Origin of the sequence: Pantoea sp. JZ2 (assembly GCF_035191405.1) — a bacterium.
GTDB classification, from domain to species: domain Bacteria; phylum Pseudomonadota; class Gammaproteobacteria; order Enterobacterales; family Enterobacteriaceae; genus Pantoea; species Pantoea stewartii.
This window is the reverse complement of record NZ_CP045247.1, coordinates 4,355,939-4,412,926: the sequence shown is the minus strand read 5'-3', so window position 1 is coordinate 4,412,926 and position 56,988 is coordinate 4,355,939. Positions and strand designations below refer to the sequence as shown.

Sequence of the window (56,988 nt, the reverse complement as noted above, 5' to 3'; positions counted from 1 at the left end):
CGCTACTCACGGATGTGCCGGTGTACTTCCAGCGCGGTGGCGGCTGCACAATCACTTTCCCGGTAAAAGCCGGAGACGAATGCCTGGTGGTGTTTTCCGATCGCTGTATCGATTTCTGGTGGCAGAATGGCGGCGTTCAGGAGCCTGTCGATCCGCGCCAGCATGATTTATCCGATGCCTTTGCTTTTGTTGGCCCACAATCACAGGCGCAGAAGATATCCGGCATCAGCACCACAACCCTACAGATGCGCACTGATGATGGTTCTGCTTATATCGAGCTGGACCCGAACAACAAAGCCGTAAACGTTGTGGCACCGGGAGGATTCAACGTTACGACTCCCCTGGCCACATTCAGCCAGGCAGTAACGATTTCAGGTTTGTTAACGTGGGCAGGCGGCATGGTGGGCAGCATAGCAGCAGGCACAGCCGCAAAAATCACGGGTGCTATTCAGTTCATTGGCTCGCTTACTTCTAACGGCAAAGACATCAGCAATGGACATACGCATAAGGGCGTTCAGCAAGGCAATGACAGTACAGGTGGGGTTAACTGATGCGATACCGGCGCGAAGATGATGATGGCGATTACACGTTTGGCCGTGGCGATGACACCTGGCTGATTAACTCACCCGACGCTGTGGCGCAGGCTGTGAAAACGCGCTTTCTGCTCTGGTACGGTCAGTGGTTTCTTGATACCACGGCGGGAACGCCATGGATACAGTCGGTACTGGGTAAGCAGAAGCCGGAAACGTACAGCCTCGCCATACGCCAGCGCATCCTTGAGACACAGGGCGTGAAATCCCTCATCTCTTTCGATACCAGCCTGAACACCACCAGTCGACGGGTAATCTTCACCGCGACGATTGACACCATCTACGGGACGACCACCGTTACAAGCGAGGCTTAATGGCTCTCAACCTAGACACGCTGGGGCTATCGGCAACGGTAACCGCCCAGGGCATCAGTGCGCCTGCTTATCAGACCATCCTAACCACCATTACCGGCTACTTTCAGCAGATTTACGGTACCGATGCCTATCTGGATCCGGACAGTAAAGACGGTCAGATGGTGGCGCTGGTGGCGCTGGCCATTCATGACGCCAACAACACCGCCATTGCGGTTTACAACTCGTTTTCGCCGTCAACAGGCATGACCGATGCACTTTCACGTAACGTTAAAATTAACGGTATCAGCCGCCGTGCGGCCACGAACTCAACCACTGACCTGACGCTGGCCGGTACGGCGGGTACCACGATTACCAACGGTTCAGTTAAGGACGCCAACGGTATTATCTGGAACCTGCCTGCGAGCGTGACCATCGGCCCGGGCGGTACCGTGATTGCCACATCAACATGTGCCGTGGCGGGTGCCGTCGCGGCGGTAGCGGGCTCTGTGAATAAAATCAACACGCCCACGCGCGGCTGGACGAGTGTCACTAACGCATCAGCGGCGACGGTAGGCAGTGCAGCAGAAAAGGACTCAGAGCTTCGCACCCGTCAGCGGCAGAGTGTTGCGCTTCCGTCCCTGACGCCTTTTGTAGCGCTGGACGGGGCAATCGCGAAAGTCACCGGCGTGACACGTCACAAACTCTATGAAAACGACACCGGAAGCCAGGACGCAAACGGGCTGCCTGCGCACTCCGTTGCGGCAATTGTGGACGGTGGAGACGTTAACTCCATTGCTCAGGTTATTCAGGGCAAAAAGGGGCAGGGCGTTGCCACGTTCGGTTCCACGGCCGTTTCTGTGCAGGACAAATGGGGAAATCCACACACCATCAGTTTTTCAAGGTCATCACCGGTGCCCGTGTTTGTGGCTATCACGCTTAAGGTCTTTCAGGGCTACACGACACAGGTCGGTAATGACATCAAAAAGGCGATTGCGGATTACGTTAACTCGCTGGATATCGGTGATGACCTGCTGCTGAGCCGCGTGTATTCCCCGGCAAATCTGGGCGTGGTGAGCGGAGGGGAAAGCCGGTATTACGACATCAACAGCCTGCAGATCGGGCGTTCGGCGGCGACGGTCGCACCGGCCAATATCGTGACGGCGTTTAACGAGGCGGTGACCTGTTCAGTGGATAACATCACTGTCACGGTGGCGTCATGAGTAAATACACCGACCTGATAACCAATTATCACAGTACAAAGCCACTTTTTACACAGCACGTGGATTTGTCCACCCGCCCCCTGGCGGATGTAGCCAGCGCCATGGATGGACTGTTGACGGCTTTTGACATCGATAAAGCCGTGGGCGTACAGCTGGACATCCTCGGGGAATGGATAGGCCGGAGCCGCACGGTGGCCGTGCCTATATCGGGCGTTTATTTTTCCTTCGATACGGATGGCCTGGGCTGGGATCAGGGTGTCTGGCAGGGACCGTATGACCCCGACAGCGGCTATACCCGCCTCAGTGATGAAACCTACCGGATTATACTCAAAGCCAAGATAGCTATTAACAACTGGGACGGCACCAACGGTTCGTTAAAAGCAATTCTGGATAACGCGCTGGCCGGTTCCGGCCTGACGATGCAGATCGTTGACGGGCAGGACATGACTGTCGGCCTGTGGGTGTTTCCTGAAAAAGATATCAGCCTGGTGTCGAGAGAGCTCATTGCGGCCATACGTCAGGGCTATCTGACAGTAAAAGCGGCGGGCGTTTATGCGGGCAGCATTCAAATCCCCTCGGTCATTACCCCGTCTGAGGGAAGTACATTTTTTGGGTTCGATATGGACAACCAGTTTATATCGGGCTTTGACAGTGGTTCATGGGAGAAACAACTCTGATGGCAGCAAATAATTTTAAACCGTTTGCGGTGGGCAACGGTGCGAACGTGACCAGCCAGACTGATTACGAGGCGCTGGTGGCGCTGGCCAGCGGTTTCCAGTCCGGTAAGGCCAGTTCCGCGCAGATCAACAAGGTATTAAGGCAGGCAAGCTTTATCGCGGCAGCGCTGGCGCAGTATGTTGCGAATAAATCAGGACAGGATGTGCTGGATGACGGTGATGTGAATGGTTTTATCGCAAAACTGGTCACAGGTCTGGGCAAGGATTTTATGGGTAACGGCGCTTTTGGCCTGGGGATCCGTAACGAAAAACTGCCCGGCACGATGGCGGCGGTTGACGTGTCGCGGTTCGATTACTTTGCGCCGAAGGACAATATCGGCCCGCTCCCTGGTCAGTGGGTGGGTGGAATTACGCATGCAATGGGTGACCAGATAGGCTGGCAGGTTGCCGGTCTGGGACAGGGCTCTGCTGGCGGTTCGCCCCGGGCATTTATTCGCATGCTGCTGTCAAACGGCAACTTTTCGAACTGGGGAGAGCTGTATCACACCCTGAATAAACCTTCAGCCAGTGATGTGGGCGCACTACCGGTAAACGGTACCGCTGCCAGTGCGACAAAACTGTCCACCGCCAGAAATATTGCGGGCGTTCCGTTCGACGGAAGTGCTGATATTAAATTAACTCCAGATAATGTTGGGGCTGTATCGGCAGGCGGGGGCGATTATAACCAGACTTTTCGGCTGGGTGCAGTAGGTACTCTTGGCAATGAGTCTAACCCTGTACAGCTGATTTCCGCCGCCGCTGGTCAGGCGACTGACAGCTTCGTCGCCTGGTCAAGTTACACCTGGTATAACGACTACGTTCGCACCGGTATTGTGCGGGCCGGGGACAATACCCTTAAAAGCTTTGCTGTGGAAATCAACGGCATCCGCTATCTGGAAATAGGACGAGACGGCACATTCCTGAACGGAAATATGGCTTCCGACCTTCGTCTGGGCCAGCAGGAGTCTATGAACGTGACTATTCCCGGCACAGGACAGTCAACAGACAGTGTTGTACCCAGCGGCTGTTACGTTACCGGGCTGACGTCAACATCAACGGGCAACTACATCGGCATAACTAAAATTTACTATCGCAGGTTACAACGCAAAGTCGGCGGTAACTGGGTCGATGCAACCTGGCTTTAAGGAGTGAAAATGAAAATTTATAAGAATTTCAAAAAGTACCCGCTGGAAGTACCGACGTTCATTGATTATGCGTTCAGGACGGATGACGGGCAGGACTGGTACGGAACAGTACTTAAAGAACTGGATAACGGGCTGCTAAAGATTGCTTTCGAATCAGACAACATCATCAGAACGTGCGGTTACGATGCCACCGGCTTGTATCCTGAAAACCGCTCTGTAACGTCTATCGAAGAAAAGGATATTCCGAAGGGATTTGCCGCAAACGGCGAATGGATGTTTGATGGTGAAAAAATTGTGCCGCGCGTCATTTCGCATGAGGAATCAGTCGCAAAAGCCACAGGGCTGAAAGCCTATTATCTTGGCGTAGCAACAGACGCGATCAACCCGCTGCAGGATGCAGTCGATTTGGGGGTGGCCACCGACGAGGAAAAACGCCTGTTGCCGCTCTGGAAAAAGTATCGCATTGATGTGAACAGGGTTGATCTGAGCAAAGCGCCAGACATCACATGGCCATCAAGCCCTGTGTAAACTGATTGCAAAAAAAAGCCCGACGACTGGGCAAAGATTTAGCCGCTCTCGCCTGAAGCAATAAAAAACCCGGCTCGGTGGCCGGGTCTTCTTTTTACCTACACAGCGCTGGCTAAGCTTGCTATCGCTTCCTGCCGCGCTGGCTGCAATGGTCGCACCTTAGAGCAGTCTCAAAAGCCTGTCGTCAGTATATCTACTGCCGCAGGATACGAAAAAATCATAACACACCTGGTGATAAATACAATATTGACTGTGACAAATTATCCGATGTGTTGATTCAAAAAACTCATACCCAACCCGCTTAGAACGCATTTATAAATCTCGTTCATTTGCTCTTTACCTAGTTGATCAGTATGGTAAATTCTTTTCCCGCATCTATCCTTTCCAATACAAACGGCATCCAGTCTGTGGAAGGCGACCGTATAAACCATGTCACCCTTCACCCATGTATTGCGGTCCCTGAAATGCTTAGTTTTAGGCATTGATTTAGCTGGCAGAAGATAATGATAATTTCTTACGGGGTCTGGCTCAACAGTGCTGCATGCAACCACGCTTACTAAGTTTGATCTTCCTGCCAAGGTACCCGATAAAACTATTACTGGACGAGACGATTTCACCATTTCTGGTTCGCGAAAGCCTTGGGAGAAGTCACACAATAGAATTTGCCCCGTCCGGGGGAAATAAGTAATAGGCATCAGGTAAGCCAGTTTAGTGGAAAATCAGAATACTACCCGATACCTTTAAATTTTTGAAGAACCTTAAGAATTACTTATAAAACCACTCGTCTGCAGATTCCCATGCCTCCTGCAAAACATTCTCTACGTGCGCTTTATCCCCTTCCTTATCCTGCGAACGCCGAACTGACAGACCTTCATTGCTGGCGGCCTTAACGATCACTTCTAAATCCTCATACCTCTTAGCCAGCCGTTTAATCAGTTCATCCCGTAACGCATCAACTGCACCCTTGGGCATAGCTTTAACTTTTTCTTTAGCAATGGTCACTTCAACAATCATGATCACCTCGCCTGTCTGCTGACTGAAAATGTACTGGATGGATTTACAGTGTATTTATATACTGTGTTTTTATCCAGTTCAACAAAAGAGATAGTTTATGGGTTTCCCTTCCCCGGCGCAGGACTACGCAGAAAGTCGCATCGACCTGAACAAACTGCTTGTCAGCCATCCGCACGCAACATTCTTTATCAAAGCCGATGCGCAGTACCCCGAACAGGGGATACTAAAAGGCGCAATGCTGGTGGTAGATTCCTCGCTAAAGCCCGTGCATGGCTCACTGGTAGTGGCATCGCCGGAAGACGAAATGAAACTGTGCCGGGTTCAGTTACGCCCGCTCCCTGCACTGATTGCAGTGAACAGTAACGAAGTGCTCTGGACGTTTTCGGAGCCAAATATTGATGAACGGGCGGAAATATTTGGCGTGGTGAGTTACGTGATTAACAGCACCACATCCATAAATTAACCGACATCCTGAGTTAGTTTATTGAATTTATCGTGAAGGGATTTGGGGTAAAGCTCTGTGTAAACTTGCCATAAGACATTCAGAGAGCGATGCCCGGTGACCTGCGCCACTTCCTCAATACTGAAACCTGCCTCAAAAAGGCGGCTGGCACCTTCTCTGCGTAAGTCATGATACCTCAAATCCTCAATTCCAAGGGCATTTCTGACGCGTTGAAAGCCGGCCGTTACGGAACGAGAATTATACGGGAAGATTAACTCACTTCCTCTGGGCTGACGTTGCACTATATTCCAGGCATCGCCCAGTAGCGGAACCAGCATGTGGTTTCCTGACTTTTTGCGGGGGTCTTTTCTGTCTCTGACCAGTACTGCCTTTTGTTTTTCGTCTATGTCATCCCAGCGGATTTTGCAGACTTCACCAATTCTCATGCAACTGAGAATTGAAAAATTCAGAATATCAACGAAGGGTATTTTTGCTGCAGCGTGATCGCTCCGGGCTTCAAGGGCAATAATCATTCTGTCTAGCTCATCACTTACAGGACGACGACTGCGCCGTTTGGATTTTCCAATTAGTCCCATCTTTAAAAGCATGGGCCTTGCATCAGTTGCAGGGTTTGTTGAGTAATCGATACCGTATACAGGTTTTGCTGATGCCAGAACGGAAGAAAGATAACTTACATCGTGGTTAACAGTTGAAGGGCCCGCACCCGCGCCACTTCTCTGGCGGCAGTGCTCAATAACGTGGCTGGTTGAGAGTTCTGTAAGAGTTTTAGCGGCTATGTCGCAGTCAATAAGCATATCCAGCACATAGCGCTTTGTGCGACCGGCTTTGCCGCCCAGGTTTGGATCGTTGATATAACGCCTTATAAGGTCACCAACAGTCATTTTGTCAGAACCATTGGCAGTCGGCACCCCATTTGCTTCAAGTTCAGCAACCCTTCCAGCACCCCACGTTTTGGCATGTGCCTGTTTGCTGAATGTCCGGTTCTCCCTGTAGAGATATTTGCCACCCTCTTTCACACCGACAGTGCAGCGGTAGCGCAGTGTTCCATCGGCGCGTTGACGTTTTTCTATGCTATAGTAGGCCATGATTTTCCTTTACCTTCGCGCAGCACCCCATAAATAAGGGGTGCTGTCGGGGGTGCTGATAAAGAAAAAATAAGACATAAAGACTAAAAATGCACGAAAATAAAGAACACCACAACCCGCACCAAACCAGCCTTGATAAAGGAGCAGCCCCAAATTACAGGGCTTCACGGTTTAGCATTGCCCCCATGCTCGACTGGACGGATCGTCACTGTCGCTATTTCCATCGTCTGCTGACCGGCGATACGCTTCTGTATACCGAAATGGTCACCACGGGTGCCATTATTCACGGTAAAGGCGATTATCTGGCCTTTAGTGAAGAGGAGCACCCGGTCGCGTTACAACTGGGCGGCAGCGATCCGGCTGCACTGGCGCAGTGTGCAGCGCTGGCTGAACAGCGCGGTTACGATGAAGTTAACCTCAATGTGGGTTGCCCGTCAGATCGTGTTCAGAATGGCCGCTTTGGTGCCTGCCTGATGGCGGAAGCCGGGCTGGTCGCTGACGGCATCAAAGCGATGCGTGATGTGGTGGATATTCCGGTCACGGTCAAAACCCGTATCGGTATCGATGAACAGGACAGCTATGCCTTCCTGACCGATTTTATCGGCACTGTGGCAGAGCGCGGTGGCTGCGACACCTTTATCATTCATGCGCGCAAGGCATGGCTTTCGGGTCTGAGTCCGAAAGAAAACCGCGAGATTCCACCGCTTGATTACCCCCGGGTTTATCAGTTAAAGCGTGATTTTCCACAACTGACGATTGCCATTAACGGCGGCGTGAAAACGCTGGAAGAGGCTAAAACGCATCTTCAGCACCTGGATGGTGTCATGATGGGCCGCGAGGCCTATCAAAACCCCGGCATCCTGGCGCATGTCGATCGGGAAGTGTTTGGCCGGGAACAGCCTGCCGCTGATCCGGTGGCGGTGGTGCGCGCCATGTACCCTTATATTGAAGCCGAGCTGGCAAAAGGCACGTACCTTGGCCATGTGACGCGCCATATGCTGGGGCTGTTCCAGGGGATCCCTGGCGCGCGCCAGTGGCGTCGTCACCTTAGCGAGAATGCCCATAAGCCCGGTGCCGATGTGCGGGTACTGGAGGCTGCATTAGCGCTGGTCGCCGATAAGATCCCTCAGGAAGCCTGATACAGTTAAACCAGCCAGCCGGCTGGTTTTTTTTCACCATAATCTGGTGAATCTCGCCAGGTTGATTTTGCATACTTCATACTTAACTCATCACTATCAACAGGTTACTTGTTGGCATGGTTCTTGTAATACGTAACGTATTCATCGTGAGGAGTGAACAAATGGACATTATTTTTGTATTCGGTTTCTTCCTGATGCTGTTGCTGACTGGCGTGTCCTTAATCGGCGTCATTGCTGCCCTGGTCGTGGCCACGATCGTGATGTTTGTCGGCGGTATGGTGATGCTGATTGTGAAGGTGCTGCCCTGGCTACTGCTGGCCGTGGCCGCAGTATGGCTGTATCGGCGCTTTTTCACTGACGAAGACACTCGCCAGCGCGTCCTGTACAGGCGCAGGATCCGCAGGCTGGAGCGGAATGGCAGGGGATAAATGTGTGCGTGATCACACAGTGAAAAATTGGTGCTCAGAATATTAACAACAATCATACTTTTTACTTATGTTTTCTGTCAGGATAGCTGTCGTTGATTCATAACATATTCATCGCTTCTGCCCCTACATCAGTGCGAATGAAAAATAAAAGAAGGGCTTCCTGCGGGAAGCCCTTTTTACATCAGGGAATCAGCAGGCTCGATCCCTGCGTCGCGCGGCTCTCCAGTAACTGGTGAGCGCGGCTGGCCTCTTTCAGTGCAAATTTTTGCTGCTCGGGCACATCGACCTTAATGGCGCCACTTGCCAGTAAAGAGAATAATTCTGCACTGGCCGTTTCCAGCTCCTGACGATTGGTGATGTAGCCGAACAGGGAAGGACGGGTAACAAACAGCGAGCCTTTCTTATTTAAAATGCTGAGATCAACATTGGTCACCGGCCCTGAAGCATTCCCGAAGCTCACCATCAGTCCCTGACGACGCAGGCAGTCCAGCGAGGCTTCCCAGGTCGCTTTCCCCACAGAGTCGTACACCACGCCAACCTTGTTGCCGCCGGTCAGCTCACTGACCCGTTGTGCAATGTCCTCTTGCTGATAATTAATGGTGGCCCAGGCTCCCGCGTTTTTGGCCAGTGTCGCCTTTTCGGCGGAGCCGACGGTGCCGATCAGATGGGCGCCGAGCGCTTTTGCCCACTGGCAGGCAATCAACCCCACGCCACCCGCCGCGGCATGAAACAGAAAAATTTCGTCGGCTTTGAGCTTATAGGTCTGTCGTAACAGGTACTGCGTCGTCAGGCCTTTCAAAAAACTGGCGGCAGCCTGCTCGAAACTGATGGCGTCGGGTAACAGCATCAGACGGTCTTCCGCCACGTTATGCAGCTCGCTGTAAGCCCCGAGTGCGGCCTGACAGTACACGACGCGATCGCCGGGTTTGAAACGCGTGACCGCCGATCCCACGCGGGTGACCACACCCGCCGCCTCGGTGCCCAGACCAGAGGGAAAATGACCTGTCGGATACAGCCCGCTGCGCACGTAAGTATCAATATAGTTAATGCCAATCGCGCGGTTTTCGACCTGGATTTCATCATCGGCGGGATCGGCAGGCTCAAAATCAACCCAAGCCAGGACATCCGGGCCACCGTGTGCGTTGAACTGAATACGCTTTGCCATGCTTACTCCTGTAATTGTTTCATCATGAAGGTGAGGCACGCCCCTTAACTGAGGTATACTTGCGCGTCCCCACAGAAGATCGGTAATGCATTCACTATGGCAGGAAATAAACCCACCAACAAATCGAACGAAACGCAGGATCGCCAGTTAGAAGGCGTGAAAATGCCCCCGCATTCGCTGGAAGCGGAGCAGTCGGTGCTGGGTGGGTTAATGCTGGATAACGAGCGCTGGGACAACGTGTCCGAACGCGTCGTGGCAAATGATTTTTTCAATCGCTCGCACCGTCTTATTTTCTCAGAGATGCAGCGCCTGCTGGAAAACAGCAAACCTATCGACCTGATTACGCTGTCAGAATCGCTGGAAACGCGCGGCGAACTGGAGATGGCCGGCGGATTTGCTTACCTGGCTGAGCTGGCGAAAAACACGCCCAGTGCGGCGAACATCGGCGCTTACGCGGATATTGTGCGTGAACGTGCGGTCGTGCGCGAAATGATCGCCGTGGCGAATCAGATAGCCGATGCCGGTTATGATCCCCAGGGGCGCAGCAGTGAAGACCTGCTGGATTTTGCCGAGTCGAACGTATTTAAAATCGCTGAGGCGCGGGCTAACAAAGACGATGGCCCCAAAAACATCGAACAAATTCTGGAAGCGACGGTTTCACGGATTGAGTCGCTGTTTCAGACGCCGCACGATGGCGTCACGGGCATCGATACCGGTTATCAGGATCTGAATAAGAAAACGGCCGGGCTGCAACGCTCAGACTTAATTATCGTGGCCGCACGTCCCTCAATGGGTAAAACCACGTTCGCCATGAACCTGTGTGAAAACGCGGCGATGCTGCAGGACAAACCGGTACTGATTTTCAGTCTGGAGATGCCCAGCGAACAGATCATGATGCGTATGCTGGCCTCCTTGTCGCGGGTTGACCAAACCCGTATTCGTACCGGTCAACTTGACGATGAAGACTGGGCGCGCATTTCCGGCACGATGGGCATTTTGCTGGAAAAGAAGAATATGTATATCGATGATTCTTCTGGCCTGACGCCGACCGAGGTCCGTTCCCGCGCGCGTCGCATCTATCGTGAAAACGGTGGCCTCAGTCTGATCATGATCGACTACCTGCAGTTGATGCGCGTGCCCGCATTGTCAGATAACCGTACGCTGGAGATTGCCGAGATTTCCCGTTCATTAAAAGCGCTGGCAAAAGAGCTTAACGTGCCCGTGGTGGCGTTATCTCAGCTGAACCGCTCACTGGAGCAACGTGCCGATAAACGTCCCGTAAACTCGGATCTGCGTGAATCGGGTTCGATCGAGCAGGATGCTGACCTGATCATGTTTATTTACCGTGACGAGGTTTATCACGAAAACAGCGACCTGAAAGGGATCGCAGAGATCATTCTGGGTAAGCAGCGTAACGGCCCGATCGGTACCGTACGCCTGACATTTAACGGTCAGTGGTCACGCTTTGATAACTATGCAGGCCCGCAGTACGACGACGAATAATCCGTCACTGGCCTGCCATGCACGATCTGTGCATGGCAGGCAGGACCGTGCAAAATAGTGTTGGACAACGTCGCAGTGAATCGGGTTATCTGTAGCAAAGCGACACTGACACGCGACGGAAACAGCATGACGCACGTAGACGATTACGATCTAAAAATCCTTACTCTGCTCCAATCTAATGGCCGTTTGACCAATCAGGAACTCAGCGATTTGGTCGGTCTTTCTGCTTCACAATGTTCACGTCGGCGTATCAATCTTGAACAGGCCAACCTGATTCTTGGCTATCACGCACGGCTGTCGCCGGACGCGGTGGGGCTGGGCATTGTCGGACTCATTGAAGTGCGGCTCATTAACCATACCGCTGACTATGTCGACAGCTTCCATCGCATGGTGGAACATGAAGACGCAATTATTGATGCCTATAAAACCACCGGTGATGCCGACTACCTGCTGAAAGTCGCCGTGGCCGATTTGGCCTCACTGAGCGCGGTAATCAGCCAGCTGTTAGCCGGTCACCAGAGCGTTTCCCATGTCAAAACATCGGTGGTACTGGGCAGACTCAAAGAGAACGGATTAATGATGGGCGAGCAGCAGGCTGTGCGCCAAAAAAGAGCATAATGCGCGCAGGTGGTGCATGATGTGGCGGAATGATGCGTTTTTTATGCGTATTTGAGTCGGGCAATGCACAATCGACCTCCCCGGCGGGGCAGTAAAATCCGGTAAGACGCTTATGCCTGAGCGCCTGCACAGGCTGGCGCAGTTATTGCATTGGTGCTGCATCATTCGCACTGAGACTGCTTTATGGACAACATTGTACAACCCGCCGATATTCCTCACTCTCGCCTTGAAGATGCGCTGGCTATCCTGCTCGGCACCTTAATGGTCTCGTTTGGTGTGCTCATGCTGAAGCAGGCAGGCGCATTGACCGGCAGCACGGCTGGACTGGCATTCCTCATCAGCTATCTGTCGCCCCTGTCATTTGGCAGCGTTTTCTTTGTAATCAACCTGCCGTTCTACTGGCTGGCCGTGAAGCGAATGGGCTGGGAATTTACGCTAAAAACCTTTTGTGCCGTGGGGCTGGTGTCGCTTTTTACCCATCTTCATCCCCTGTTTATGCATTTTTCCACACTGAATCCTTTTTATGCGGCATTGTTCGGTAACGTCATCATGGGGATTGGGTTTATAGTGTTGTTTCGCCATAAAGCCAGCCTGGGCGGGATCAATATCCTGGCGCTCTGGCTGCAAGACCGTTTCGGCATTCGCGCCGGTAAACTGCAAATGGCGGTCGATACCTGCGTGGTGCTGGCCTCGCTGTTTGTCGTCAGCCTGCCGATGTTGCTTGCGTCCATTGCGGGCGCGGTGATACTGAATATGATCATCGCAATGAACCATCGTCCCGGGCGGTACAGGGTTTAATCGCCCTTTTTTATTTCAAGAACAATCATGGAGATCTGCACCGTGTTCCAGAACGTTGATGCCTATGCTGGCGACCCGATTTTGTCGCTAATGGAAGCCTTTAAACAGGATCCGCGCGAGCATAAAGTGAACCTGAGTATTGGGCTTTATTACAACGAGCAAGGCATCATCCCTCAGCTGCAGGCGGTGGCTGATGCTGAAGAGCAGTTACGTGCCGAACCGCAGCAGGCTTCGCTCTATCTGCCTATGGAAGGATTAAATACCTACCGCAACGCGATAGCGCCACTGCTGTTCGGAGCCGATCATCCCGTATTAAAAGCGGGCCAGATCGCCTCGATTCAGACCCTGGGCGGCTCAGGTGCGTTGAAAGTCGGTGCGGATTTCCTGAAGCGTTATTTCCCGCAGTCCAACGTCTGGGTCAGCGATCCGACCTGGGAAAACCATATCGCCATCTTTAACGGTGCCGGTTTCGAGGTGAAGACCTATCCGTGGTATGACCCGGAAACCAACGGCGTACGTTTTGATGCCTTCCTGAGCACGCTTAAAACCCTGCCAAAGCAAAGCATCGTGCTGCTGCATCCGTGCTGTCATAACCCAACCGGGGCCGACCTGACCAATGCGCAGTGGGACGAAACTGTTGCCGTGCTGAAAGCACAGGAGCTGATCCCGTTCCTGGATATCGCTTATCAGGGCTTTGGTGCTGGCATGGAAGAGGATGCGTACGCGATGCGTGCGGTTGCTGCGGCAGGTCTGCCTGCGCTGGTCAGCAACTCCTTTTCAAAAATCTTCTCGCTGTATGGCGAGCGCGTCGGCGGCCTGTCTGTGGTATGTGACAGCGCTGAAGAGGCCAGCCGCGTATTAGGTCAGCTCAAAGCGACCGTCCGCCGTAACTATTCCAGCCCGCCAAACTTCGGCGCACAGGTTGTGGCCCGCGTGTTAAACGACGCTACGCTGAAAGCTAACTGGCTGGCCGAGGTCGAAGCCATGCGGTTGCGCATTATCGACATGCGCCAGGCGCTGGTACAGGTGATGAGTACGGCGCTACCCGGTAAGAACGTCGACTACCTGTTGAAGCAGCGCGGGATGTTCAGCTACACCGGCCTGAGTGCGCAGCAGGTGGACCGCCTGCGTGAAGAGTTTGGGATCTACCTCGTCGGCAGCGGCCGTATGTGTGTGGCAGGTCTGAACAGCAAAAACGTGCATCAGGTCGCGGAAGCCTTTGCGGCAGTAATGTAATTCCGCACACAATCTTCCCCGGGCCGCCAACCTTGTTGGCGGCTTTTTTATTTTTACGGATCGGGTTTACCTTTGCGCCACATTCTGCACACTTAACTGTGTCTCACAGATTCAGGAAAAAAGTATGTGGTATCAACAAACGTTGACCTTAAGCGCAAAATCGCGGGGTTTTCACCTCGTAACGGAAGAGATTGTGCAACAGTTGCCCGCACTCCGTGATATCCACACCGGATTACTCCATTTGCTGTTGCAGCATACGTCGGCTTCACTGACGCTGAATGAAAACTGCGATCCGACAGTGCGGAGCGACATGGAACAACACTTTATGCGCCATGTCCCGGAAGCGGCTCCTTATCAACACGATTACGAAGGCCGTGACGACATGCCCGCCCACATTAAGTCGTCCACGCTGGGCGTTTCACTGATGCTACCGGTGCAGCGTGGACAGCTGGTACTGGGCACCTGGCAGGGCATTTGGCTGGGGGAACATCGTATTCATGGCGGAGCCCGACGTATTGTGGCGACCTTACAAGGGGAATGAGTATGAATAATTCGGACTTACTGACGTACTGCATGAGCAAACCCGGCGCAGAGCAGAGCGTTCACAGCGACTGGAAAGCTACGCAGATCAAGAGCAACGGCGTGCTGTTTGCCATGGTGCATGAAGTCAAAGGGCGTCCGGCGGTGTCGCTCAAATCCTCGCCCGCGCTGGCTGAACTGATGCGGGATGAGCACAGCGATGTGTTTCCCAGTGAACATCTGAATAAATCACACTGGAACACGCTGTTTTTAGACGGCACGCTGAAAGATTCGCAAATTTACTATCTGGTGGATGCCTCTTTTCAGCAGGCAGATACCGGGCGGTAACGGCCCTTTCCCGGCGTGGGAAAGGGCACAGGACAGGATTACGCCGCCGCGTTTTTACGCAGCGTATCGATATCAATGACAAAGCGATATTTTACATCGCTCTTCAGCATACGTTCGTAAGCCTCGTTGATCTGATCCATGGCGATCAGCTCAATATCTGACGTGATGCCGTGTTTGCCACAGAAATCCAGCATCTCCTGGGTTTCAGCGATACCGCCAATCAGCGAGCCAGCGATGCTGCGGCGTTTAAAGATCAAATTGAAAACCTGTGGCGCGGGATGATCGTGTTCAGGCGCGCCGACCAGAGTCATATTGCCGTCACGCTTCAGCAAGGTGATAAACGGATTAAGGTCGTGTTGCGCCGCCACTGTGTTAAGAATGAAGTCAAAACTGTTGGCATGTTGCGCCATCTGGTCGGCATCTTTCGAAATGACCACTTCGTCTGCGCCCAGACGTTTTCCGTCTTCGATTTTTGACGGTGAGGTGGTGAATAACACGACATGCGCGCCCATCGCGTGAGCAATTTTTACGCCCATGTGCCCCAGTCCACCCAGCCCCACGATCCCGACTTTTTTACCCGGGCCGACATTCCAGTGACGCAGCGGTGAATAGGTGGTGATACCGGCACACAGCAGCGGTGCCACACCGGCCAGCTCCAGGTTTTCTGGAACACGCAGCACAAAGCTTTCATCCACTACCATAGAGGTGGAGTAACCACCGTAGGTGATAGCCCCTGTCTGGCGATCCTGACCGTTATACGTGCCGACAAAGCCATTTTCACAGTACTGCTCTAGGCCTTCCTGACAACTTGGACAGCTGCGGCAGGAATCAACCATACAGCCAACGCCGACCAGGTCGCCGACTTTGTACTTCTGCGTCTCGGGGCCGACTGCGGTCACGCGGCCAACAATCTCGTGTCCCGGAACCACAGGAAAAATGGTGTTTTTCCACTCATTGCGCGCCTGATGCAAGTCAGAATGACAAACGCCACAAAACAGCACGTCAAGCTGTACGTCATGAGCACGAAGCTCACGCGGTTTGAAATCAAACGGTGCCAGTTTGGACTTTGCATCCTGAGCAGCATACGCATGGGTAATGTTCATGGTGTCTCCAGTTAAAGTGTGTCGTGATTTTTCGATCAACGCCGCAGCATAACGCGCGCAGCAAGAAGGTGACGCCAGGGGCGTACCAAAGGGGAACGAATTAAGGATAGTCAGGGGAGAGAAAAGCGTATATGCCTATATGTGTCTGAATCTTGCCTGATCCTGCATTTTTCAGGGTAAATTGTGCAATCCCTGTAAGAAGGCCCGCGTGATGCGGGCCTGCAATTTTATTTTTTCAACAAGGGCTTAAGGAAGCGGGCCGTATGTGATTTTTCACATTCGGACACGGTTTCTGGCGTGCCTGCCACCAGAATTTCACCGCCGCCACTGCCGCCTTCCGGCCCCAGGTCGACGATCCAGTCCGCCGTTTTCACGACGTCGAGGTTGTGCTCAATGACCACGATGGTGTTGCCCTGATCGCGCAGTTGATGCAGCACTTCGAGCAGTTGCTGGATATCGGCAAAATGTAACCCGGTGGTGGGCTCATCCAGAATATACAACGTCTGTCCCGTGCCGCGCTTCGACAGCTCACGCGCCAGCTTGACGCGCTGCGCTTCACCACCGGACAGGGTGGTGGCCGACTGACCCAGGCGGATATAGGACAATCCAACGTCCATCAGCGTTTGCAGCTTACGCGCCAGGGCAGGAACGGCATCAAAGAACTCACGTGCTTCCTCAATCGTCATTTCCAGCACTTCGTGAATGCTTTTGCCTTTGTATTTAATCTCCAGCGTTTCACGGTTATAGCGTTTGCCTTTGCACTGATCGCACGGCACATAAATATCCGGCAGGAAGTGCATTTCCACTTTCAGCACGCCGTCGCCCTGACAGGCCTCACAACGTCCGCCACGCACGTTAAAGCTGAAACGGCCTGGGTTATAACCACGTGAACGTGATTCAGGCACGCCGGCAAACAGTTCACGAACCGGCGTAAAAATACCGGTGTAGGTGGCCGGGTTAGAGCGCGGCGTGCGGCCGATGGGGCTCTGGTCGATATCGATGACTTTATCGAAGTGCTCCAGACCGGCGACATCGCGATACGGTGCTGGCTCAGCAATGGTGGCCCCGTTCAGCGCGCGCTGGGCAATAGGGAACAGCGTATCGTTGATCAGCGTCGACTTCCCTGACCCGGAGACGCCGGTGATGCAGGTAAACAGGCCAACAGGCAGCGTTAAGGTGACGTCCTTCAGGTTGTTACCGCGCGCGCCCGTAATTTTCAGGACCTTCGAGGGATCGCCCTTCACGCGCGTTTCAGGCACGGCGATTGCGCGTTTGCCGCTGAGGAACTGGCCGGTCAGCGAAGCCTCTTCCGCCATAATCTGCTCAACCGTACCTTCCGCGACGATAGCGCCGCCGTGCACGCCCGCGCCGGGACCGATATCGATCACGTGGTCGGCGGCGCGAATCGCGTCTTCATCGTGCTCGACCACAATCACGGTATTACCCAGATCGCGCAGGTGAATCAGCGTGCCCAGCAGGCGCTCGTTATCGCGCTGGTGCAGGCCGATTGACGGTTCATCCAGTACGTACATCACGCCGACCAGACCGGCGCCAATCTGGCTTGCCAGACGGATGCGCTGGGCTTCACCGCCCGACAATGTTTCTGCAGAACGCGACATCGACAGGTAGTTCAGGCCAACATTGACCAGAAAACTCAGGCGATCGCCGATCTCTTTCAGCACTTTTTCCGCGATTTTAGCCCGCTGACCACTGAGTTTCAGATTTTCAAAAAACGCCATGGCATGACCGATGCTCATGTCTGAAATGGTCGGCAGCGTGGTGTTTTCGACATAGACGTGGCGCGCTTCACGACGCAGACGCGTGCCTTCACAGCTGGCGCAGGCGCGATTGCTGATAAATTTCGCCAGTTCTTCGCGTACCGCTGAGGATTCCGTCTCTTTATAACGGCGCTCCATATTGTTCAGCACGCCTTCGAACGGATGGCGGCGCACAGACGTGTCGCCACGGTCATTAATATATTTAAATTCAATCGTTTCTTTGCCGGAACCGTACAGAATGACTTTCTGCACGCTGTCCTTGAGGCTGTTAAACGGCGCTTCTATATCGAAGTCGAGATGATCGGCGAGTGAGCGCAGCATCTGGAAGTAATAGAAGTTACGACGGTCCCAGCCACGGATGGCGCCGCCTGCCAGCGACAGCTCTGCATTTTGCACTACGCGATCGGGATCGAAATATTGCTGCACACCCAGACCGTCACAGGTCGGGCAGGCACCGGCGGGGTTGTTAAACGAAAACAGGCGCGGTTCCAGCTCACTCATGCTGTATCCGCAAACCGGACAGGCAAAGTTCGCGGAGAAGAGCAACTCTTCTGCCGCGCTGTCGTCCATATCGGCCACAATCGCGGTACCGCCAGAGAGTTCCAGCGCCGTTTCAAAGGATTCCGCCAGGCGTGTCGCCAGATCATCGCGGACTTTAAAGCGATCGATAACCACTTCAATGGTGTGTTTTTTCTGCAGTTCCAGCTTAGGAGGATCGGAAAGATCGCACACTTCGCCGTCGATCCGGGCGCGGATGTAGCCCTGCGTCGCCAGGTTTTCCAGCGTTTTGGTATGTTCACCTTTGCGATCTTTCACGACCGGTGCCAGCAGCATCAGACGGCGACCTTCGGGCTGTTCAAGCACCTGATCGACCATCTGGCTCACTGTCTGAGCAGCCAGCGGGACATCATGATCCGGGCAGCGCGGTTCACCCACGCGGGCAAACAGCAGGCGCAGATAATCGTGAATCTCCGTAATCGTGCCTACCGTCGATCGCGGGTTATGCGAGGTCGACTTTTGCTCAATGGAGATGGCCGGCGACAAACCCTCAATATGATCGACGTCAGGCTTCTCCATCAAAGACAGAAACTGGCGCGCATAGGCAGAGAGCGACTCCACATAGCGGCGTTGACCTTCCGCATACAGCGTATCAAACGCCAAAGAGGATTTACCGGACCCGGAAAGGCCAGTAACCACAATGAGTTTGTCGCGAGGGATGGTCAGGTTGATGTTTTTCAAATTATGGGTGCGGGCACCACGAACTTCGATCTTATCCATTCACCTTTCCCGGATTAGCTGCACTCACCGCGCCCTGTGACACGGCCAGAATAAACGCATCATTATGGCACAAAAAATAGACTGAATAAATATCCAGTAGTTTTTTGCTTTTTTCCGGCAGATGATTAAAAATGGAACACCGCTCGAAAGTGGGAAACCAGGCGCGGGACGTGTTAGAATTGATTGTTTAGAGTTGACGTAATCATTCATCGGGAGACAGCAACATGGCCAGTCGTGGCGTTAACAAAGTGATTCTTGTCGGGAATCTGGGTCAGGATCCGGAAGTACGTTACATGCCAAATGGTGGCGCTGTCGCCAACATTACGCTGGCTACCTCTGAGAGCTGGCGCGACAAGCAGACCGGTGAGAACAAAGAGATTACCGAATGGCACCGTGTCGTGCTGTTTGGCAAACTGGCAGAAGTGGCGGGCGAATACCTGCGTAAAGGTTCTCAGGTGTATATTGAAGGCCAGCTGCGCACCCGTAAATGGCAGGATCAGGGCGGTCAGGAACGTTACACCACGGAGGTGGTTGTCAACGTGGGCGGCACCATGCAGATGCTGGGTGGACGTCAGCAGGGCGGTAACGCGCCAGCAGGCGGCGGTCAGGGCAACAACAACGGTTGGGGCCAGCCTCAGCAACCGCAGCAGGGCAATAACAACCAGTTCAGCGGCGGCGCACAGTCTCGTCCGCAGCAGCAGCCCAGCGCTCCGGCCAGCAACAATAACGAACCGCCGATGGATTTTGACGACGACATTCCGTTCTAAGCCGTCTGTCAGTCTCTGTTGCAGAAAGCCCCATTACCGGGGCTTTTTTGTTTTGTTGGGGATGTCTGGTTTAACTCTGCACCACTATCCCGCCTTTCACGCACACCCTGGCGTGGTTTATCCAGCGCCGACACTGGAGGCGCGATGACCCGGCGGGCATGACCTGGCCGAAATACATGGCCTGTATCCTGAAAGCCCGGGCAAGATCGGGCACGGGCGACAAAAAACATGTCATCACATCTCTGGACGACGCGTCCGCCGTTAACTTAAATCATGCAGTGCTTTATCCAGCGGCGGCGTCAGAAGCATGTCGCGGAAGGTGACCGCCAGGCCGGCACGCTCCGGCGTGCAACACATAGCACCTATCCTGAGCGGACCGGGTGGAAAATAGCTCAGACGTAATAAAGGCCACGTCTGTCCGTCTGCCGAATACTGCAGTCTCAGGCTGTCACCTTTGCGCGTCAGCCGGAGCCAGAACGCTCGCGGATCGCCAGGAAATATCCCCGTTGCCCAGTCGGAATGGCCGAGCGTCAGCACGCTGCCAATGGCGGGCGCACCATCGTTATATTCAATTCCTGCTTTTAGCCAGTGCTGTGCGTCGCGTATCAGCATCAGTCCGGCCTGATCGTACAGCGTGGTAAAGTCTGCGCAGATTTTGAGCTGAAAAGTCATGTCGCCGTCCACCTCCGTGGCAAAGACATGGCCGGAAAAGCGCTCAAACCCGTACCAGGTCTTGTGCCAGAAATCGGTCTTATCATCGGTGGTGACCTGTAGCGTACCGTTCTGGCACTGCCACGTTGCAGGCTCATTGATCCAGGCAAACGACTCAAACATAGCGCCTCCAAAATTGGCCATAACTGGCCGGGCTGATGCGACTCAGGATGAAGAAAGAGTCAGATGGTCTGATACGGATGAAAGCGTGATCGCTTAACGCCACCCGGCCAGCACGGTATCGGTATCGATCACGCGTGGTACGTTACCCGGAAGACTTAAGCCCGCCCAGACTTCATTATGCTGGCCAATTAACTGTTCCGCACTGGCACAGGTCCGGTCGGCGGTGGTATGGGCGTCAGCGGCGACGGTGATGCGATAGCCCAGTCCTGCGCCGACCTTGATGGTGGTGTCGACGCAGTAATCAGTGGCACACCCACAAATAACAAACTCATGAATAGCCAGTTCACTCAGCAGTGAGGCCAGGGACGTCCGCCAGAAACTGTCGCAGGCTGTCTTGGTAATAAAGTGCGCATTCCGGGATTGAGCCATCTCGGGTAACAGCGCAAAGGCCTGGCTGCCTGGCACCATGTCGCCTTCGCTGTGCTGAATAAACAGCGTAAGATCAGCCTGTTCGATGAGGCGGTTAATCTGCCTGACCCGGCCAGCCCGATCGAAACGCGGCGTGGTAAATACGCCATTTTGCATATCAACTACCATTACAACACGCTGCATGATGTTTCCTCGTCAATACACCTGTTACGCAGTGTCATGTATTCAACCGGGGATGACAATCTTTGCATTTCATCCCCTTTTAACGGCATGCTTGCAGATTCTGCCAACCGGATAAGGAGCGATAACGTGGAAGGCGTTCCAGCTGTTTTTCCTTGTGAAAAAGATCGTGCGCTGTTTCGGCAGTTGCCTGAACTGCCGGGCGTGGAACTTTACCAGGCGCATATTTCCCGTTATGCCTTTGCTCCGCATACGCACGAAGCCTTTGGCATCGGCACCATCGAGGCCGGGGCACAGCGCTTCCGTTACCGCGGTACGCACTACACTGCCCCTGTCCATTCTCTGGTCATGATGAATCCTGATGAGCTGCACACTGGGGAATCGGCCTGCGAAACGGGCTGGCGTTATCAAATGATCTACATCCAGCCCGACTGTATGGATGAGCTGAGTGGCGACCGTGGCTGGTGGTTCGGGGATGCGCTGCGAACGGACGTGCGACTTGCGCAGCCTGTGTCGCAGTGTCTGGCGGCGCTGTGGCAGGCCGATACGGCCCTGGCGCGTTATAGTCTGCTGTCAGACCTGCTGGTGCGCATCCGTCCACAGGCCCGTATGGCCTCAGCGCGTAAAGTCGATGCCAGACACCGTTTTGATGATGTGCGCGACTACCTGCGCGCCCATCTTGGGGAGCCGGTCAGGCTGGACACGCTGGCGGCATTAGCGTCGTTATCACCGTGGCATTTTTTACGCGCCTTCCGCGATCATTTCCATGTCACGCCCCAGCAAATGTTAATGGCTTACCGGCTTTATGAAGCCAAACAGATGCTTGCCAGGGGTGAGGCCATAGCCAGCGTCGCGGCAGCGGTAGGCTTGACCGATCAGGCGCATCTGACCCGTGCGTTTACCCAACGTTACGGCATTACACCGGGCCGCTATCAAAAGCAGATCGCGCCACACAGGTCCTGACCGCAATTTGCTACAAGGCATGCTTACCTGTTTGGTTCACACTGAAGCAAAAAGACAGACAGGAAAAAGCCATGTTGACAGGAATAATGTTTGCCCTTGCCGCAGGCATGATGTGGGGGCTGATTTTTGTTGGACCGGTCATCGTCCCGGATTATCCGGGCGCGTTGCAGTCAGCCGGGCGCTATGTCGCGTTTGGCCTGGTTGCGTTGCCGCTTGCCTGGCACGATCGTTTCCGACTGCGCCAACTGAGCGCCGCCCACTGGCGGGAAGCATTAAAGCTGTCGCTGGTTGGCAATCTCTTCTATTACGCGTTTCTCGCCAATGCGATTCAGCGAACGGGGGCTCCGGTCTCCACGATGATCATTGGTACCTTACCGATCGTCATCGCTGTCACTGCAAACCTCTGTTATGGCCATCTTGAAGGACGGCTCTCATGGCGACGGCTTATCCCGGCACTGCTGGTGACGGGCGCAGGCCTGGTTTGCGTTAATGCGGCGGAATGGCAACTCCAGGGGGCAACGCTCAACGGCCAGCGTTATCTGACCGGCATTGCCCTGGCGGTGATGGCGGTGGTGTGCTGGACCTGGTATCCGTTGCGCAATGCGCGCTGGTTACGCAACCATCCTCAGCTTAAGGCCGCGACCTGGGCCACCGCGCAGGGCATTGTGACCTTACCGCTGGCACTTATCATGTATGCGCTGGTCAGCATACAGCTGGCGTGGCAACAGCCTGATTTTGCGCTGCCTTTCGGCCCCCGGCCTTTGGTGTTTATTGCATTAATGCTGACGATTGGCCTGCTGTGCTCATGGGCCGGAACGTTATGCTGGAATGCGGCCAGCCAGCGACTGCCTACCGTATTGATGGGGCCACTCATCGTCTTTGAGATTCTCTTTGGCTTGCTATGGACGTTTATCTGGTATCAACACTGGCCACCTGTTCTGACAATGATCGGTATTGTTTGCCTGATCGTTGGCGTGATTTGGGCGATGCGCATCAAGCCACAACCCCGCGTGACCGCCCTGAACAGGAAATCATCTGAACGTCCCGGATAATGAATAATTACTGGGAGTGATATTCACGCTTTTTCGGATTATACCGAGGTGTAAAACGGCGAAATAAAGCCGCCTCGGTAATCTGCCGGGTTTAAATCTTCCTCAAAACCGCCACTCAGCCATGCCGTATTTATCCACACAGGCGGCTTCCGCCCCATTAACAGCAAGATAATCGCACATATTGTTCAATAAATAGCCAGAAAACGGCCGGGTAAAGCGCGTTTATTCCTCAAAAAGCGGACAGATGAAGGTAAAGCGCTAACCCGCACCCAGCTTTTATGTTTAAAAAACGGTGAAAACATACCGTTTGGCTAAGAGAAATCCTTATCAGAAACCACCTTTTACTTCAGGCAGCCTTAATTTCAGCAGAATCAGACTGCGCTTCGCTTATATTTACTGTTTAACAGCAGACATCAATAGCAGGCAGAAATAGTTATCAATTGTGCGCTACCGGATGAAAGTGTTAAGTATCAATAAACTGTTAATCTGAGATTATTCTGGGCCATTTTTATCTTTTTATGCGATTACGCATAATCTGACGATCGGCAAAACATTTCTCAGGACCAGTCGGTGCTAAGGAAATGTACGGAGAAATCAAAATATGATTACTGGGATTAAACGAAAAAGTGGAACAGCGGCAGTTTCTTTTAGACGAGCTAATGAAAAAAAAGGAAGGTCCAGTCTCACCGAAATGAGACTGGGGGGATAAAAGTGGTGTAGATTGAGAGACTTTTGCTGTTGTAAATCAATTTTACCGCAAAAAAGGAAGCGTAACCGCAAATCCATTCATTAATTACGGACTGGGCGAGGCGCGCCATCCTAATGTCCTGTTAAATGCTCTTCATCTCTTCTGGTAAGAACAAATCTCAGCGAGGTAGCTATCAAAAGCAATGCTCTCAGTATTAACGGTTTTCTGATCCCGTTGGGTAATGGTAAACACTACGGCTAATATCCAGCAAACGGCAGCTGCGGCGCGTGCCGACATCGAATGTGTCCTGCAGGAAGTTGACGGCCTGACGCTTCTCGTGCGTAGTAAAGAAGTTCTTCAGAACGCTTTGCAGCATCTCCTTATCGGAATGAAGTGCATGCAGTTCGCGCGTCAGTAACTGTACCTTTTCTTCCAGCTCCTTGATTTTTCTACCTTCTTCCGAGGCTAACCCAGAAAACTTCTTCTTCCAGCTATAGAAGGTTGCCTCAGAGATGCCAAGCTCTTCACAAATCTCTTTAACCTTAACGCCCGATTCAGAAGCTTTAATGGCATTTGTGATTTGATCTTCGCTATATCGTGACTTTCTCATAAATGCTCTTACCTTTCTTATCAATTAATGGATGAGGATTACTTTATTAACCTTTGGTACTGTAAAAGTGTGTGGAATGCCGTGTTTAAATACGGACGTTAAATTACGTGGGTTAAATTAAGATATTTAGAATAAATATCATCATGGGATAAATCTTATTTTATTCTGATCGGGATGCCGCGCCTTCCTGGTATGGGTTTTTTGATATAAATTCATCGCACCCCAAAGATAAAAAATGACTGTAATTTGGCTGGTTGACGCCTCCGCATCCGTTTTATTCAGGAATGACGGTTTTTGTTAACATTAATGATTTCATTTTGAAATCGTTTCCAGTAGTCGGCATTCGTGCCAGATATAATCAGAATTCTCCTGAATTCTTTCATTAAAATATAATCGGATTCTCATTTTCGAGCCGGGTTGGCTTGATGATTATCATTTCGCTTTGAAATTTAAGCGCTTATTAATTCGCCCACGGATGGGCGTGCCGAAGCGGTAGATGTTGAGTATTACTAAGGAACAGTCGATGAAATTTAGCGTAATGTCTAATGCCGCCTGGATGATGTCTGAAAAGATTATCTCCGTCTTTGGCGTCATTTTCGTGACGTCTTACGTGGCTAAATCCTTTGGCCCAACCCTATTTGGGCAGATGGCGTTTTCAACATCGTTATTTGCCATGGTGCAAACCATAGCCCTATTTGGCACTGAAACTATTTTGTTTAAACGTGTCAGCAAAAATGCCACCAAAGGTTTGCGCTTAATGCGTATTGCACGTACTTTGCGTATGGTTTTATTACTTATTACCTCGGCACCAGTGTTAATTTGGGTCTGGTACAACATGCAGGAAAATTTCCTGGCATTTGCGCTGGCTTCATTTGTTGCCTCTGTTTTTGTCACGCAGGATACGTTTAGCGTTTATAACAATGCACGTCTGGCATCAAAGCTGAATACCGTGGCGAATGCCGTCGGCATGCTGGTGAGTTTTGCGTTGAGTTTCACTATTGCCTGGCTACGCCTGAATCCGCTGTGGCTGACATTGTCAGTTATCACGGTAACGCTGGTGCCGTATGTCATTAAACGCTACTGCTTTTACCAACAGCATCAGGAGCAATTTCCCCCGCGGGAAACACGCACCCTGTATTTGCGTTATCTGCTGTATGCGGGCTTGCCATTGGCCATTTCCAGCATTTTTATTTCTGTCCAGGTCAAAACCGCGCAGATGTTTTTGGCCGGCATCGCCTCGGCGCGCGAGCTGGGTTTATTCGCTGCTGCCAATACGATTGCCGCGTCCTGGATTTTTATTCCCGTGGCGCTGATTACCTCCTGTTTCAGCGAGATTTTTCGTGCGCGTGGAGACGAAGCCGTCAGGCTGACGGCCCGGCTCAATGGCTACGTGATGGCCGTGTCGCTGTTGATGTTGTTTATCGTCGCGTTGTGGGGTGAGCACATTATTGTGGCGTTATATGGCCCGGCCTACAGGCAGTCAGGCAACCTCATCACGCTGTTATCCCTGGCGACCAGTTTTTCGGCAATGGGAACCGTCGCGTACCGTTTTATGGTGAAAGAAGGGGGCTTTGATTATTTACTGAAGAAAATCATTTGTCTGGTGCTCATCAGCATCCCGCTTTCCTGGTGGCTAATTCAGGGCTACGGCATCATGGGGGCCGCCTGGAGCGTTTTTCTGTCTGAGCTCCTGTCCCTCACCGTCATGAATTACTTCTTTAAACGCGGCGTGATTCAAAAAATTCAGGTTTCCTCACTTAACTACAAAACCTACAAATGAGGTCAAATATGCTCAGGTTGAAGCAAGAGCTCAGAAGAAGTTTGCAGTACTTTATTAAGAAGATGCCCTGGACTTATCAGGATCGTATTTATTACTTCCGCAAGTTCAGAAAGCTCCCGAATCTGCGTGAGCCCAAGGTCTTCAACGAAAAAGTGCTGTATCGCAAGTTTATCCATGGTGATTACCAGCTGTATGCGCGCCTGTCCGATAAGTATTCGGTGCGCGACTATATTGCGGAAAAGATTGGTAATGACTATCTGATTCCGTTGCTCCACGACACCACCGATCCCACCACGTTGAATGATCTTACGCGCTGGCAGGGCACGGTTATCAAACCGAATCATGCTTCAAACATGGTAGAGATCGTGCTGGAAGAACCGGATGCGCTTCGTAAGCAGCAAATCATTCATAACTGCTATTCGTGGTTAAAAACCGATTTCGCCAACGAAGCGCGTGAGATCCACTATCGCTATATCAAGCCACGTATTCTGGTTGAGCAGTATATTGGTGACGGTAAAAGCGCGCCGGTTGATTACAAGTTTCATATGTTCAATAAGCGCGATGGCAATTTTGAGTATGTTCTTCAGGTCATCTACAACCGCTGTCAGCCTCAGCTTTCGATGAATTTTTACGTTAATAACCTCTCCGAGGCTTACCATAAAATTCGCGATACCGGCCTGGATGTTTCCCCGATCATGCCCTCACTGGAGCGGGCACTTGCCCTGAGCAAAACGCTGGCCAGTGACTTTGACTACGTGCGAGTCGACTGGTATATCCACGACCAGCACATCTATTTTGGTGAACTGACGTTTACGCCTGGCGCAGGCATGGTAACCGGACTGGATCGTGGCTTAGACAAGATGATGGGTGAAATGTGGATTCAGGAACGTCGCGGAACGCAGAGACCGGACGTTGACGTACAGGATGTCGCCATTCCTGTCATGTTGAAGAAAATTTGACTTTACACAGCAATATAAAAAACCCCGCTTTGCGGGGTTTTTTATTGGTCATTCAGGGCATTGGCCAGTTCGCAGGCGCACGGCACATCATGTCAATGAACACTTCTTTAGAGACGCTCAAAAAATGGTGCACGTTTTCCATGCTTAGCGTGATGCCCATTAAACCGGTCACAAACCAGCACGACAGACCAACGCCCACGCCGCCACAGAGAAAGGCCATGACATGATGGCTGTCCTGGCGAAGGCGGGTTTTCAGTGTACTGGCGAAAAACATCATTACAGCGCTCAGCAATTCCCAGCGCATAACAAGAAAACTGGTGGTTAGGGTAGCCATCAATTTTGACCTCAAAATCGGAAAGGACGCCTGACTGTCTGCGAACATCACGTCGGCGGAAAAGTCTGTCAGGTGGGGCTCTTTCGTCGGCAACAAACGTCATAATGTGATGTGGGTCACATTATATCATCTGGTTCTCAATTTTTGTACAGAATTTGTTTGATTTGTCAGCGCAGTGTCAAGCCAGCGGAAGGGTAAAAAAGAGGGATAAAGCCGTGCGCCCGATCGGGCGCACGCGGGCTGTTAATTAAGCGGACAACATTCACCCGTTGTACGCTGCGTAAAGCTGCTCATCGTTTCCCCACAGTCAAAGCTCAGCAGGCGTGGACGCTGAACCGCCTGGCGACGCATATAGTGACGATACGCCGTAGGCGTCTGGGAAAACTGGCGGCGAAAGACCCGTGAGAAGGTCTGCTGCGAATCGTAGCCATACTGCATCGCAATATCGAATACCGGACGCTGCGTCTGACGCAGCGCTTCTGCGGCCAGCGTCAGCCGGCGTTCGCGGATATAACCACCCAACGTCTGTTTCGTTACGCTACGGAACATACGTTGCAGGTGCCATTTCGAATAACCGGACTTCGCGGCCACCTCATCGATTGACAGGCTTTTATCCAGGTTCTGGTCAATCCAGTGGGTCAGTGAATGAATGATCTCTTCTTGTATCATGGCCTCATCCTTCTGGTGAATGTCCCCGTCACCGTGCATGCCGCAGTTTGTGAGGCTGATAATCAGCCTGCAGGGGGCGTGACGTCGTCAGGGCGGGTGTTGTTCTGATGGGAAAGGAGTATAATTCCTCAAGTTAACTTGAGGTAAAGTGCCAGATGAAAAAAGATCGCAATTATCCAAAACCGGTGCTGACACCGGGGGAAGTCGCGCGGCGAAGCGGCGTGGCCGTATCAGCGCTGCATTTTTATGAAAGCAAAGGGCTGATTTCCAGCACGCGCAATCCCGGCAATCAGCGGCGCTACAGCCGTGATGTCCTGCGCCGTGTGGCGATCATTAAAATCGCCCAGCGCATCGGCATTCCGCTCGCCAGCGTCAGCGACAGTCTGGAAAACATGCCTGCGGATAAACGCATGTCTGCGCAGGACTGGGGCAATCTGACGCAGCACTGGCGGGATGAACTGGATAAGCGCATCGAAACCCTGACGCGCCTGCGTAACGACCTGGATGGCTGCATTGGCTGCGGCTGTTTATCCATGCGTGACTGTCCGCTCCGTAACCCCGGCGATCGGCTGGGACAGCAGGGATCAGGTGCGGTCCTGCTGGATCCCGAGCAGGATGGTTCTCTGCACAAGGTGAAGTGACGTCTATACTGTCTGCATATTCATTCGCAGGGAATCATGATGATTACTGTTCACCATCTGGAACAATCTCGTTCGCACCGCGTGCTGTGGATGCTGGAAGAGCTGGAAGTGCCTTATCAGGTTAAACGTTATCAGCGTGAAGCCTCCATGCTGGCACCGGAAGCACTGAAAAAAGTGCATCCCTTAGGCAAATCGCCGGTTATCACAGATGGCAATCGGGTGGTGGCGGAGTCCGGGGCCATACTGGAATACCTCGAAGAAAAGTACGACAGCGAGAAGCGATTACAGCTTACCGACGAAGAGGCGCGCCTCCAGGCGCGTTACTGGTTACATTACGCTGAAGGTTCCCTGATGCCGCTGCTGGTCATGAAGCTGGTGTTTGGCCGGCTGGGCAGCGCGCCCGTGCCCTGGTTGCTGCGTCCCGTGGGTGCCGCGCTGGGGAAAGGCGTACAAAAAGCCTGGCTGGACAAACAGCTCCACGTCCACAGGCAAATGATCGAAGATCATCTCTCGGCCAATCCCTGGTTTGCCGGTCAACGATTCAGCATCGCCGATGTGCAAATGAGCTTTCCTGTTCTGGCGCTGAGCCAGCGCGCCGGCTTGCACAATGCGCCCGCCACGCAAAAATGGTTAACCACCGTTCAGCAGCGCGCCGCATGGCAACGGGCCATTCAACAGGGCGGTGAACTCACTCTGCCGGGCTGAGGCGATGCGCTCTGATGACGCCGTCCGGCGTCATCTCTCTTCCACCAACATCCTCCTTCATCGACCAGCCACGCTGCCAGCAAGAATGTTACTGGCAGGTTTCCAGCACGTTCCTGATGTTACTAACCTGATCTTTATACGCAGTAATTCCCTCTGAACGGTTGAAAAGCGGCGGTTAAAGACCGGATAATCTGCCCCCTTCAGTCTGGTGGTGCTTGTTACACCCGTTCTGCGTGGCGAAGTAAACGTTTGCCTTTTGTCGGTTGCCCGTGGGTAAAGACATATTCAGGGAATGCAGAACGGTGACCGCGTGAATTACACAATAAAAATTTTTGAGGCTTAACTATGTCAATTGAATCACGCCCGACCAGTGGAAGACTGGATGCCTGGTTCGCCATTTCGGCCCGTGGCAGCAGCGTGCGACAGGAAATCCTGGCCGGGCTGACGACCTTTCTTGCCATGGTCTATTCGGTGATCGTGGTCCCCGGTATGCTGGGTAAAGCGGGGTTCTCTCCTACGGCGGTGTTTGTTGCCACCTGCCTGGTGGCAAGCTTCGGGTCAATCCTGATAGGACTGTGGGCCAATTTACCCATGGCGATTGGCTGTGCAATCTCGTTGACGGCCTTTACAGCGTTCAGTCTTGTACTGGGTCAGCACATCAGCGTGCCGGTCGCGCTTGGCGCTGTGTTCCTCATGGGGCTGCTGTTTACGCTGATTTCCACCACCGGGATTCGGGCCTGGATCTTACGTAATTTGCCGATGGGCGTCGCACACGGTACGGGCATCGGGATTGGCCTGTTTTTACTGCTGATTGCCGCTGACAACGTGGGGCTGGTGGTCAGAAACCCTGGCTCAGGTTTACCGGTGGCGTTGGGGCACTTTACCTCCTTCCCCGTCCTCATGTCTTTGCTGGGGCTGGCGGCGATTTTTGGTCTGGAGAAGCGCCGGGTGCCTGGCGGTATTTTGCTGACGGTCATCGTGATCTCTGCTCTCGGCCTGGCCTTCGATCCCGCCGTCCGCTGGCAAGGGCTGTTTGCGCTGCCGAGCCTGCGTGATGCGCAGGGGACATCGCTGTTTTTCAGCCTCGACATTATGGGCGCGTTGCAGCCTGCCGTCTTGCCCACCGTACTGGCGTTAGTGATGACGGCGGTATTTGATGCGACCGGCACGATTCGCGCCGTGGCCGGGCAGGCCAATTTACTCGATAAAGACGGGCAGATTATTAACGGCGGACGGGCACTGACCACGGATTCGCTGAGCAGCCTGTTTGCCGGACTGGTGGGCGCATCGCCTGCCGCGGTATATATTGAATCGGCGGCCGGTACGGCGGCAGGCGGTAAAACCGGCCTGACGGCAATCGTCGTGGGTCTGCTGTTTCTGGTGATTCTGTTTATGTCTCCGCTGGCTTATCTGGTACCAACTTATGCGACGGCACCCGCCCTGATGTATGTCGGCCTGCTGATGCTGAGCAACGTCGCTAAAATTGACTTCGCCGACTTTGTCGATGCGATGTCGGGCCTGCTCACCGCAGTCATTATTGTCCTGACCTGTAACATTGTTACCGGCATCATGATCGGTTTTGCCACCCTTGTGGTTGGCCGACTGTTTGCCGGTGAATGGCGTAAGTTAAATATTGGCACGGTCGTGATTGCCGTTGCGCTGGTGGCTTTTTATGCCGGAGGCTGGGCGATCTGACTGTCTGACCGGACGTGCAGCCGCGCGTCCGGAATTTTCCGCTTTTTCCTCACCGAAGCACACGTAGCTTTTTCCGCGCTTGCCAGTTTGTTTTACACTTTATCTTCACGTTGATTCAAAGATAACAACCCGCCTAAGGAAAGCATGGAAATCTTTTTTACTATTTTGATCATGACGCTGGTGGTGTCGCTCTCTGGGGTCGCCGCGCGTATCTTGCCTTTTCAAATCCCGCTGCCGCTGGTGCAAATTGCCGTTGGTGCGCTGCTGGCCTGGCCCACGTTTGGGCTGCATGTGGATTTTGACCCGGAATTATTCCTCGTCCTGTTTATTCCGCCGCTGCTCTTTGCCGACGGCTGGAAAACACCGGTCAGCGAGTTTCTGCACTATGGCCGGGAAATCCTTGGCCTGGCGCTGGTACTGGTGTTGATCACCGTCGTCGGTATCGGCTACCTGATTTACTGGACCGTGCCGGGCATTCCGCTTATCCCTGCGTTTGCGCTGGCCGCCGTGCTCTCACCCACCGATGCCGTGGCCCTTTCTGGTATCGTCGGTGAAGGCCGCATTCCTAAGAAAATCATGGCGATTCTGCAGGGCGAAGCCTTGATGAACGATGCCTCTGGCCTGGTTTCACTGAAGTTCGCCGTCGCGGTCGCGATGGGCACCATGGTATTTAGCTGGGGCGGTGCCAGCGTAGAGTTCCTCAAGGTGGCGCTGGGCGGCCTGGTGGCTGGGGTTGCGGTCTGCTGGCTTTACGGGAAGTCGCTACGTGTGCTGAACCGCTGGAGCGGCAGTGATGACGCAGCCACACAAATTGTTCTGCTGTTACTGCTGCCTTTCGCCTCTTATCTGATTGCTGAGCACCTCGGCGTATCCGGGATCTTAGCCGCCGTCGCGGCCGGGATGACGATTACGCGCTCTGGCATTATTCGTCAGGCACCGCTGACGATGCGCCTGCGCGCCAACAGCGTCTGGCATATGCTGGAATTTGTGTTTAACGGCATGGTGTTCCTGATGCTGGGCCTGCAACTGCCCTCTATCCTGCAAAAATCCATCGCCGAAGCCAATGCGGATCCCAATGTGGATATCTGGATGATTTTTGCCGATATCGTGCTGGTCTATGCGGCGTTAATGGTGGTGCGCTTCGGCTGGTTGTGGATCATGCAGCGCTTCAGTAAACGGTTGCTGAAAAACAAGCCGTTAGTGTTCTCCTCGTACTCACTGCGTGAACTGTTAATCGCCTCCTTTGCGGGCGTGCGCGGTGCGATTACGCTGGCCGGTGTGCTGTCGATCCCGCTGTTTCTGAGCAACGGCAATCCTTTCCCGGCCCGTTACGAACTGGTGTTTATCGCGACCGGGGTGATTCTGTTCTCCCTGCTGGTCGGCGTCATTATTCTGCCCGTCCTGCTGCGCGGCGTCGAAACACTGGATAAAAATGCGCATCGCCATGAAATACAGCATGCGAAGGCGGTAATGGCGGGGGCGGCGATTGAGAGTCTGCAAAAAATGGAAGCCAGGCTCGAAAAAGAAACCGATGAAAACATCGATCCAGAGCTGTTAAAAGAGGTAAGCCTGCGCGTGACCGGGAATCTGCGCCGTCGCGCCGAGGGCAAAAATGACCTTGAACATGCCCTGTTTGCCGAAAATCTGGAGCGCCGCTTCCGTCTGACCGCGCTCCGTGCCGAGCGTGCGGAGGTCTATCACCTGCGTGCCACCAAGGCGATTTCGAACGAGACCATGCAAAAATTGCTGCACGATCTGGATCTGCTGGAAGCGCTGTTGATCGAGAAAGAGGCGTAACTCGCCGCCGCTTTCGGGCCCAGCCTGCTTCGCCGTGCGGCGGTGAGCAGGCGGGGCATCAGACAGACAGGCGGGGTGCATCATCGGGCCAGTGGGCCCGGCAACAGGCGATCCAGGCCTGCGCACTGCGCGACAGATAACTTCCTTCCCGCCAAATCAGCCCCAGATGCCACTGAAGTTCAGACGCCAGCGGCAGCCACAGTAACGACTGCTTATCTAAACGCTGACAAATAGGTTCCGGCAGAATGGCCAGGCCCATCTCTGCCTGAACCATGGCGGCCAGAAAATCCCACTGCCCGCTTCGGACGGCAATCGTGGGCGTTATTCCCTGACGCTGAAACGCCTGCATCAACTGCCGGTTCAGTGAAAATTCTTCGTTAAAGATAAGCAGCGGATGCGCCGCCAGCTCAGAGAGTGAAAGCCGGGTGCGACGTAGCCAGGGCGCCTTACGCGGCAGCAACACACAGAGCGGATGGCGCATAAGGGATAAGGTGGCGAGGGGCAGTTCGGGATCGACCGGGAGCGCCGTCAGGGCGATATCCAGTGTTCCGGCCAGCACGGCTTCCTGCACCGTCAGCCCGCCAAATTCAGCAATGTTGAGTTCCACGCCCGGATAGCGGCGGCGAAACGCGGAGACGGAACCGGCAATCTGCATGCCCACCATTGGGGGAATACCGAGGCGCAACTGGCCGGTTTTCAGATCGTTAATATCGCCTATCTCTGCCTCAAGCTGATGAAACTCTTGCAGAATCGCCAGACCGCGTTGGTAGACCGCCTGACCGCTGTCCGTCAGATGCAGGCGGCGACCATCACGCAGAAGTAAGGCACAGCCCAGTTCCTCTTCTAACTGGCGCACCATTTTGCTGATTGTCGGCTGCGTCACGAACAACGCCTGTGCAGCCCGGGTAAAGCTTTGTTGGCGGACGACCTCGGTAAAGTAACGCAGGGCGCGAACGTCCATAACTATTCCCTTTTGGCATGATTTGGATAATTTTAATTCATTTCTTTCACCCCATGCAGCAAATCTATACTGGACGCATTCATTCCAGAGGGGAAAGACAAATGGCACTGGCCTTGCGTCGCCTGAACGTCAGCCACATAAACCGGCTGAGCGTGCCGGTACAACTGGCGCTCTACATCTCGCTGTTTATCGCCAGCGAACAGTTGGTGAACTGGCTGCACTTGCCGCTGCCAGCCAACGTGGTAGGCATGCTCCTGCTGCTGTTGCTTATCGCGCTGCGTATTTTACCCCTGCGCTGGGTAAAGGCCGGGGCAAGCTGGTTGCTGGCAGAGATGCTACTGTTTTTTATCCCGGCGGTGGTTGCGGTCATCAACTACGCGGACCTGCTGCAGGTGGACGGCTGGCGAATTTTTCTGGTGATTGCGGTCAGTACCACGCTGGTGCTGGCGGCAACGGCGCTGGTTGTGGACTGGCTTTATCGGTTTGAAGTGGCGCGCGCGGCGCGTAAGAAGAACAACGATGCCTGATTTGCCGATCAGCCTCCTGTGCGCGGCCGCCACGTTAGTGATCTACTACGTGAATAAACGGCTGTATCGACGCTGGCCAACGCTGCTGCTGATGCCGTTGATCATGACGCCCATGATTCTGGTGCTGCTGTTGCTGGTCACCCATATCAGCTGGCAAAACTACATTGCCGAAAGTCACTGGTTGCTTTGGCTGTTGGGGCCCGCCACGCTGGCCTTTGCAGTGCCCGTGTACGAAAACATGGACGTGATAAAACGCCACTGGTTATCGCTCAGCGCCGGTGTGCTGACCGCCACCACGGTATCGGTGTGCAGCTCGGTGTGGCTGGCGCGTTTGCTGAGTTTGCCCGAAAGCCTGCAACGCAGCCTGGCGGTGCGCTCCATTACCACGCCTTTTGCCCTGGCGGCCGCCAAACCCATGGGCGCACAGCCCGATCTGGTGGCGCTGTTTGTGGTCATTACTGGCGTATTTGGCATGGCGGTCGGCGACGTCCTGTTTTTACGCATTGCTATCCAGCAAAGCGTGGCGAAAGGGGCTGGATTTGGGGCCGCCTCCCACGGTGCGGGCACCGCGCGGGCTTACCAGCTGGGCCAACAGGAAGGCGTCGTGTCCAGCCTGGTGATGATGTTATCCGGCGTGGTTACGGTGATTCTGGCACCGTTAATCGGGCACATTATGTGGGCACAGTAAGGCGGCAGACGGCACAACGGTGCCCGCCGTCACTGGCCAGCTGACAGACATGATTGTCATGAATGACATCACTTTTTACGTAAAGCTTTCCAAATAAAGTTGTCACCTCGTTTCAGACTGCTACCCTTGAGGCGGAATTATTGGACCCCTCATGGAGTAGAATCATGTTTAAACAACTTGTCACAGGAAGCGCGCTGAGCGTTATGTTGCTGAGCGGCGCTGCGCAGGCTATCGAAGGCAGCGTGGATGTGGGCGAGCACAGTACGAATCTCAATCTCGGACTGGGCACCACGTCACCGGGCCTGTTCCTGAATGGCAACTGGTTACGTAGCGATCATGACGGAAGCACCTACGGTGCAGGACTGGGTTACAACGTTGATGTTGGCGATTTGCGCCTGGCGCCAACCGCAAAGGCGATTTTTACCCATCCTGAAGACGGGAAAGACGGATTTGCGGTGGCGCTGGGCGGCAGCGCGCAGTACAACATCAATAGCATGTGGGGCTTATTCGGTCAGTACTATTACGCACCAGAAGGCCTGACTGACCACCTGGACAGCTACCAGGAGGCAAGCGGTGGTGTGAGCTTCACGCCTGTTTCTCTGCTTAACCTGCGCGTCGGTTATCAGTATATCGAGCTGAATAACAAAGGTGGCCGTAAAGATAACGTACTGGTCGACGGTCCGTACGTCGGCGCGTCACTGCGTTTCTGACAGCGGTCTGAGAAAAAGGGCAGCGACCTGGCGGTGGCTGCCCTTTTTTTATTGCAGGCACTACAGATTAGTGTGCTTTACCCTGCTCAATACCTGAACCCGTCTGGGAACGAATAAACTGTGCCCGGAAACGGGAGCGTTCTTCTGCGCCCTGCGGTGAATGGTCGGTAATGGAAAACAGCCAGGTGCCAATAAAGGCGATGGCAATGGAGAACAGCGCCGGATATTCATAAGGGTAAATGGGGGAAGCATGTCCCAGCACCTGTACCCAGACCGTGGGGCCCAGGATCATCAGCACCACTGCCGTGATCAGCCCCAGCCAGCCGCCCACCATAGCACCTCGTGTGGTGAGTTTTGACCAGTACATGGACAGCAGGATAATCGGGAAGTTACAGCTGGCCGCGATCGAGAAGGCCAGTCCCACCATAAACGCGATGTTCTGCTTCTCAAACAGAATGCCCAGCGCGATGGCTACTGCGCCAAGCACCAGCACCGTAATTTTCGATACCCGCAGTTCGTCGCGCTCGCTGGCCTGGCCTTTACGGTAAACGCTGGCGTACAAATCATGCGACACCGCCGACGCGCCAGCCAGGGTCAGGCCCGCCACCACCGCCAGAATCGTGGCGAAAGCGACGGCGGAAATAAAGCCCAGGAAGGTACTGCCGCCCACGGCGTTAGCCAGATGCACTGCCGCCATGTTGGTGCCGCCGATCAGCGCACCCGAAGCATCTTTAAAGGCCGGGTTAGCTCCGACCAGTAAAATGGCACCGAATCCGATGATAAAGGTCAGGAAATAGAAGTAACCCATAAAGCCGGTGGCCCAGAAAACGCTTTTACGCGCCTCTTTCGCATCGGCGACGGTAAAGAAACGCATCAGGATATGCGGTAAGCCCGCCGTTCCAAACATCAGCCCCAGCCCCAGCGACAGGGCAGATATCGGGTCTTTAACCAGCCCGCCAGGCTGCATAATGGCCGCCCCTTTCGGATGCACTGCCATCGCCTCAGTGAACAACGTATTAAAGCTGAAGCCGGTACTTTTCATCACCATAATCGCCATAAATGAGGCACCGAACAGCAGCAGAACGGCTTTGATGATCTGGACCCAGGTCGTCGCCAGCATCCCGCCAAACAGCACGTACAGCACCATCAAAATGCCCACCAGAATGACGGCGATATGATAGTTCAGACCAAACAGTAACTGAATCAGCTTACCGGCACCGACCATCTGCGCAATCAGGTAAAGCGCAACCACCACCAGTGAGCCGCAGGCGGACAGGGTGCGAATGGGCTTTTGTTTGAGGCGGTAAGAGGCAACATCGGCAAAGGTATACCGGCCCAGGTTACGCAGACGTTCAGCAATCAGGAACAGGATCATCGGCCAGCCGACCAGAAAACCGAGCGAATAGATTAAGCCGTCATAACCCGAGGTATAAACCAGCGCAGAAATCCCCAGAAAGGAGGCGGCAGACATAAAGTCACCGGCCATCGCCAGCCCATTCTGGAAGCCGGTAATATTGCCGCCCGCCGTATAATAATCGCTACGCGAGCGGGTTCGCTTTGACGCCCAGTAAGTAATACTCAGCGTCGCACCGACAAAAATGACAAACATCACAATGGCCTGATAATTAACGGCCTGCTTCTGTACCGCCCCGGTAATCGCATCGGTGGCCAGGGCGGAAAAGGGCAGGAGGGCGGCCAGCATCCACAGCATAAGACGCATCATGGTTTTACCTCGCGGAGGATAGCCTTTGTCAGGCGATCAAACTCGCCATTGGCGCGCCAGACATACACGCCGGTCAGTAAAAAGGAGATAACGATCAGGCCCACGCCAATCGGAATACCGCGCGTCACGTTGGTACCGGCATGCAGCGGCGTACCTAACCAGCCGGGAGCAAACGCAATCAGCAGAATAAAGCCGACATAGAGCACCAGCATGATTAGCGACAGCAGCAGGGCAAAGGACTGGCGCTTATGGACCAACTCCTGAAAGCGCGGATTTTTTTCAATTTGTTGGTAGATTCTTTCCTGTTCGGGCAGGGCATCGTTCATCACATTATCTCCAGAAGCTTGCAGGCGTGGACCTCACGCAACGGCGTGAATGCGTTATATTTTTTGTGACTACAGAAACACACTACGTAGGGAAGCGGTGGCGGAAAGCCTGATGCTTTCCGCCGGCGTGGTATTACGGCAGGGTGATGGATTGTTTCTCTTCAAGCAGTTTCTCAACGACGCCAGGATCGGCCAGCGTGGAGGTATCGCCTAAATTACTGGTATCGCCTGCGGCAATCTTGCGCAGAATACGGCGCATGATTTTGCCGGAACGGGTTTTTGGCAGCGAATCCGTCCAGTGCAGTACATCAGGCGTGGCAATCGGGCCAATCTCTTTACGCACCCAGTTACGGACCTCGGTATAAAGCTCCGGTGAGGGCTCTTCCCCGTGATTCAGGGTGATATAGGCATAAATAGCCTGGCCCTTAATGCTGTGCGGAATACCTACCACGGCCGCTTCGGCAATTTTCGGATGCGACACCAGCGCGGATTCGATCTCGGCGGTGCCCAGGCGGTGCCCAGACACGTTCAGTACGTCATCCACACGGCCAGTAATCCAGTAGTAGCCGTCCTCATCACGTCGCGCGCCATCGCCGCTGAAATAGGCATTTTTAAAGGTCGAAAAGTAGGTCTGCTCGAAACGTTCATGATCGCCAAACAGCGTACGCGCCTGACCTGGCCAGGAATCCGTGATCACCAGATTACCTTCACAGGCGCCGTCCTGAGGATTGCCTTCGTTATCCACCAGGGCAGGCTGGACGCCGAAGAACGGTGTGGTCGCCGAGCCGGGTTTCAGCACGGTGGCACCCGGCAACGGCGTAATCATGAAACCGCCGGTCTCTGTCTGCCACCAGGTATCGACAATCGGACACCGGCTGTTGCCGATTTTTTTGTGATACCACTCCCAGGCTTCCGGGTTAATGGGCTCGCCCACTGAACCCATGATACGCAGGCTGCTACGGTCGGTGCCCTCAATCGCTTTATCCCCTTCCGCCATCAGCGCGCGGATAGCGGTAGGCGCGGTATACAACAGGGTCACCTTATGCTTATCAATCACCTGGCCCATGCGCGCTGGCGTCGGCCAGTTTGGCACGCCTTCAAACATCAGCGTCGTGGCCCCACAGGCCAGGGGACCATAGAGCAGATAGCTGTGGCCGGTGACCCAGCCCACGTCCGCCGTACACCAGTAAACGTCATCCTGATGATAATCAAAGACAAATTTAAAGGTCGTGGCGGCGTAAACCAGATAGCCACCCGTGGTATGCAGTACGCCTTTAGGCTTACCGGTTGAACCGGAGGTGTAGAGAATAAACAGTGGATCTTCGGCCTGCATTTCGGCGGCAGAGTGGTTGGTGCTGGCGTTCTGCATCAGCTCATGCCAGTGCCGATCGCGTCCTTCAACCCAGCCGACATCTTTGCCGGTACGTTGAAAGACCACCACGTTTTTCACGCTGTTCACATTGGGATTTTTTAATGCATCATCCACATTTTTCTTCAGTGGAATCGTGCGGCCCGCACGTACGCCTTCGTCGGCTGTCACAATCAATGATGCGCTGGAGTCGATCACCCGGCCCGCGACGGCTTCCGGTGAGAAGCCGCCGAAAATGACGGAGTGCACCGCCCCGATGCGAGCACAGGCCAGCATCGCGACGGCGGCCTCGGGCACCATGGGCATATAAATCGCCACGACGTCGCCTTTTTTAACGCCAAGCAGTTCCAGCACATTGGCAAAGCGGCACACATCAGCATGCAGCTGACGGAAGGTCAGGATTTTGCTTTCACTGGCATCGTCGCCTTCCCAGATAATGGCGGGATGATCGCCCCGGGTAGCCAGATGGCGATCCAGGCAGTTGGCGGCCAGATTGAGCGTGCCGTCTTCATACCAACGAATTGAAATATTGCCTGGCGCAAATGAGGTGTTTTTGACTTTGCTGTAAGGTTTTATCCAGTCGAGGATTTTACCTTGTTCCCCCCAGAAGGTTTCTGGATCGGTAACAGACTGCTGGTACATCGCCTGATACTGTTCGGCCGTAATCAGCGCGGTTGCTGCGATATTTTCTGGAACAGGATAGTTATGATTTTGGCTCATGGCGATTCTCCTTGAAGATGTTAATCATATGTCAATCAATAGTTAAGTGAAGCAGAGCAACAAGATTTGTTTCTTTTTTGCGCCATAGATCACGCGTTAACCTTGTTGACATAAAAACGTCGCAAAAGAATGAAAAACGCGCTAACGCCATGCAAAGGATAGGGATTTAGATTGCAACATTTTGTGTCTTGCGCTGTTTAAAAAAGCAGCGAACGAACCGCGTAGCGTTTGCCCACAATCTGAATAGCTATGCGAAAACTTATCGAAAGTTTACTTTTCATAACAGCAGGTTAGGAATAAATAGCCGCATCAGCATTTTATGCTTAAGAGATGGTTAAGTTTTAATCGAAGCCACCAAGGGTTGCATTTACTGCAGCGAAAATGGTACTTATCTCGCCCCTGATAATCAGGTATCAACTCAGACCGCGTCTGAAATGGGTTTAGAAATCATCGCATCGCAATGCGGGACGCTGTCTAAAACACCCTCTACTTTACCGGGCTTTTTGCTCACTTCCCTGTGTGTATTGTCTTCTGCACCTTCGCAGTAGAGAGAAACGGGTTTTGACTGAGGAAATTACGCGTTATGAAAGGTTTTAAAATCAGCCTTGCGTGGCAGATTCTGATAGCACTGGTGCTCGGCATCATCGTGGGTGCCGTATTGCATAATCAGCCAGATGATCGTGAATGGTTAGTCAATAATATTCTCAGCCCGGCGGGCGATATCTTTATTCACCTGATAAAGATGATTGTCGTGCCTATCGTGATTTCATCCCTGATTGTCGGTATAGCCGGTGTTGGTGATGCGAAAAAGCTGGGTCGTATTGGTCTCAAAACCATTGTGTACTTTGAAGTGATTACCACCGTTGCCATTGTGGTCGGGATTACCCTGGCAAATGTGTTTAAGCCCGGCACTGGCATTGATATGTCTACGCTGGCAACGGTGGACATCTCTAAATATGAAGCCACGACGGCGCAGGTACAGGAAGGGACGCACAGTCTGGTTGCGACGATCCTTTCTTTGATCCCGCAGAACATCTTTGCCGCGATGGCGAAGGGTGAAATGCTGCCGATTATTTTCTTCTCAGTCCTGTTTGGTCTGGGGCTGTCGGCCCTGCCCTCCGAACAGCGCGATCCGCTGGTCAACCTGTTCCGCGGCGTGTCTGAAACCATGTTTAAAGTGACGCATATGATCATGCGCTACGCGCCAGTAGGCGTGTTTGCTTTGATCGCCGTGACGATTGCTAACTTTGGTTTTGCCTCGCTGTGGCCACTCGCGAAGCTGGTGTTGCTGGTCTATGTCGCTATCCTGTTCTTTGCGTTTGTGGTGCTGGGGGCGGTAGCACGCTTCTGCAAACTGCGCATTACTACGCTGATGCGCATTTTAAAAGACGAGCTGATCCTGTCCTACTCGACCTCCAGTTCTGAAACCGTGCTGCCACGCATCATGGAGAAGATGGAAGCTTACGGTGCGCCAAAAGCCATCACCAGCTTCGTCGTGCCCACCGGCTACTCGTTTAACCTGGATGGTTCAACGTTATACCAAAGTATCGCCGCGATTTTCATCGCGCAGCTGTACGGTATCGACCTGTCACTGACTGATGAAATCATCCTGGTGCTGACGCTGATGGTGACCTCTAAAGGGATTGCAGGCGTGCCAGGCGTTTCGTTTGTCGTCCTGCTGGCGACGCTTGGCAGCGTCGGTATTCCGCTGGAAGGACTGGCGTTTATTGCTGGCGTTGACCGCATCATGGATATGGCCCGTACCGCGCTGAATGTCGTGGGTAACGCCCTGGCGGTGCTGGTGATTGCCCGCTGGGAAAACCAGTTCGATGCAGAGCAGGCGAAAGCGTATGAATTGCAGTTACGGACGCAAACCGCGCCTTAATGCGGATTAGCAAATCAAAGGCTCAACGATGGTTGGGCCTTTTTTTTATTCTGTCTGGCTGCACCGCTCACGGCGCCACAAAAAAGCAGCTGGAAAGGATGAATTTTTCATTCGCTGTGTTAAAAATATCCAGAATAAATTATTCCTGTGGAGAACAAGCGTGAAAATCGATCTCAGTCAGATGGTCACGGAAGGGCGCAATCCGGCCAGCCTGAATATTGACGAAATGAGCACGGAAGCGATGCTTCGCGTCATTAATGATGAAGATAAAAAAGTTGCGCTGGCCGTTGAGGCTATTGTGCCGGCTATCGCCCGCGCTGTGGATATTATCTGCGCCGCCTTTCAGGCCGGTGGGCGACTGATATACGTGGGCGCGGGCACCTCCGGCCGCCTGGGGATCCTGGATGCAAGTGAATGCCCACCAACTTTTGGCACACCGCGTGAGCAGGTAACTGGCCTGATTGCCGGGGGCCATCAGGCCATTTTGCAGGCGGTGGAAAACGCTGAAGATAATGTGGCGCAAGGCGCGCAGGATCTGAAAGACATCCACTTCAGCCAGCAGGACGTGCTGGTGGGCATCGCCGCCAGTGGACGCACGCCTTATGTTCTGGGCGCGCTCGATTACGCCCGGCAATGTGGGGCGACGACGGTTGCGCTGACCTGTAATCCGCACAGCGAAATGGCCGACGTCGCCGATATTGCCCTGACGCCCGTGGTCGGGCCTGAAGTGGTGACGGGGTCATCACGCATGAAGGCGGGGACCGCACAGAAGCTGGTCCTGAATATGCTGACGACCGGCGCGATGATTCGTACAGGCAAAGTCTTCGGCAATCTGATGGTGGACGTTGAAGCCACGAACCAGAAGCTGGTACAGCGCCAGGTCAATATTGTGATGCAGGCTACTGATTGTGATGAAGCCTGCGCCAGTGCCGCCCTGGCGGCCTGCGGCGGGCACTGCAAAACCGCCATTCTCATGGTGCTGGCGGAACTGAGTGCTGATGAGGCAAAAACGTTGCTGACCCAACATCAGGGCTTTATTCGTCGGGCGCTACAGGCTGCGGGAGCACGCTGATGGCGGACGTGACCGATGCACTTCTGCACGCTATCGTGCAGGCAGCAGGCGGCGCAGACAATATTGCCGTTTGCGGCCATTGTATGACCCGTTTACGCCTGACGCTGAAGCAGAATCAGGCTGACATCGCCCGGCTGAAAGGTTTGCCTGGCGTGCTGGGTGTCATCAAGGGTGACGATCAACTGCAGATCGTGCTCGGTCCCGGCAAGGCGCAAACGGCGGCGGAACGGATGCATTTGCTGCTTTCACAGGGGGCATCGAATCTGCAACAGGTGGCTGCGCAACAAAAACAGCAGATAAAGGCCAGACAGACCCGCGCAGTGCATCAGTTTCTGGCACGTTTCGCCACCCTTTTCACACCGCTCATCCCCGGCTTTATCGCCGCAGGTTTACTGCTGGGATTCGCCACGCTGATTGAGCAAAGCCTGCACCTCAGCACGCCGGGCGCACATCCTGCAGGCTTACTGCACACCGTGGCCTATATGAAAGTGTTCAGTAAAGGGTTATTCACCTTTCTCAGCATCCTGATTGGCTATAACGCGCAAAAAGCCTTTGGCGGCACCGGCGTAAACGGGGCCATTATCGCCTCGCTGTTTCTTCTGGGCTATGTGCCCGATGCGAAGGTCGGCTATTACAGCGGCATGGACAGCTTTTTTGGTCTGGCTATCGATCCGCGTGGCAACATTATCGGTGTGCTGCTGGCCGCGATGTTTGGTGGCTGGCTGGAAAGGCAGTTGCGCAAGGTCATCCCGGATAACCTGGATATGATTCTTACCGCCCTGTTAACCTTATTAATCACGGGCGCGCTGACTTATCTGCTCATCATGCCGCTCGGCGGCGAGCTGTTTAAGGGAATGTCGTGGTTGTTTATCCACCTCAATAACAACCCCTTCGGCTGCGCCCTGCTGGCTGGGCTGTTTTTGATCGCCGTGATGTTTGGCATTCATCAGGGGTTTATTCCGGTCTATTTTGCGCTGATGGAAACCCAGGGATTTAATTCACTGTTCCCTGTTCTGGCTATGGCCGGTGCCGGTCAGGTGGGGGCCGCACTGGCGCTCTGGTGTAAAGCGGAAAAAGGCGCGTTGTTGCGCACCCAGATAAAAGGCGCCATCGTGCCCGGCTTGCTGGGCGTGGGTGAACCGCTGATTTATGGCGTCACGCTACCGCGGCTCAGACCCTTTATTACGGCCTGCGGCGGCGGGGCAGTGGGCGGATTTTTTATCGGTCTGGTGGCCTGGCTGGGGCTGCCGGTCGGCATGAATACGGTATTTGGTCCTTCGGGTCTGGTCACGCTTCCGTTAATGACCTCGCATCAGGGCATTTTTGCTGGCATGGCCGTGTACCTGGGCGGTTTGATCGTGGCCTGGGTCAGTGGCTTTGTACTGACGTGGTGGTTTGGCTTACGGGATGTCGATTTAAGCTGAATCCATAAGGAATGCGCTATTAACCCGTCAAGCGGTACGGTAAGACGTTAGTCTCACTGCGGATGTCACGCGCCGGGCGCGGGTGGGATGGTGCTGCGCGCTAATCAGTTGCGTTAAAGTAAATCGTTAAAATGTAATGGGTTAAAAATTCCCGTGAGTAAACGAAGCCGCTACTGAGCGGCTTTTTTAATGCAATAAATTAACGCGTAGCACTAAAGTGTAAATGCGCCACTGCCGAAAACATAAAAAAAGGTAAAGCTTACCTTTCACGTGCTTTCATCCATGCTTCTGGTGCAAGTCTGACTGGTACTATCAAGGACTCCTATGCGCAACAACCAACCTGTTTCTCAGCGTGAATATGTGTATGACGATCATGCCACACTGATGACAACGACCGATCTCAACAGCTATATCACCTATGCCAATGATGCATTCGTTGAAGCCAGTGGCTTTTCATCTGATGAGGTCAAAGGGCAGCCGCACAATATGGTGCGTCACCCGGATATGCCACCCGAAGCTTTTGCCGATATGTGGGCGACGTTAAAACAGGGCGAACCCTGGACAGCGCTGGTGAAAAACCGCCGCAAAAACGGGGATCACTACTGGGTGCGGGCGAACGCGATTCCGGTGGTGCGCAACGGTCAGGTGCAGGGTTATATGTCGGTGCGGACGAAGCCATCCGCACAGGACGTGAAAGCCAGTGAAGCGCTCTACCGTGATTTTCGTGAAGGTCGCGCGCAAGGCCGCCGTTTTCACAAAGGATTAATTGTCCGCAGCGGCTGGCGCCGCCTCGGCTCGATCTTAAAAACGCTGCCACTGCGCTGGCGCATCCGTACGGCGCTGCTGGCTTTACTGCCGCTGTCCGTCGCAGGCGTCTGGGCGCTGGGAATGGCACCGCTGGCGTTGAGCGGATTTGCGGGCGGCATGGCCGTTCTGTTGCTGCTTGCCAGCCTGTGGCTGGAGCAGCAAATTTCCCGTCCTGTTGAGCGCATGTGCAAACAGGCACTGCGCGTGGCCACCGGGGCCAGTCACCAGGTGGAGCAGATGGACCGCATTGACGAGGTGGGGCTGACGTTGCGCGCCATTGGACAGCTAGGGCTGATGTTCCGCTGGCTGGTGGACGATGTGAGTGGCCAGGCGATTAACGTGCTGAGCGCCAGTGACGCCATCGCCCGCAGTAACAATGAACTGAGCCGCCGGACCGAACAGGCCGCAGCGAACGTGCAGCAAACGGCCGCGACCATGAACGAAATGACCGCCACCGTGAAGAGTAATACGCAAACGGCCCAGGAGGTGAATTCGCTCTCCGTCAATACCAGCGATGCGGCAAGCAAAGGTGGCGAGGTGATGAAAGAGATGATGAGTATGATGGCGGATATCGCCGACAGCTCAGAACGCATTGCCAGCATCACCAGCGTAATCGACAGCATCGCGTTCCAGACCAATATTCTGGCGCTGAACGCCGCCGTTGAGGCGGCACGCGCGGGTGAGCAGGGTAAAGGCTTCGCCGTTGTGGCTGGCGAAGTACGCAGCCTTGCACAGCGCAGCGCAAAAGCCGCCAGCGAGATTAAAGCGCTGGTGGAAACCAGCGCCAGCCGGGTCAGTTCAGGCAACGAGCACGCCGGTGCTGCGGGACATACCATGCAGGATATTGTGCAGCAGGTGCAGAACGTCACTTCGCTCGTTGCCCAAATCAGCGCGGCCACGGCGGAACAGGCGACCGCGCTCAGTGAAGTCAGCACGGCGGTAGAAGATCTGGACGATATTACCCATCAAAACGCCGCCCGCGTTCAGGAAAGCGCAGAAGCGTCGGGCCGTATGACCCATCAGGCTAACCGTCTGGTGGAAGCGATCAGCGTGTTCCGCTAAGTTTTGACCGGCCTGCCACCGGATGGTGTTGTGCCATTCGGCGTGATCACGCTCTTCGCGCGCGCAGGGTGCGAACCGTGATCATGCCGTCTGGTACGGCATGATCGCTAAGAGGCTTTCCCGTCCTAATCGTCTCTTCTGCTGCCCAATTGCGTACCCTCAGCCAACATCCCATCACGGCCTGACTCGTCTCAGAGCATCACGGCGTAACGCCTGTCTTTGCCGTCTTGTGACATAACAGCATAGCGCTGGGCGAAAGTCGTCAGGCGCACAGGTAGTCATTAATACTGCCTGCTATGCAAGGTGTAGTCATTTAACCTTTCGTGTTTAAACAGCGCTAAACGTGCTTTTCATTTTCAGTTTTATTGAATGATATGAGCAAAACCCTCTGCTTTTTCTTGTGCGATATTCGTCCTATTATGCTTTCACACAAGGCATGTAGCCTTATCTAAACGAAAAAGACCGAGGAATTGACCATGAAAACTATCAAAACTTTTGCTGCATTAATCGCCCTGACTATTCTGCCTGTTGCGGCTTTTGCACAAACTGTGACGGCGACCGGCTCAACACTGGACAGCGCAGAAGCGAAAATTGCTGCTCAGGCGCAGGATGCTGGTGCTTCCTATAAGATCACCGAAGCGAACACCAACAACGGTGTGCACATGACGGCTGAGTTGTATAAATAAGCCTTGAACGTCTGTGCTGACAGGACGCCTGATGGCGTCCTGGCTCCGTTTTTAGCGCAACAGAACCTGTCACTTTACTGCCTCTACTCCGCTTTCCGGCATCATTCTGCCCCATCGGGCCTGTCTCTTTGACCAACAGATCGTTCGCTTAACCGTTCAGCCTTTGCCAGAAAAGCCCCTTGTATGCGCGCCATCATCCCTCAATGCTGCGCGTACCGGCGATAACCCGGGCGCGGATGTCGTCCTGAACGGACAACACCGCGGCATCATGCGCAATGAATGGCAGGAGAAGGAAAAGGAAAGTGGGGGAGACAATGCGGAATCGACCGCTGGTCGCCTGCGGCAACTACCCCAGGCGACCAGAAAGGTTATGACACCTCTTCAGAAGCGTCGTGCATCATTTCATCGTGCGGCACATCGTCCAGAATCTGTTCAAAACTGCGCAGACGTTTATAGATCGACATTAACTCGACCAGGGTGGACCACGAGGTAATGAGGTACTGGAACGATCCCCGAACCTGGTCAAACACGTTGGTGATCTGGTTCAGCAGGCCCAGCGTAATGGCACCGGCCACAATAGACGGGAACAACAGGAACAGCCCGAACACGTTATCCACCTGCAGATAAAGGATGCGGCTGATATTGAAGTAAAGATAGTGAAAATAGAGACGGAAATAGTTAATCCGCACATTGTGGAACAGCACTTTTACGGTCGGCGGCGTGGCGCGATCGGCGTGATCTTCGCCGTAAACCAGCTCTTTACGATAAGCCGCTTCAACGCGCTGGTTACGGAACTCTAGGCCGGGAAGCTTAATGCCCACCAGCGCCAGCAGCGCCGTACCAAAGAGTGACCACAACACCGCCGCGATCACCAGCGCATAGGGGATGCTGCCCAGAATCGGGATACTTTTTACATGATGTGAAAGCGCCACCAGAACGGGTAAAAACGCCACCAGGGTCATAATGGCCTGAATGAAACTCACGCCCCAGCCTTCCAGCGTGGTAGCAAAGCGCATGGTATCTTCCTGCACACGCTGTGCCGCGCCTTCAACGTGGCGCAGGCGCTGCCAGTGATGCATATAGTAATTATTCATCGCAGTGCGCCAGCGGAATACCCAGTGGCTGATGAAATAAGCATTCATCACGCCAATGACCACCGCAATCAACGCGATACCCAGGAAGGCGATGACCTGAGCATAAAATTCGGCAATCTGTACCGAACCGGCTTTCGTCAGCGCTTTTTGAATTAAATCGTAGAACGGGCCATACCAGGCATTGACGGCCACGCCAACCTGGACGCCAAACCAGGTCACAAAAATAATCAGCGCGGAGCCCCAGACCGACCAGCGCTGCCAGGGATGGTTATCAATGATGCGCCACGCAAGAGCGAACAGGGCAACCATCAGCCAGTAATAGCCATAGAACCATAACTCACCCGGCGCAATAAAGCGCATCACCGTCGTGGGCAGGGGCTGCCTGATGGCGGCCTGAAACGCAGGCCAGAAATGGGCCGGTAAATCGCTGGCAAAGCCAAACCAGGCAAAAATCGCCAGTAAACTCCAGATGGCGGCCGAACTGAAAAACGGCCCAGGTCGTGGAAAGAAAGACTTAAACATAGGTACTCCGCTGTTGTGTAATCGCTTTTATAACGTCTTAACGGCCATCTGTCTGTAGCCTGTTGTTTCTGAACATGACATTGACAACTTATATGTTAATGAAATTGTGCTTTTTTGTTTCCTTAAACTAAGTATTTGTCGGTAATGGTGTTACACTTAGCGCCACTGTTACCGGTAACAGCTTGTTGTACCCGAAATCCGCAAATAAAAACCACTACAACGCGCATTCACTTCTCTTTTCGTACCGCAGTTGATGCGGTGATGAGGCAATGTCATGTCAGACCAGAAAAAGGGTCATTCACGCAGGGATTTTTTGCTGAAGACCATCACCCTGGCGCCCGCAGTGGCGGTAGGCAGCAGCGCATTGGGTGCCTTTTCTGCACCCGCTCAGGCACAGGCCGCAACGCCTGCCGAAAGCCAGGTCGCCCGAGACTATCAACCCAGTTGGTTTACTGCCGAGGAATTTGCGTTTATCAACGCTGCCGTGGCGCGGCTGATCCCCGCCGATGAACGCGGTCCGGGCGCGCTGGAAGCGGGCGTGCCGGAGTTTATCGATCGCCAGATGAATACGCCTTATGCCACCGGGGCCAACTGGTATATGCAGGGCCCCTTTAACCCGGATCTCCCCAAAGAAATGGGCTATCAGCTGCCGCTGGTACCGCAGCAGATTTACCGTCTCGGCCTGGCCGACGCCGACCAGTATAGCCGGCAGCAGTACGGTAAGGTCTTTGCCCAACTGAACGCTGAACAGCAGGATGCGGCGCTTCAGGCGATGGAGAGCGGCAAGGCCCATTTCAGCCAGCTCCCCGCCAGCGTGTTTTTCTCTTATCTCCTGCAAAACACCCGTGAAGGCTTCTTTAGCGATCCGATCCACGGTGGCAATCAGGGCATGGTGGGCTGGAAGCTCATCAACTTCCCTGGCGCCCGCGCCGATTTTATGGACTGGGTAGAGCGCGGTGAACGGTATCCGTTCCCGTCAGTGTCGATTCGTGGAGAGAGAAGCTGAGCATGGCAAATGAATTAAAGAAAGTGGATGCCGTGATTGTCGGCTTTGGCTGGGCAGGTGCCATTATGGCCAAAGAGCTGACCGAGGCCGGTCTGAATGTGCTGGCACTGGAACGCGGTCCGCATCGTGATACCTATCCCGATGGATCCTATCCACAGTCGATTGATGAACTGACCTATAACATCCGAAAAAAGCTGTTCCAGGATCTGTCCAAAAGCACCGTCACTATCCGTCATGATGCGTCACAGACTGCCGTGCCGTATCGCCAGTTAGCAGCTTTCCTGCCGGGCACCGGCACCGGTGGCGCAGGGCTGCACTGGTCAGGTGTACATTTTCGGGTCGATCCGGTTGAGCTAAAACTTCGCAGCCACTATGAGGCGCGCTACGGTAAAAAGTTTATTCCTGAAGGGATGACCATTCAGGATTTCGGCGTGGACTATCAGGAGCTGGAGCCATTTTTTGATAAAGCAGAAAAAGTGTTTGGCACCTCCGGTAGTGCCTGGAGTATTCAGGGTAAGGTTGTCGGCAAAGACAAAGGCGGTAACCCGTTTGCGCCCGATCGCTCTGACAACTTTCCGTTGCCCGCGCAAAAGCGCACCTGGTCAGCACAGCTGTTTGCCCAGGCCGCCGAGTCAGTAGGCTATCATCCTTACGATCTGCCCTCGGCGAATACCTCAGGTCCTTATACCAACACCTATGGCGCGCAGATGGGACCGTGCAACTTCTGCGGCTACTGCAGCGGTTACGCCTGCTATATGTATTCCAAGGCCTCACCCAATGTGAATATCCTGCCTGCGCTGCGTCAGGAGCCAAAGTTTGAGCTGCGCAATAATGCTTATGTGCTGCGCGTCAACCTCACGGACGATAAGAAACGCGCTACCGGCGTCACCTATGTAGACGCGCAGGGGCGTGAACATGTGCAACCGGCAGATCTGGTCATCCTGTCAGCCTTCCAGTTCCACAATGTCCACCTAATGCTGCTGTCCGGCATTGGCCAGCCTTACAACCCGATCACTAACGAAGGCACGGTCGGACGCAACTTTGCCTACCAGAACCTGTCGACGCTGAAAGCGCTGTTCGATAAAAACACCACCACCAACCCGTTTATTGGCGCAGGCGGTGCCGGTGTCGGCGTGGATGATTTCAACGCCGATAACTTTGACCACGGGCCGCACGGTTTTGTCGGTGGATCGCCATTCTGGGTCAATCAGGCGGGCACTAAACCCATCTCGGGTCTGCCCACCCCGCCGGGAACACCTAACTGGGGTAGCCAGTGGAAGGCCGCCGTTGCCGATACGTACACGCATCACCTTTCTATGGATGCCCATGGTGCGCACCAGTCTTACCGCGTGAACTATCTGGATCTGGACCCGAATTATAAAGACGCCTACGGTCAGCCACTGCTGCGTATGACGTTTGACTGGCAGGAAAATGACATCAAGATGGCGCAGTTTATGGTGGGGAAAATGCATAAAATCGCCGAAGCCATGAACCCGAAAATGATCATTGGCGGGGCTAAAAAACCCGGCACACATTTCGACACCACCGTCTACCAGACCACCCACATCAGCGGCGGGGCGATTATGGGTGAGGATCCTAAAACCAGCGCGGTTAACCGCTATCTGCAAAGCTGGGATGTGCCTAACGTCTTTGTGCCTGGCGCATCGGCGTTTCCTCAGGGACTCGGCTATAACCCCACCGGCATGGTGGCGGCATTGACTTACTGGTCAGCGAAAGCGATTCGCGAGCAGTATCTGAAAAACCCAGGCCCTCTGGTGCAGGCATAAGGATGATGGCGATGAAAAACGGCATTTTAGCCCTGATTCTGGGCGGTATTTCCTTTGTTGCCCTGGCCGATGAGAGCACTAGCGATCTGATAAAACGCGGCGAGTATCTGGCCCGCGCGGGCGACTGTGTCGCCTGCCACAGCAGTGAAGGCGGCAAGCCCTTCGCAGGTGGCTTGCCGATGGCCACGCCGATTGGCACGATCTACTCAACGAACATCACGCCGGATAAATCGACCGGGATTGGTGATTACAGCTACGATGACTTTCAGAAAGCCGTGCGGCACGGTATTGCGAAAAATGGCGATACGCTCTATCCCGCCATGCCTTATCCCTCTTATGCGGTGGTCAGCGATGAGGACATGAAGGCGCTGTATGCCTACTTCATGCATGGCGTCGCCCCTGTCAGTCAGGCCAACAAAGCGAGCGATATCCCCTGGCCTCTGTCGATGCGCTGGCCGCTGGCGATCTGGCGCAACCTGTTCGCACCGGATGTAAAAGCGTTCCAGCCTGCCGCGCAGGAGGATCCGACGCTGGCGCGAGGCCGTTATCTGGTAGAAGGGCTGGGTCACTGCGGTGCCTGCCATACGCCGCGTAGCGTGACCATGCAGGAGAAAGCGTTAACCAACGCCGACAGTAACGATTATCTGGCGGGCAGCAGTGCGCCGATTGATGGCTGGACCGCCAGCAACCTGCGCGGGGACAACCGTGACGGCCTGGGCCGCTGGAGTGAGGATGACCTGCGCCAGTTCCTGCGCTATGGCCGTAACGATCACACCTCAGCCTTTGGCGGCATGGTGGATGTGGTTGATCACAGCCTGCAGCACCTGACGGATGACGACATCACGGCGATTGCCCGTTACCTGAAGTCGCTGGGTGCGAAAGATCCGCATCAGGTGGCTTTTAGCGTGGATGACGCGACCGCGAAGGCCTTATGGAAAGGCGATGACAGCCAGACAGGCGCTGCGGCCTATGTCGACAGCTGTGCGGCCTGCCATAAAACGGACGGCAGCGGTTATACACGCTTTTATCCCGCGCTGCGCGGCAACCCGGTGGTGATGGCGGACGATCCGACCTCGCTGATTCACATTGTGCTGGTCGGAGGCGAGCTGCGTGGGATGAAGGGCGCGCCGTCAACGATTACCATGCCTGCCTTTGGCTGGCGTCTGAACGATCAACAGGTCGCGGACGTGGTGAACTTCATCCGTCACAGCTGGGGCAATAACGTACCGGGAACGGTCACCGCGAAGCAGGTGGCTGACCTGCGCAAGGATGTGAAAGATCGTCAGGGCAGCTCAGATATCAAGGTGTTAGAAGGCAAGTAACACGTACGTTGCAGCCTTCCCCCACCGGGGAAGGCTGCACGATCAAATATTTTCCAGCGTCACACCGCGCGTCTTAGGACCAAAAACGCCCACCGACAGCATCACCATCAGCATGCTTAATACAATAAAGGCGATGACGCCATGCGTACCGGTGTGCTGCAAAATCACGCCGATCAGAAGACTGCTAAAGGCGGTCGATAACCGACTAAAGGAGTAGCAAAAACCTACTGCTCGGGCGCGGATAGCGGTCGGGAAAATCTCGGTCTGGTAAGCATGATAACTGCAGGTCAGCCAGGCATTAGAGAAGGTGATCAAAAATCCGCATATCACCAGCAACACCGGGTTCGTCTGCAGGGCAAACAGCGTACCAAACACCACTGTCATCAGCGAAGAAAGGACGATTTGCCATTTATTCTCAAGCTGGCTGGTAAAGCTGCCACAAATCAACGAGCCGATGGGATAGGCCAGCGTGATAAAAAAGGCATACAGCAGGCTATGGGTAATGGACGTACCCTGCCCGGACAGCAGCGCAGGCAACCAGTTACCAAAGCCGTAGAAGCCAATCGCCTGGAAGAAGTTCATTATCACCAGCATCAGGGTGCGGTTACGGTAGCGCGGAGCCCAGATGTCGCGGAAGCGGCTTTTCGTGTCAGAGGCTGCCGCAGGCTGTGAGTGCGTCAGGTGTTGGCCGGGCACGATGCCGCAGCGTTTTTCCATGGCCGACATCACGGCATGGGCGTCTTCATGCCGTCCCTGCTGAGCCAGCCAGCGGGCGGATTCCGGCAGGTTTTTACGCACCAGCCAGATAATCAGCGAGCAGACAGCGCCCGCGATGACCACCCAACGCCAGCCCTCCAGGCCCAGAATATGTTGCGGCATCAGCCACCATGACATGAGCGCCACTGTTGGCACCGATAAAAACTGAATAAAAAAGGAGAAGGCAAACGCCCGGTTACGCAGATGCGTGGGCACCCATTCGCTCAGGTAGGTGTCGATGGTTACCAGTTCTACGCCCAACCCAATACCGACCAAAAAGCGACACAGAATCACCATCTCTGCGCTGTGCTGAAACGCCATCAGTAACGAGAAAAATCCGTACCAGGCTAACGCACAGATAAAGGTCAGCCGACGGCCAAACCGATCGGCAAAAGGCGTAAGCAAACTGGCCCCCACAAATAAGCCCAGAAAGGTCGCCGACGCAAATGCGGCCTGATCGGTAATGCCCAGAATACCGGCGCTGCCCGCATGGAAAATGCCGGCGGCCAGTAACCCTGTGCTGATATAGCCGGTTTCAAACAGATCGTAGAGTTCAAAAAAGCCGCCTAACGCCAGTAGCGAGATGAATCGCCACAAACCGCCAGAAGAGGGCAGCGCGTCAATGCGCCCGGCTAAGCTGGTATGGGCAGTCGACGAGGCAGACGTCGGTGCCATCCCTGAAGTCAAGGCTGGTGTCATTTAGAGTAAACCTCATGTAAGGATGATGGCCATTCTCACTACAGGCAATAATCGCTTTGAAACAGGTGCCCGTTCGCGAGCAGGAAGCAGCAGAATAATCAATTCTCTGATTCTTGCCGATAGGAATAGTGGTGAATTTTTAACAGGGCAGAGTCCAGTTATGGCTGGATCGGATGGGCGGTCAGCGTTCAGACGCGGTGCAGAGAGAAATCAGGTCAAGTCAGATGCGATAACAGCCTGTCAGGTGGAGATATCACCTGACAGACTTCCCTGCCCGCCCCGCTTTTTTTCCGGGGCGGGCAGGCGATTAGGCGTCAGCCAGACGGAACGCCGACACGGAATGTGTCAGGTACTGCGCCTGCTCCTCCAGCGACGCGGCCGCGGCGGCCGATTCCTGCACCAGTGCGGCGTTTTGCTGGGTCACGCTGTCCATTTCGGTCACCGCCTTTTCAATCTGGCTGATACCATGATGCTGCTCATTGGAGGCCGTCGAAATGTGATCCATCAGAACGTTGACCCGGCCGACCGAGGCAATAATCGCATTCATCGCTTCACCGGTCTGGCTGACCTGATCGGAGCCGACCCGGATTGTCGCCACCGATTCCGCAATCAGTCCTTCAATTTCTTTTGCCGCCACCGCACTGCGCTGGGCGAGATTGCGTACTTCGCCCGCTACCACGGCAAATCCGCGACCTTGCTCACCGGCTCGCGCGGCTTCAACGGCCGCGTTCAACGCCAGAATATTGGTCTGGAACGCTATGCCGTTAATGACGTTGGTGATGTCTTCGATTTTTTTCGAACTCTCGTTAATTTTTGACATGGAAACGATGACCTGCTGGGACACGTGTTCGCCGCTCTCCGCATTCTTCACGGCTTCGCTGGCCAGACGGCAGGCTTCAAAGACATTGTCCGTATTCTGTTTCACGGTCGCGCCCAGCTGCTCCATACTGGCGGCCGTTTCGGTCAGGGCTGCGGCCTGCTGTTCCGTGCGCGAGGCCAGGTCAACGTTGCCGCTGGCAATTTCCTGCGAGGCGAAAGAGACCGCCTGGGTTGCCTGGCGGACGCGGGTAATAATGCCGGTCAGCGCGGTACGCATGCTTTCCATAGAGGTCATTAACTGCTGAATCTCGCTCTTTGAACCGGTATTGACCGGCACCGGTTTGTCCAGAATTCCTGCGGCAATCTGGCTGCAGTGGGCTTTGGCGTGATCAAGCGGCGATAAAATATAGCGTCTGACAAAGACCAGTATGGCCACGATAATGGCAAGAAACAGCACACCAAATACGACTAACAACAGGATCCCAGAGGAAAAGTTGCTCTGGGCATCCGTATTGAGCTTCTTCGCAAAGGCTTCATGTTGTGCCAGCACCTTGTCCAGGACAATTTCATACTGGCGATCCAGGCGCACGACGTTTGCGATCTGGTTTTTAAAGCGCTGCTGGTCCCCGGCCTCGGCCGCTGCGATTAAAGGCTGAATGCCCTGATCGCGGTAGGCCAGGTAAGCCTGACGATAGCGTTCTGCTTCCGCTTCTTCTCCCGGAATACGTGGCGCGTTCAGATAAGCCTGGAAAGCGGCATCGGCTTTAGCGGCAACGCTTTTTACGCTGTCCAGTGAAGCGGCGCCCTGCGGGCCACCATTCTCCGTCTCTTTCATGTACTCCATCAGACGGACGCGTAAGGTACGACTGTGGTTGATCGGGTCAATCACCGACAGCACCACACGAATTTCTTTATTCACGGCATTAAGTGACGCGTTGCTGCGGGCCAGTAACCAGATGCTGACGGAAATACTGATAAGAAAAAGAATTAACAGAAAAGACAACACCAACAGTGATGATTTTTTTAACGACATAACACAGTCCTGAACAGGGGGGATTATGGACAGATATATCGGCATCCTGGGGCTAAATATTTAGCTGGAACGCACCGAAATAAGCACAGAATTAAGTGCATAAAACATAAGCGAAATAATGGACCAACTGATTCACTATTATCAGGTTGACGTTTCGCTTGCCGCTTCGGTTATTTCATGCTTTAACGCCGGCGGTATGGTTTTCAGGTCCAGTAATAGGTTGAGTCAACGAGGAAGTGCAAAGCAGGAAAGTGCGGTTGTCAGCATTTGTCTGAACAGTTCATTTATTATTTATTTTAAGGCATTGTAATTTAAGGGTTAATTCTAATCCTTGCAGTAGTAAATAAAAGTGACTATTGCCTGTGAGATAATATGGTTATTAACACGTAAAACATTATTAGCGTACCAGGCATTGATTTAATTGAAAAAAAACGGGGGCGACGTCTCAGGCGATTGGGTAAATCCTCTGAAAGGAGATTCTTTGCGCCGTTATGAATCCTCTTCTCTGCGCTGTCGTCTACACTTATTACTTCTTTATAAGGAAGTTTCTACTCACCTGTATCGAGGTAATAATGCAAGTATGTCCTTATTTGTTTCTCTATGGTCGCTGTGAAGAGGCGATGGAATTCTATTTGCAGGCAACAGGTGGACAGCTGCTGCAAAAAATGACGTTTGGTGATATGCCGGAGCAGGGTGAACAGATTGGCGACCAGTCTGCACCCCCGTTGCCACCTGAAAAAATTATGCATGCGCATCTGCGTATCGGGCAGGGCGAACTGATGATGAGTGACGGCAATCCTGACCAGCCACCGGCGTCAGAGCACGCAGGCTATGCCGTCAGTCTGGCGACCACGGATGCAGAACAGGGTAAAGCCTGGTTTGAAAAGCTGTCGGCAGGCGGGAAAGTCACCACACCGTGG

Annotated in this window: 54 protein-coding genes (2 of these 54 only partly in view); 36 read left to right on the top strand and 18 right to left on the bottom strand. The window is 53.9% G+C overall.

The features are described from left to right. The 6 genes in view from GC087_RS21250 to GC087_RS21225 are tightly spaced (at most 9 nt apart) and all read left to right on the top strand, a layout consistent with a single transcriptional unit that may run on beyond the window. Nucleotides 1-551, top strand: the 3' portion of a protein-coding gene (locus GC087_RS21250; RefSeq protein ID WP_064352519.1) for a Gp138 family membrane-puncturing spike protein. Its footprint begins 202 nt before the window's first position; the window shows 551 of its 753 coding nt (coding positions 203-753); its start codon lies off the left edge, out of view; it ends in the stop codon at nucleotides 549-551. Continuing rightward, complete coding sequence (locus GC087_RS21245) at nucleotides 551-904, top strand: contractile injection system sheath initiator (protein WP_324029252.1); 354 nt, start codon at nucleotides 551-553, stop codon at nucleotides 902-904. Before GC087_RS21250 ends, GC087_RS21245 begins: the two co-directional genes overlap by 1 nt. After that, complete coding sequence (locus GC087_RS21240; RefSeq protein WP_324029250.1) at nucleotides 904-2,103, top strand: baseplate J/gp47 family protein; 1,200 nt, start codon at nucleotides 904-906, stop codon at nucleotides 2,101-2,103. The genes GC087_RS21245 and GC087_RS21240 overlap by 1 nt, the downstream gene beginning before the upstream one ends. Then, nucleotides 2,100-2,780: a DUF2612 domain-containing protein gene (locus tag GC087_RS21235; RefSeq protein WP_058707414.1), complete on the top strand. Its 681-nt coding sequence runs from the start codon at nucleotides 2,100-2,102 to the stop codon at nucleotides 2,778-2,780. Before GC087_RS21240 ends, GC087_RS21235 begins: the two co-directional genes overlap by 4 nt. Continuing rightward, nucleotides 2,780-3,964, top strand: coding sequence for a hypothetical protein (locus GC087_RS21230; protein ID WP_324029248.1), 1,185 nt, complete (start codon nucleotides 2,780-2,782; stop codon nucleotides 3,962-3,964). The genes GC087_RS21235 and GC087_RS21230 overlap by 1 nt, the downstream gene beginning before the upstream one ends. 9 nt (nucleotides 3,965-3,973) lie before the next feature. Then, nucleotides 3,974-4,492 carry a tail fiber assembly protein gene (locus GC087_RS21225; RefSeq protein WP_324029246.1) on the top strand — a complete coding sequence of 173 codons (519 nt, stop codon included), beginning with the start codon at nucleotides 3,974-3,976 and terminating at the stop codon, nucleotides 4,490-4,492. A 260-nt stretch (nucleotides 4,493-4,752) separates the two neighbouring features. Here GC087_RS21225 and GC087_RS25860 read toward each other — a convergent pair whose 3' ends face one another. Together GC087_RS25860 and GC087_RS21220 are read right to left on the bottom strand one after the other, a co-directional pair. Further along, a complete protein-coding gene (locus tag GC087_RS25860; RefSeq protein ID WP_416383443.1) occupies nucleotides 4,753-5,112 on the bottom strand; it encodes a type II toxin-antitoxin system PemK/MazF family toxin in 360 nt (119 codons plus the stop codon). 145 nt (nucleotides 5,113-5,257) lie between these two features. Beyond that, entirely contained in the window at nucleotides 5,258-5,506 is a 249-nt protein-coding gene (locus GC087_RS21220) for a DinI-like family protein (RefSeq protein WP_324029245.1), read from the bottom strand. A gap of 97 nt (nucleotides 5,507-5,603) precedes the next feature. Between GC087_RS21220 and GC087_RS21215 the strand changes: the two genes are divergently transcribed. Beyond that, on the top strand, nucleotides 5,604-5,969 hold the full coding sequence (locus GC087_RS21215; RefSeq protein ID WP_324029244.1) for a S24 family peptidase: 366 nt from the start codon (nucleotides 5,604-5,606) through the stop codon (nucleotides 5,967-5,969). On the opposite strand, the gene GC087_RS21210 is transcribed toward GC087_RS21215, so the two are convergent. Further along, nucleotides 5,966-7,054 carry a tyrosine-type recombinase/integrase gene (locus GC087_RS21210; RefSeq protein WP_324029243.1) on the bottom strand — a complete coding sequence of 363 codons (1,089 nt, stop codon included), beginning with the start codon at nucleotides 7,052-7,054 and terminating at the stop codon, nucleotides 5,966-5,968. The two genes, GC087_RS21215 and GC087_RS21210, sit on opposite strands and share 4 nt — an antisense overlap. Before the next feature lie 185 nt (nucleotides 7,055-7,239). Here GC087_RS21210 and dusA point away from each other — a divergent pair, with 185 nt between their 5' ends. Both dusA and pspG read left to right on the top strand, forming a co-directional pair. Further along, nucleotides 7,240-8,193: a tRNA dihydrouridine(20/20a) synthase DusA gene (dusA, locus tag GC087_RS21205; protein ID WP_416383442.1), complete on the top strand. Its 954-nt coding sequence runs from the start codon at nucleotides 7,240-7,242 to the stop codon at nucleotides 8,191-8,193. A 161-nt stretch (nucleotides 8,194-8,354) separates the two neighbouring features. Then, nucleotides 8,355-8,621 (top strand): envelope stress response protein PspG, encoded by a 267-nt coding sequence (gene pspG, locus GC087_RS21200; RefSeq protein WP_006121560.1) that lies wholly within the window; start codon nucleotides 8,355-8,357, stop codon nucleotides 8,619-8,621. A 181-nt stretch (nucleotides 8,622-8,802) separates the two neighbouring features. Here the strand turns inward: pspG and GC087_RS21195 are convergent, their stop codons facing one another. After that, a complete protein-coding gene (locus tag GC087_RS21195) occupies nucleotides 8,803-9,786 on the bottom strand; it encodes a quinone oxidoreductase (RefSeq protein WP_324029241.1) in 984 nt (327 codons plus the stop codon). Nucleotides 9,787-9,882: 96 nt separating this feature from the next. Between GC087_RS21195 and dnaB the strand changes: the two genes are divergently transcribed. The 6 genes from dnaB (at nucleotide 9,883) to GC087_RS21165 (ending at nucleotide 14,808) form a co-directional block, all read left to right on the top strand. Then, the gene (gene dnaB, locus GC087_RS21190) at nucleotides 9,883-11,289 is read left to right on the top strand and encodes a replicative DNA helicase (protein WP_006121562.1); all 1,407 of its coding nucleotides are present in this window, start codon (nucleotides 9,883-9,885) and stop codon (nucleotides 11,287-11,289) included. A gap of 126 nt (nucleotides 11,290-11,415) precedes the next feature. Further along, complete coding sequence (locus GC087_RS21185; protein WP_058702337.1) at nucleotides 11,416-11,907, top strand: Lrp/AsnC family transcriptional regulator; 492 nt, start codon at nucleotides 11,416-11,418, stop codon at nucleotides 11,905-11,907. A gap of 183 nt (nucleotides 11,908-12,090) precedes the next feature. Further along, nucleotides 12,091-12,705, top strand: coding sequence for a YitT family protein (locus tag GC087_RS21180; RefSeq protein WP_006121564.1), 615 nt, complete (start codon nucleotides 12,091-12,093; stop codon nucleotides 12,703-12,705). Between the two features lie 42 nt (nucleotides 12,706-12,747). Next, a complete protein-coding gene (locus GC087_RS21175) occupies nucleotides 12,748-13,941 on the top strand; it encodes an amino acid aminotransferase (RefSeq protein ID WP_133745551.1) in 1,194 nt (397 codons plus the stop codon). 124 nt (nucleotides 13,942-14,065) lie between these two features. Beyond that, nucleotides 14,066-14,482: a secondary thiamine-phosphate synthase enzyme YjbQ gene (locus GC087_RS21170; protein ID WP_033738976.1), complete on the top strand. Its 417-nt coding sequence runs from the start codon at nucleotides 14,066-14,068 to the stop codon at nucleotides 14,480-14,482. Nucleotides 14,483-14,484: 2 nt separating this feature from the next. After that, on the top strand, nucleotides 14,485-14,808 hold the full coding sequence (locus GC087_RS21165) for an MmcQ/YjbR family DNA-binding protein (protein ID WP_006121520.1): 324 nt from the start codon (nucleotides 14,485-14,487) through the stop codon (nucleotides 14,806-14,808). Between the two features lie 38 nt (nucleotides 14,809-14,846). Here the strand turns inward: GC087_RS21165 and GC087_RS21160 are convergent, their stop codons facing one another. Beyond that, a complete protein-coding gene (locus tag GC087_RS21160; protein WP_033738979.1) occupies nucleotides 14,847-15,911 on the bottom strand; it encodes an NAD(P)-dependent alcohol dehydrogenase in 1,065 nt (354 codons plus the stop codon). A gap of 227 nt (nucleotides 15,912-16,138) precedes the next feature. Next, complete coding sequence (uvrA, locus tag GC087_RS21155; RefSeq protein WP_033738980.1) at nucleotides 16,139-18,967, bottom strand: excinuclease ABC subunit UvrA; 2,829 nt, start codon at nucleotides 18,965-18,967, stop codon at nucleotides 16,139-16,141. Nucleotides 18,968-19,191: 224 nt separating this feature from the next. On the opposite strand from uvrA, the gene ssb1 reads away from it, so the two are divergent. Then, the gene (gene ssb1 / locus GC087_RS21150) at nucleotides 19,192-19,734 is read left to right on the top strand and encodes a single-stranded DNA-binding protein SSB1 (protein ID WP_006121517.1); all 543 of its coding nucleotides are present in this window, start codon (nucleotides 19,192-19,194) and stop codon (nucleotides 19,732-19,734) included. A 261-nt stretch (nucleotides 19,735-19,995) separates the two neighbouring features. Here ssb1 and GC087_RS21145 read toward each other — a convergent pair whose 3' ends face one another. Together GC087_RS21145 and GC087_RS21140 are read right to left on the bottom strand one after the other, a co-directional pair. After that, nucleotides 19,996-20,568, bottom strand: coding sequence for a DUF1349 domain-containing protein (locus GC087_RS21145; RefSeq protein ID WP_054634664.1), 573 nt, complete (start codon nucleotides 20,566-20,568; stop codon nucleotides 19,996-19,998). A gap of 93 nt (nucleotides 20,569-20,661) precedes the next feature. Further along, nucleotides 20,662-21,180: an isochorismatase family protein gene (locus GC087_RS21140; RefSeq protein WP_039339066.1), complete on the bottom strand. Its 519-nt coding sequence runs from the start codon at nucleotides 21,178-21,180 to the stop codon at nucleotides 20,662-20,664. 126 nt (nucleotides 21,181-21,306) lie between these two features. Here GC087_RS21140 and GC087_RS21135 point away from each other — a divergent pair, with 126 nt between their 5' ends. Beyond that, nucleotides 21,307-22,140 carry an AraC family transcriptional regulator gene (locus GC087_RS21135; RefSeq protein WP_054634663.1) on the top strand — a complete coding sequence of 278 codons (834 nt, stop codon included), beginning with the start codon at nucleotides 21,307-21,309 and terminating at the stop codon, nucleotides 22,138-22,140. A gap of 71 nt (nucleotides 22,141-22,211) precedes the next feature. Next, the gene (locus GC087_RS21130; protein ID WP_039339063.1) at nucleotides 22,212-23,192 is read left to right on the top strand and encodes a DMT family transporter; all 981 of its coding nucleotides are present in this window, start codon (nucleotides 22,212-22,214) and stop codon (nucleotides 23,190-23,192) included. Nucleotides 23,193-24,094: 902 nt separating this feature from the next. Here the strand turns inward: GC087_RS21130 and GC087_RS21125 are convergent. Beyond that, entirely contained in the window at nucleotides 24,095-24,490 is a 396-nt protein-coding gene (locus GC087_RS21125; RefSeq protein WP_033738988.1) for a transposase, read from the bottom strand. 523 nt (nucleotides 24,491-25,013) lie between these two features. Here GC087_RS21125 and GC087_RS21120 point away from each other — a divergent pair. Next, nucleotides 25,014-26,270 (top strand): oligosaccharide flippase family protein, encoded by a 1,257-nt coding sequence (locus GC087_RS21120; RefSeq protein WP_033738990.1) that lies wholly within the window; start codon nucleotides 25,014-25,016, stop codon nucleotides 26,268-26,270. A gap of 8 nt (nucleotides 26,271-26,278) precedes the next feature. After that, the gene (locus tag GC087_RS21115; protein ID WP_039339061.1) at nucleotides 26,279-27,229 is read left to right on the top strand and encodes an ATP-grasp fold amidoligase family protein; all 951 of its coding nucleotides are present in this window, start codon (nucleotides 26,279-26,281) and stop codon (nucleotides 27,227-27,229) included. 52 nt (nucleotides 27,230-27,281) lie between these two features. Here GC087_RS21115 and GC087_RS21110 read toward each other — a convergent pair whose 3' ends face one another. Both GC087_RS21110 and soxS read right to left on the bottom strand, forming a co-directional pair. Then, nucleotides 27,282-27,563, bottom strand: coding sequence for a YjcB family protein (locus tag GC087_RS21110; protein WP_324029239.1), 282 nt, complete (start codon nucleotides 27,561-27,563; stop codon nucleotides 27,282-27,284). A gap of 243 nt (nucleotides 27,564-27,806) precedes the next feature. Then, nucleotides 27,807-28,232, bottom strand: a complete 426-nt coding sequence (soxS, locus tag GC087_RS21105; protein WP_006121570.1) for a superoxide response transcriptional regulator SoxS — start codon at nucleotides 28,230-28,232, stop codon at nucleotides 27,807-27,809. Between the two features lie 155 nt (nucleotides 28,233-28,387). On the opposite strand from soxS, the gene soxR reads away from it, so the two are divergent. From soxR to GC087_RS21085, 4 genes are all read left to right on the top strand, one after another. Then, entirely contained in the window at nucleotides 28,388-28,873 is a 486-nt protein-coding gene (soxR, locus tag GC087_RS21100) for a redox-sensitive transcriptional activator SoxR (protein WP_006121571.1), read from the top strand. A gap of 39 nt (nucleotides 28,874-28,912) precedes the next feature. Further along, complete coding sequence (locus tag GC087_RS21095) at nucleotides 28,913-29,578, top strand: glutathione S-transferase family protein (RefSeq protein WP_033738991.1); 666 nt, start codon at nucleotides 28,913-28,915, stop codon at nucleotides 29,576-29,578. A gap of 345 nt (nucleotides 29,579-29,923) precedes the next feature. Beyond that, a complete protein-coding gene (locus GC087_RS21090; RefSeq protein ID WP_033738992.1) occupies nucleotides 29,924-31,273 on the top strand; it encodes an NCS2 family permease in 1,350 nt (449 codons plus the stop codon). 144 nt (nucleotides 31,274-31,417) lie between these two features. Beyond that, the gene (locus GC087_RS21085; RefSeq protein WP_033738994.1) at nucleotides 31,418-33,070 is read left to right on the top strand and encodes a Na+/H+ antiporter; all 1,653 of its coding nucleotides are present in this window, start codon (nucleotides 31,418-31,420) and stop codon (nucleotides 33,068-33,070) included. A 58-nt stretch (nucleotides 33,071-33,128) separates the two neighbouring features. Here the strand turns inward: GC087_RS21085 and GC087_RS21080 are convergent, their stop codons facing one another. Further along, entirely contained in the window at nucleotides 33,129-34,031 is a 903-nt protein-coding gene (locus tag GC087_RS21080) for a LysR family transcriptional regulator (RefSeq protein ID WP_039339057.1), read from the bottom strand. 101 nt (nucleotides 34,032-34,132) lie between these two features. On the opposite strand from GC087_RS21080, the gene GC087_RS21075 reads away from it, so the two are divergent. The 3 genes from GC087_RS21075 (at nucleotide 34,133) to GC087_RS21065 (ending at nucleotide 35,956) form a co-directional block, all read left to right on the top strand. Next, complete coding sequence (locus GC087_RS21075) at nucleotides 34,133-34,558, top strand: CidA/LrgA family protein (RefSeq protein ID WP_058702338.1); 426 nt, start codon at nucleotides 34,133-34,135, stop codon at nucleotides 34,556-34,558. Continuing rightward, the gene (locus GC087_RS21070; protein ID WP_033738999.1) at nucleotides 34,551-35,246 is read left to right on the top strand and encodes an LrgB family protein; all 696 of its coding nucleotides are present in this window, start codon (nucleotides 34,551-34,553) and stop codon (nucleotides 35,244-35,246) included. Before GC087_RS21075 ends, GC087_RS21070 begins: the two co-directional genes overlap by 8 nt. A 164-nt stretch (nucleotides 35,247-35,410) precedes the next feature. Beyond that, nucleotides 35,411-35,956, top strand: coding sequence for a YfaZ family outer membrane protein (locus GC087_RS21065; protein WP_006121584.1), 546 nt, complete (start codon nucleotides 35,411-35,413; stop codon nucleotides 35,954-35,956). 67 nt (nucleotides 35,957-36,023) lie between these two features. On the opposite strand, the gene GC087_RS21060 is transcribed toward GC087_RS21065, so the two are convergent. The 3 genes from GC087_RS21060 to acs all read right to left on the bottom strand — a co-directional run bounded on the left by GC087_RS21060 (nucleotide 36,024) and on the right by acs (nucleotide 40,094). Beyond that, entirely contained in the window at nucleotides 36,024-37,679 is a 1,656-nt protein-coding gene (locus GC087_RS21060) for a cation acetate symporter (protein WP_394550096.1), read from the bottom strand. Further along, nucleotides 37,676-38,005: a DUF485 domain-containing protein gene (locus GC087_RS21055; RefSeq protein ID WP_006121586.1), complete on the bottom strand. Its 330-nt coding sequence runs from the start codon at nucleotides 38,003-38,005 to the stop codon at nucleotides 37,676-37,678. The genes GC087_RS21060 and GC087_RS21055 overlap by 4 nt, the downstream gene beginning before the upstream one ends. 133 nt (nucleotides 38,006-38,138) lie before the next feature. After that, entirely contained in the window at nucleotides 38,139-40,094 is a 1,956-nt protein-coding gene (gene acs, locus GC087_RS21050) for an acetate--CoA ligase (protein ID WP_006121587.1), read from the bottom strand. A 583-nt stretch (nucleotides 40,095-40,677) separates the two neighbouring features. Here acs and gltP point away from each other — a divergent pair. The 5 genes from gltP to GC087_RS21025 all read left to right on the top strand — a co-directional run bounded on the left by gltP (nucleotide 40,678) and on the right by GC087_RS21025 (nucleotide 47,030). Next, nucleotides 40,678-41,979 (top strand): glutamate/aspartate:proton symporter GltP, encoded by a 1,302-nt coding sequence (gene gltP / locus GC087_RS21045; protein WP_006121589.1) that lies wholly within the window; start codon nucleotides 40,678-40,680, stop codon nucleotides 41,977-41,979. 160 nt (nucleotides 41,980-42,139) lie between these two features. After that, nucleotides 42,140-43,051, top strand: a complete 912-nt coding sequence (gene murQ / locus GC087_RS21040) for an N-acetylmuramic acid 6-phosphate etherase (RefSeq protein ID WP_058702401.1) — start codon at nucleotides 42,140-42,142, stop codon at nucleotides 43,049-43,051. After that, nucleotides 43,051-44,475 (top strand): PTS N-acetylmuramic acid transporter subunit IIBC, encoded by a 1,425-nt coding sequence (gene murP / locus GC087_RS21035; protein ID WP_058702339.1) that lies wholly within the window; start codon nucleotides 43,051-43,053, stop codon nucleotides 44,473-44,475. Before murQ ends, murP begins: the two co-directional genes overlap by 1 nt. Nucleotides 44,476-44,799: 324 nt before the next feature. Further along, nucleotides 44,800-46,344, top strand: coding sequence for a methyl-accepting chemotaxis protein (locus tag GC087_RS21030; protein ID WP_133745486.1), 1,545 nt, complete (start codon nucleotides 44,800-44,802; stop codon nucleotides 46,342-46,344). 476 nt (nucleotides 46,345-46,820) lie between these two features. Beyond that, a complete protein-coding gene (locus GC087_RS21025) occupies nucleotides 46,821-47,030 on the top strand; it encodes a YdgH/BhsA/McbA family protein (RefSeq protein ID WP_033739003.1) in 210 nt (69 codons plus the stop codon). A gap of 368 nt (nucleotides 47,031-47,398) precedes the next feature. Here the strand turns inward: GC087_RS21025 and sbmA are convergent, their stop codons facing one another. Further along, nucleotides 47,399-48,646 carry a peptide antibiotic transporter SbmA gene (gene sbmA, locus GC087_RS21020; protein ID WP_324029237.1) on the bottom strand — a complete coding sequence of 416 codons (1,248 nt, stop codon included), beginning with the start codon at nucleotides 48,644-48,646 and terminating at the stop codon, nucleotides 47,399-47,401. A 274-nt stretch (nucleotides 48,647-48,920) separates the two neighbouring features. Between sbmA and GC087_RS21015 the strand changes: the two genes are divergently transcribed. The 3 genes from GC087_RS21015 to GC087_RS21005 are packed head-to-tail and all read left to right on the top strand — an operon-like array spanning nucleotide 48,921 to nucleotide 52,761. Next, nucleotides 48,921-49,652 (top strand): gluconate 2-dehydrogenase subunit 3 family protein, encoded by a 732-nt coding sequence (locus GC087_RS21015; protein ID WP_039339047.1) that lies wholly within the window; start codon nucleotides 48,921-48,923, stop codon nucleotides 49,650-49,652. A gap of 2 nt (nucleotides 49,653-49,654) precedes the next feature. Continuing rightward, a complete protein-coding gene (locus GC087_RS21010; protein ID WP_006121596.1) occupies nucleotides 49,655-51,439 on the top strand; it encodes a GMC family oxidoreductase in 1,785 nt (594 codons plus the stop codon). Nucleotides 51,440-51,450: 11 nt separating this feature from the next. After that, a complete protein-coding gene (locus GC087_RS21005; RefSeq protein WP_324029235.1) occupies nucleotides 51,451-52,761 on the top strand; it encodes a c-type cytochrome in 1,311 nt (436 codons plus the stop codon). Between the two features lie 42 nt (nucleotides 52,762-52,803). On the opposite strand, the gene GC087_RS21000 is transcribed toward GC087_RS21005, so the two are convergent. Both GC087_RS21000 and GC087_RS20995 read right to left on the bottom strand, forming a co-directional pair. Then, nucleotides 52,804-54,216: an MFS transporter gene (locus GC087_RS21000; RefSeq protein WP_033739010.1), complete on the bottom strand. Its 1,413-nt coding sequence runs from the start codon at nucleotides 54,214-54,216 to the stop codon at nucleotides 52,804-52,806. A gap of 307 nt (nucleotides 54,217-54,523) precedes the next feature. Beyond that, nucleotides 54,524-56,068: a methyl-accepting chemotaxis protein gene (locus tag GC087_RS20995; protein ID WP_033739011.1), complete on the bottom strand. Its 1,545-nt coding sequence runs from the start codon at nucleotides 56,066-56,068 to the stop codon at nucleotides 54,524-54,526. Between the two features lie 572 nt (nucleotides 56,069-56,640). Here GC087_RS20995 and yjdN point away from each other — a divergent pair. Then, nucleotides 56,641-56,988 carry the 5' portion of a VOC family metalloprotein YjdN gene (yjdN, locus tag GC087_RS20990; RefSeq protein ID WP_039339045.1) on the top strand. The gene runs 90 nt beyond the window's last position, so 348 of the gene's 438 nt are visible here — the first part of the coding sequence; it begins with the start codon at nucleotides 56,641-56,643; the stop codon falls past the right edge of the window.

Excerpts from the sequence above, each read along its gene's own strand:
- GC087_RS21245 (WP_324029252.1), top strand. The coding sequence starts at position 551 with ATGCGATACCGGCGCGAAGATGATGATGGCGATTACACGTTTGGCCGT.
- GC087_RS21240 (WP_324029250.1), top strand. The coding sequence starts at position 904 with ATGGCTCTCAACCTAGACACGCTGGGGCTATCGGCAACGGTAACCGCC.
- GC087_RS21235 (WP_058707414.1), top strand. The coding sequence starts at position 2,100 with ATGAGTAAATACACCGACCTGATAACCAATTATCACAGTACAAAGCCA.
- GC087_RS21230 (WP_324029248.1), top strand. The coding sequence starts at position 2,780 with ATGGCAGCAAATAATTTTAAACCGTTTGCGGTGGGCAACGGTGCGAAC.
- GC087_RS21225 (WP_324029246.1), top strand. The coding sequence starts at position 3,974 with ATGAAAATTTATAAGAATTTCAAAAAGTACCCGCTGGAAGTACCGACG.
- GC087_RS25860 (WP_416383443.1), bottom strand. The coding sequence starts at position 5,112 with ATGGTGAAATCGTCTCGTCCAGTAATAGTTTTATCGGGTACCTTGGCA.
- GC087_RS21220 (WP_324029245.1), bottom strand. The coding sequence starts at position 5,506 with ATGATTGTTGAAGTGACCATTGCTAAAGAAAAAGTTAAAGCTATGCCC.
- GC087_RS21215 (WP_324029244.1), top strand. The coding sequence starts at position 5,604 with ATGGGTTTCCCTTCCCCGGCGCAGGACTACGCAGAAAGTCGCATCGAC.
- GC087_RS21210 (WP_324029243.1), bottom strand. The coding sequence starts at position 7,054 with ATGGCCTACTATAGCATAGAAAAACGTCAACGCGCCGATGGAACACTG.
- dusA (WP_416383442.1), top strand. The coding sequence starts at position 7,240 with ATGCTCGACTGGACGGATCGTCACTGTCGCTATTTCCATCGTCTGCTG.
- pspG (WP_006121560.1), top strand. The coding sequence starts at position 8,355 with ATGGACATTATTTTTGTATTCGGTTTCTTCCTGATGCTGTTGCTGACT.
- GC087_RS21195 (WP_324029241.1), bottom strand. The coding sequence starts at position 9,786 with ATGGCAAAGCGTATTCAGTTCAACGCACACGGTGGCCCGGATGTCCTG.
- dnaB (WP_006121562.1), top strand. The coding sequence starts at position 9,883 with ATGGCAGGAAATAAACCCACCAACAAATCGAACGAAACGCAGGATCGC.
- GC087_RS21185 (WP_058702337.1), top strand. The coding sequence starts at position 11,416 with ATGACGCACGTAGACGATTACGATCTAAAAATCCTTACTCTGCTCCAA.
- GC087_RS21180 (WP_006121564.1), top strand. The coding sequence starts at position 12,091 with ATGGACAACATTGTACAACCCGCCGATATTCCTCACTCTCGCCTTGAA.
- GC087_RS21170 (WP_033738976.1), top strand. The coding sequence starts at position 14,066 with ATGTGGTATCAACAAACGTTGACCTTAAGCGCAAAATCGCGGGGTTTT.
- GC087_RS21165 (WP_006121520.1), top strand. The coding sequence starts at position 14,485 with ATGAATAATTCGGACTTACTGACGTACTGCATGAGCAAACCCGGCGCA.
- GC087_RS21160 (WP_033738979.1), bottom strand. The coding sequence starts at position 15,911 with ATGAACATTACCCATGCGTATGCTGCTCAGGATGCAAAGTCCAAACTG.
- uvrA (WP_033738980.1), bottom strand. The coding sequence starts at position 18,967 with ATGGATAAGATCGAAGTTCGTGGTGCCCGCACCCATAATTTGAAAAAC.
- ssb1 (WP_006121517.1), top strand. The coding sequence starts at position 19,192 with ATGGCCAGTCGTGGCGTTAACAAAGTGATTCTTGTCGGGAATCTGGGT.
- GC087_RS21145 (WP_054634664.1), bottom strand. The coding sequence starts at position 20,568 with ATGTTTGAGTCGTTTGCCTGGATCAATGAGCCTGCAACGTGGCAGTGC.
- GC087_RS21140 (WP_039339066.1), bottom strand. The coding sequence starts at position 21,180 with ATGCAGCGTGTTGTAATGGTAGTTGATATGCAAAATGGCGTATTTACC.
- GC087_RS21130 (WP_039339063.1), top strand. The coding sequence starts at position 22,212 with ATGTTGACAGGAATAATGTTTGCCCTTGCCGCAGGCATGATGTGGGGG.
- GC087_RS21125 (WP_033738988.1), bottom strand. The coding sequence starts at position 24,490 with ATGAGAAAGTCACGATATAGCGAAGATCAAATCACAAATGCCATTAAA.
- GC087_RS21120 (WP_033738990.1), top strand. The coding sequence starts at position 25,014 with ATGAAATTTAGCGTAATGTCTAATGCCGCCTGGATGATGTCTGAAAAG.
- GC087_RS21115 (WP_039339061.1), top strand. The coding sequence starts at position 26,279 with ATGCTCAGGTTGAAGCAAGAGCTCAGAAGAAGTTTGCAGTACTTTATT.
- GC087_RS21110 (WP_324029239.1), bottom strand. The coding sequence starts at position 27,563 with ATGGCTACCCTAACCACCAGTTTTCTTGTTATGCGCTGGGAATTGCTG.
- soxS (WP_006121570.1), bottom strand. The coding sequence starts at position 28,232 with ATGATACAAGAAGAGATCATTCATTCACTGACCCACTGGATTGACCAG.
- soxR (WP_006121571.1), top strand. The coding sequence starts at position 28,388 with ATGAAAAAAGATCGCAATTATCCAAAACCGGTGCTGACACCGGGGGAA.
- GC087_RS21095 (WP_033738991.1), top strand. The coding sequence starts at position 28,913 with ATGATTACTGTTCACCATCTGGAACAATCTCGTTCGCACCGCGTGCTG.
- GC087_RS21090 (WP_033738992.1), top strand. The coding sequence starts at position 29,924 with ATGTCAATTGAATCACGCCCGACCAGTGGAAGACTGGATGCCTGGTTC.
- GC087_RS21085 (WP_033738994.1), top strand. The coding sequence starts at position 31,418 with ATGGAAATCTTTTTTACTATTTTGATCATGACGCTGGTGGTGTCGCTC.
- GC087_RS21080 (WP_039339057.1), bottom strand. The coding sequence starts at position 34,031 with ATGGACGTTCGCGCCCTGCGTTACTTTACCGAGGTCGTCCGCCAACAA.
- GC087_RS21075 (WP_058702338.1), top strand. The coding sequence starts at position 34,133 with ATGGCACTGGCCTTGCGTCGCCTGAACGTCAGCCACATAAACCGGCTG.
- GC087_RS21070 (WP_033738999.1), top strand. The coding sequence starts at position 34,551 with ATGCCTGATTTGCCGATCAGCCTCCTGTGCGCGGCCGCCACGTTAGTG.
- GC087_RS21065 (WP_006121584.1), top strand. The coding sequence starts at position 35,411 with ATGTTTAAACAACTTGTCACAGGAAGCGCGCTGAGCGTTATGTTGCTG.
- GC087_RS21060 (WP_394550096.1), bottom strand. The coding sequence starts at position 37,679 with ATGATGCGTCTTATGCTGTGGATGCTGGCCGCCCTCCTGCCCTTTTCC.
- GC087_RS21055 (WP_006121586.1), bottom strand. The coding sequence starts at position 38,005 with ATGAACGATGCCCTGCCCGAACAGGAAAGAATCTACCAACAAATTGAA.
- acs (WP_006121587.1), bottom strand. The coding sequence starts at position 40,094 with ATGAGCCAAAATCATAACTATCCTGTTCCAGAAAATATCGCAGCAACC.
- gltP (WP_006121589.1), top strand. The coding sequence starts at position 40,678 with ATGAAAGGTTTTAAAATCAGCCTTGCGTGGCAGATTCTGATAGCACTG.
- murP (WP_058702339.1), top strand. The coding sequence starts at position 43,051 with ATGGCGGACGTGACCGATGCACTTCTGCACGCTATCGTGCAGGCAGCA.
- GC087_RS21030 (WP_133745486.1), top strand. The coding sequence starts at position 44,800 with ATGCGCAACAACCAACCTGTTTCTCAGCGTGAATATGTGTATGACGAT.
- GC087_RS21025 (WP_033739003.1), top strand. The coding sequence starts at position 46,821 with ATGAAAACTATCAAAACTTTTGCTGCATTAATCGCCCTGACTATTCTG.
- sbmA (WP_324029237.1), bottom strand. The coding sequence starts at position 48,646 with ATGTTTAAGTCTTTCTTTCCACGACCTGGGCCGTTTTTCAGTTCGGCC.
- GC087_RS21015 (WP_039339047.1), top strand. The coding sequence starts at position 48,921 with ATGTCAGACCAGAAAAAGGGTCATTCACGCAGGGATTTTTTGCTGAAG.
- GC087_RS21010 (WP_006121596.1), top strand. The coding sequence starts at position 49,655 with ATGGCAAATGAATTAAAGAAAGTGGATGCCGTGATTGTCGGCTTTGGC.
- GC087_RS21005 (WP_324029235.1), top strand. The coding sequence starts at position 51,451 with ATGAAAAACGGCATTTTAGCCCTGATTCTGGGCGGTATTTCCTTTGTT.
- GC087_RS21000 (WP_033739010.1), bottom strand. The coding sequence starts at position 54,216 with ATGACACCAGCCTTGACTTCAGGGATGGCACCGACGTCTGCCTCGTCG.
- GC087_RS20995 (WP_033739011.1), bottom strand. The coding sequence starts at position 56,068 with ATGTCGTTAAAAAAATCATCACTGTTGGTGTTGTCTTTTCTGTTAATT.